We start from the raw sequence: 56135 nt of genomic DNA, 5'->3' as shown, positions 1-56135 counted from the left end.
TTCCGTTCAGGCGCAGGGGCTTCGCCCCTCCGGCCAGCTTGATGCGCCTCGCAGTGCGCCCGCTTCGGTGGGGTCGGCCAACGTGCAGGGCACCGCCGACTACATCGTGGCGCTGGTCAATTCCGAACCGGTCACGAACAACGAGGTTCGCCAGCGGCTGGTGCGGGTGGAACAGCAGATGGCCCAGCAGGGCGCGCCCATGCCGCCGCGCGATCAGCTCGCTCGCCAGGTGCTCGAGCAGATCATCAACGAGCGCATCCAGATCCAGCAGGCCACCGAGCTCGGCATCACGGTGAACGAGGCCGACGTCACGCAGGCCGAGCAATCCATCGCAGCGCAGAACCAGCTCAGCCCCGAGCAGTTCCGCCGCAGACTTGCGGCCGAAGGCGTGGAAATCAACCGGCTGCGCAACGACCTGCGCAGCCAGATCCTGCTGCAGCGCGTGCGGGATCGCCAGGTCGATTCGCGCGTTCGCGTCACGGAAGCCGACATCGACGACTTCATTCGCGAACAACAAGGCAGCGACGTCCTGGCCAACCTCGAACTCAACCTGGGCCACATCCTTTTCATCGTGCCTGAAGACGCCAGCGCGGCGCGCATCAAGGAGTTGCAGGACAAGGCACAAGGGGTGGCCGAGCGCGTGCGCGCGGGGGGGGATTTCGCACAACTGGCGCGCGAGTTTTCCGATGCCCCCGAGCGGGTGAATGGCGGGCAGTTCGGCATGCGGCCGGCCGAGCGACTGCCTTCGCTGTTCGTGGATGCCACGCGCTCCCTGAGCGTGGGCGCCATCGCAGGTCCGCTGCGCAGTCCTGCCGGTTTCCACATCCTCAAAGTGCTCGACAAGCGACAGGCCGGCATGCCCGACGTCAACGTCACCCAGACTCGCGCACGGCACATCCTTTTGCGGCCTGACGGCCAGCTCACCCAGGCCGACGCCGTCGCCCGCCTCAACGGCTGGCGACAGCAGCTCGCCAGCGGCCAGGGCAGCTTCGAGGCGCTGGCGCGCGAGCACAGCCAGGACGGTTCGGCCAGCCAGGGCGGCGATCTGGGTTGGGCCGGCCCCGGACAGTTCGTCCCCGAGTTCGAGCAGGCCATGAACGGTCTGCGGCCCGGCGAAGTGTCGCCACCGCTGGTGTCGCGGTTTGGCGTGCACCTGATCAAGGTCGAGGAACGCCGGCAGACGAAACTGTCCGCGCGGGAGCAGCGCGAGATCGTGCGTGGACTGGTGCGCGAGAAGAAGACCGAAGAAGCCCTGCGCGCCTGGGGTCAGGACGTGCGGGGTCGCGCGTTCATCGAATACCGCGAAGCGCCGCAGCGGTGATGCGCCCCGGGGCGGTTCCCTGTCGATGAAACACATTGCGCGCAAGCGCTTCGGCCAGCACTTCCTGACCGATGGCGGCATCATCGAAGCGATCGTCAAGGCCATTGCGCCGGAGCCCGGCGACGCCATGGTGGAGATCGGGCCTGGCCTGGCCGCCCTGACCCAGCCTCTGGTGGAGCGCGTTGGTCGATTGACCGTGATCGAACTCGACCGCGATCTCGCCTTGCGGTTGCGGGCTCACGGCTCGCTCGACGTCATCGAGTCGGATGTGCTGAAGGTGGACTTCACGGCGCTGGCCCATCGCCAGGCCGTGCCCGGCCTGCGCGTCGTGGGCAACCTGCCCTACAACATCTCAACGCCCATCCTTTTCCATCTCCTGGATCACGTCGGCGTGGTGAAGGACCAGCATTTCATGCTGCAGAAGGAAGTGATCGACCGGATGGTGGCCCAGCCCGCCACGTCGGATTACAGCCGGCTTTCCGTCATGCTCCAGTGGCGCTACGCCATGGACAACGTGCTGTTCGTGCCGCCGGAGAGTTTTGATCCGCCGCCCCGCGTGGACAGCGCCATCGTTCGGATGTTGCCGCTGGCCGATCCGCCAGACATCGACCTCGCGCATTACGGCGGGTTGGTGCAGACGGCATTCAGCCAGCGTCGCAAGATCCTGCGCAATACCCTGGGACGGTGGCTGGACGAAAAGGGATTCACCGGCGACTTCGACCTGCAACGCCGAGCAGAAGAAGTGCCTGTCAGCGAATACGTCAGCCTGGCGAAAAGCACGCAGGCATGAAAAAGCCCCGACAGGTGTCGGGGCTCATCCAGTGGCACCGAGGATCCGGCTCCGCCGGTCCTCAGGTGCCGCCCCCCGGTGGGGGGTGACGCGCCACTAGGTGCGGCGCGGGGGGCGACCCATCAGGCCGCTGCCAGCCAGTAGCCCGCGTTGAACGGGCTGCTCATGCGCAGGGCCATCGGGCTCACGTCCAGGATCTTGTCCGTGGGCATGGGCTCGTCGGTCGCCACCTCGATCGGCTCCTCGCCCTTGGGCGAACGCGCCACCGAGAAAGAATAGAAGCAGCGGAACGGGATCTTGCGATCGGACCAGTAGTCGGCGGCATCCCGGAAGATGTCGAGCAACTGTTCGCGCGCTTCCTTGTCGAACTTGGCGTGTGCCGGGATGTGCTCCAGCACCACGATGAACCCGGTCTGCGGACCCGACTTGTGCACCATGTCGGTCATGCAGTCGTAGAGCGCATCGAAGTTCTTGCCGAAGTGCGACGGCAAGGTGTACTGAGCAGCAATCAACTCCAGCACATCCTGCTTGCTCTGGGCCTTGGCCAGGTTGGCGTACAGGAAGTGATGCCCCAAGTGCTCGGCCGCGGCCTGCAGGTCTTTCACGCCGTGGGCGCGAATCGACTGAACGATATTGGGTCGTACGTTACGAAGTGGCGTGTCCATCTCCGCGTCTCTTTCTAAGGTCAAAGTTAAAAATCCGCTCACATCACCAAGACCTACTGCACCACCAGCCGGAAGCTGTTGTAGTGGTCTTCGGTGTAATAACACGCTTCAGGCCAGCGGGGTTTGAAGCCGCCGCACACGATCCGCCGGGCTCCCCGGTGACTCAGGCCCGGGGTGGGTACGGTGTATTCCCGGTAGTACCCACGCTTCTGGCCAGGCAGCAACCGTTCGCGATTGCCAAACACCGAGCCATCTTTCTCATACCGGAAGGGGCCGCCTTGCCGGATCAGGGCCATCACTTCCTGCCCTTGCGCTGGCAGCCGGGAGATCGACATGGACGCTGTTTCCAGCGCCGGAACTGTAGCTTCAGGTGATCGGGCCTGCACCATGACGGTGCACATTGCGACGCTCAAGGCGGCCACAATGGCTCCGATGGTCGCTCCCCTGACGCTCCCGATGCGAGTCCGGATCTGGTGCAGATCCATGAGCTTTCCCTGCCTTCTGATGCGATCAACCCGCGTTTCGCCGCCGGGCAAAATTAAGCTTTAAGGCTTATTTTGCGGGGCGATTCGGGGCGGGTTAACCCTGAAATCCAAGCGCGCTAGTGTGCCTGAGACAGGCCAAAAATGCAAGGGCTTGCTGAACAAGTGGGCAATTTCAGCGGTCTGAAAATGTGTGCAAAAGTTAGTGCTTGCTTTTACAAGAGGCTTCAACGGGAAACGTTTGCGTCGGCCACGGTCAGGGCCGTCATGTTGACGATCCGCCGCACGGTGGCGCTCGCCGTCAGGATGTGGACCGGCTTGTCGGCGCCCAGGAGAACCGGGCCGATCGCGATGTTGCCGCCCGCCGCGGTCTTCAGCAGGTTGTAGGCGATGTTGGCCGCATCGATGTTGGGCAGCACCAGCAGGTTGGCCGCACCTTTCAGGGTCGAATTCGGCATCAGGGCCTGTCGGGCCGCAGGGTCCAGTGCCACATCTCCGTGCATTTCGCCGTCGGCCTCCAGCCAGGGCGCCTGTTCGCGCAGCAGGGCCAGCGTGCGGCGCATCTTGACGGCGCTGGGCTCGTCGCTGGACCCAAAGTTGGAGTGCGACAGCAGCGCGGCCTTGGGCTCCAGGCCGAAGCGCAGCATCTCTTCAGCGGCCATGACCGTGATCTCGCACAGTTCCTCGGGGGTGGGGTCGTAGTTGACGTGCGTGTCGACCAGGAACACCTGGCGACCCGGGAGCATCAGGCCATTCATGCAGGCGTAGATGCGCACGTCCTGCGCGGTGCTGGGGCTACCGCCTTCGCGCTTGCCGATCACTTCGTCGATGTACTTCAGGTGCGTGTGGGTGGAACCCCACGTGCCGCAGATCATCCCGTCGACCTCGCCCTTGTGCAGCAGCATCGCGCCGATCAGCGTGAGGCGGCGGCGCATCTCGATCTTGGCGAGTTGCGCCGTCACGCCTTTGCGTTCGGTCATGCGGTGGTAGGTCTGCCAGAAGTCGCGGTAGCGGTCGTCCTGCTCGACGTTGACGATGTCGTAGTCGAGTTCCTCGCGCAGGCGAAGGCCGAACTTCTCGATGCGCTGCGCGATGATGGCCGGACGGCCGATCAGGGTCGGGCGCGCCAGGCCTTCGTCCACCACGATCTGGCAGGCGCGCAGCACGCGCTCTTCCTCGCCCTCTGCGTAGGCCACGCGCTTGCGCTCGGCCAGCTTCGCGGCAGCAAAGATCGGTTTCATGATCGTGCCGGAGGCGAACACGAAGCTCTGCAGGCGCTCGCGGTAGGCGGGCATGTCGGTCACCGGGCGCAGCGCCACGCCGCTGTCGGCAGCGGCCTGCGCCACGGCCGGCGCGATCTTCATCATCAGTCGCGGATCGAACGGTTTGGGGATCAGGTATTCCGGACCGAAGGCCAGTTTCTCGCCCGCGTAGGCGGCCGCGACCACTTCGCTCTGCTCGGCCTGCGCCAGCTCGGCAATGGCGTGCACCGCAGCGATTTCCATCTCGTCGGTGATGGTGGAGGCGCCCGCATCGAGCGCTCCGCGGAAGATGTACGGGAAGCACAGGACGTTGTTGACCTGGTTCGGGTAGTCGGTGCGGCCGGTGGCCATGATGGCGTCGTCGCGCACCGCCTTCACGTCTTCCGGCGAGATCTCGGGGTTGGGGTTGGCCAGAGCCAGGATGAGCGGGTTCGCGGCCATGCTCTTGACCATGTCCTGCTTGAGCACGCCACCGGCGGACAGGCCCAGGAAAATGTCGGCGCCGGCGATCACGTCGCGCAGGGTTCGGTGCTCGGTCTTCTGGGCGAACTGGATCTTGTCCTCGTCCATCAGCTCGGTGCGGCCCTCGTACACGACGCCGGCGAGGTCGGTCACCCAGATGTTCTCGCGCGGGATGCCCAGCTTGACCAGCAGGCCCAGGCAGGCGAGCGCCGCAGCGCCCGCACCCGAGGTGACGAGCTTGATGCTTTTCGGGTCCTTCTTCACCACTTTCAGGCCGTTGAGGATGGCCGCGCCGACCACGATGGCGGTGCCATGCTGGTCGTCGTGGAAGACCGGGATCTTCATGCGCTCGCGCAGCTTTCGCTCCACATAGAAACAGTCCGGCGCCTTGATGTCTTCGAGATTGATGCCACCGAACGTGGGCTCGAGCGAGGCGATGATGTCGACCAGCTTGTCCGGGTCCTTCTCGTTGATCTCGATGTCGAACACATCGATGCCGGAGAACTTCTTGAACAGCACGCCCTTGCCTTCCATCACCGGCTTGGCGGCGAGCGGGCCGATGTCGCCCAGGCCCAGCACGGCGGTGCCGTTGGTGATGACGGCCACCAGGTTGCCGCGCGCGGTGTACTTGAAGGCGTTGACCGGATCGGCCACGATCTCCTCGCAGGGCGCAGCCACGCCGGGCGAGTAGGCCAGGGCGAGGTCGCGTTGGTTGGTGAGCTGTTTGGTGGCGGCGATGGCCACTTTGCCGGGAATCGGGAACTCGTGGTATTCGAGCGCGGCGCGGCGCAGTTCGGCGCGCTTGTTCTCAGGGCTGTTGTCCATGCTCATGCTCGTGTCTCCAGCGAGTTGTTATCTTGCGATGCGGAACGGAATCGCGCATTCTAAAGCGGTGGCCGGGAAAACCCTAGTGCGTAGAACCGCGTAAAGCGATGCAACGCCTTTGACGATTCAGGAGGGAATGTGCCCGGCGGGCACGCAAAGGGCAAGGCGCAGTATGCGCCCGCGCCTCAGGCCGTTGCAGCCTGAGCGGGAAGTTCTGCGGGGTGCAGCTTGATGTGCGCCACAGCCTGGTGGGGCGTGCACTCCGACCACAGCGAGCGTGCGCCGGATTCGCATTGCCCGCACTGCGTGGCCACGCCAAGCTCGAGCTGGATGTCGTCGAATGCCATGCCCGACCTTGCACAACGTGCGATGGTCTGGTCACTGACGCGATGGCAAACGCAAACGATCATGGTGGCAGCAGGTGGGCGGGAGGATGAAAGCCTGCAAATGATAATTGATCGTATTCAATAGGCGTAAGAAACCCCGCTCGGTGGCGGGGTTTGCGTGGACAGACGGTGGGAGCGGGTCAGCTGACCGAGCCCATCTGGCTTTGCAGGTAGTTCGGCAGGCCCACCTTGTCGATCAGCTCGATCTGGGTCTCGAGGAAGTCGATGTGCTCCTCGGTGTCGTCCAGGATGTCCTGCAACAGGTCGCGCGAGACGTAGTCGCGCACGGTCTCGCAGTGGGCGATGCCGTCCTTGATGGTGGTCTGCGCGCCTTGTTCCAGTGCCAGGTCGCTTCTCAGGATCTCCGGCACGTTCTCGCCGATGTTGAGCTTGCCCAGGTCCTGCAGGTTGGGCAGGCCGTCGAGCGTGAAGATGCGGTCCATCAGCTTGTCGGCGTGCTTCATCTCGCCGATGGACTCGGCGTATTCCTTGGCGGCCAGCTTGTCCAGCCCCCAGTGCTTGAGCATCCGGTAGTGGACGAAATACTGGTTGATGGCGGTCAGCTCGTTCTTGAGCTGGGCCTGCAGATGGCCGATGGCCTTCGCGTCGCCTTTCATGGGCAATCCTTTCGATTTTTTTTGGAAACAGGGTCGCATTGTGCGCGTTGCGGCCGCTGGTTTCAGTCTTGAGAATCGATTCGACTTGCAAATGCGAATCGTTCGCATATACTCTCGGTTCGCCAGCCAACGTCCGGGTACCAAGCCCGGGGTCGCGACGCCAGCCTTGCCCTCCAACCCTGGACCCTGGTGCTGTCGTGAACCTCCTGCTTTCATCTTCCTGTTCCCTTGCTTTTCCCATCGTTTCCCGTCAGCGACTCAGCCCGCTGTTCCTGGCCTGTGCGGCCGCCCTCGCCGCGCCCGCCTGGGCACAGTCGAATTCCGGCACCTTGCGCGAGGTCGTGATCAGTGGGGCCCGCAGCGAACGCGCGCTCGACGATGTGCCTGCGGCCATCGATGTGCTGACCGAGGAAGACCTCGATCCGGCGAGGGTGCAGAACATCCGCGACCTCGTGCAGGAATTGCCGAACGTGAGCGTGAAGCGCGCGCCCGTGCGTTTCGGTGGCGTGAGCGGCAATGTCGGCCGGGACGGCAACGCCGGGTTCAACATCCGGGGCCTGGAAGGCAACCGCGTGCTGCTGACCATCGACGGCATCCGTGTGCCGCGCGAACTCAACAGCGGTGTGTTCGGCCCGGCCGCCTTCGGACGCGACTACTACGACCTCGGCCTGATCTCGCGCGTGGAAATCCTGCGGGGCGCCAATTCGGCGCTGTACGGCTCCGACGGCCTCGCCGGCATGGTGGCGATGTTCACCGCCGAGCCCCGAAGCCTGCTCAAGCCGGGCCAGACATTCGGCGGGCGCGTGGGACTCAGCCACGACGGGCAGGACGAGACCCGCCGGCTCGGCCTCACGCTGGCGGGCGCGCCGAGCGACACCCTCCAATGGTTGGGCAGCGTGCAGGTGGGCCGCAGCGAGGCGCTGGACAACCAGGGCACCGACTATTCGCTCAACAGCAATCGCACGGCACCGAATCCGCAGAAGGACCGAAACCTGGCCCTGCTGGGCAAGCTGGTGTTCACGCCTGGTGGCGGACAACGCCATGTGTTCACCGCCGAGCACGTCGACAAGCGCAGCGACGTGGAGGCCTACACCGGTCGCACGCCCGTGGTCACCGCCGCCACGCATGTGGGCGACCTGGATGGAACGGCGGACATGGTGCGCAGCCGGGTGAGCTGGGATGCCCGCTTCCCCGTGACCTCGGCCTGGGCCGACGAAGTGCGCACCATGGTCGGACTGCAGTCCTCCGATTCGCAGGAGGTGGCGCGCGAGTTCCGCCCCTTGCAACCCGCGGCCACACAGAACCGGGTGCGCGACGTGACCTACAGCGAGCGCACCTTGCAGGCGGTGCTGCAGGCTGAAAAACTTCGAACGCTCAGCAGCACCTGGTCGCAAAAACTGGTGTACGGCGTGGACGTGTCGCGCGCCGACATGGACAACCTGGTCACCGGCGTGAACGGTCCCGCCTACGAAACCTATCCGCTCCAGCGATTCCCCAAGACGGTGGAGACGACATCGGCGCTGTTCGTGCAGAGCGAATTCGCCAGCGATCGATGGAGCCTGATCCCGGCGCTGCGCTACGACCACGTGGCGCTCGACGCCCAGTCGAGTCCCCTGTACCCGCTGCAGCCGGCCAGCCTGTCCAACAGCGCGCTCACGCCGAAGATGGGCGTGATCTGGCGCGGTGGCGGCGAACGCTGGAACCTGTTCGGCACGCTGGCGGCCGGCTTCAAGTCGCCCAGCCCGCTGCAGCTCAACAACTACTTCCAGAATCCGCTGGGCAACTACGAGACGATTCCCAATCCCAACCTGCGTCCCGAGAAGAGCCGCTCGCTCGAACTCGGCGCGCGAGGCAAGTCCCAAGGGTTCGACTGGGAGGCGGTGGCTTTCACCGGTCGCTACAAAGACTTCATCGAAGACCTCGTCACGGTCCAGACCACGCCCAGGCTGCAGTTCCAGTCGGTCAACCGGCAGTCGGTGACGCTGCGTGGCTTCGAACTGAAAGGCTCGGCCCGCCTGAGCGCCAGCACCTCGGTACGCGCCGCCTATGGGCAGACCCGGGGCACCGACACGAGCACGGGCCTTCCCTTGAACTCGGTGAACCCCGCCAGGCTGGTGCTGGGCGTGGACCAGCGCGTGGGCGACTGGTCATTCGGGGCTTCGCTCATCCACAGCCTCAGGAAGTCTGCCGAGGACATCGACACCACGGCCGCTGCCAACCAGTTCGCCACGCCGGCCTACACCACGCTGGACCTGCGCGCGAGCTGGCAGATGACGCGATCCACGCGCCTGAGCGCTGCGATTCACAACCTCACCGATCGCAAGTACTGGGAGTGGACCAATGTCCGCGGCATCGCCGCAAATTCGCCGGTGCTGGACGCGTACAGCGCGCCGGGCCGCGCCTTGTCGGTGGCGCTCGTCACCACGTTCTAGCCCTTTCCCAAGGAGACCCGCATGCAGGACCAGACACCGCCCGACCACATGGACGAGGAATACCACCTGCCGAGCGTCGAAGCCCTGCTGGCGGGCACCCTGGCCCTCATGACCGGCTATGCCCAGAGCGCGCGCGATTGTCCGCATCGTGCGCTCATGGCCGACAAGCTGGTCTCCAACCTGTTCTGCCTTTCGGGCCATCCCCAGCTCTCCGTGCCCATGCAGACCATGCTCGCCAACCTTCGCACGCGCTGGCAGGTCGAGCTGGAGCACAGCGCGAACGGTGCCGAGGTGGCGGGCCGGCCCACGGCGCTGTGGCATGCCGTGCCCGCCAGCGTGCAGTGACCTTTCTTTTCTGTTTCCCCTCGCGAGGACATCACCATGAACACCCCAGAAGACATCCGCACCGCTTTCCAGGTCCGGCGTGAGAGCGGGCTGCGCGCGCGCGAGGCCGCCGAAGCCATCGGCGTGAGCGAAGGCGCGGCCATGGCCGCCCACGTGAACGCCTCCCAAGGCCCGCTGAGCGCCATGCCCTTGCGGCCCGACTGGCTGGAACTCCTGCAATCCCTTGAGGTCTGCGGTCCGCTCATGGCGCTCACGCGCAACGACAGCGTGGTGCACGAGAAGACGGGGGTCTACCAGAAGCTCTCGGCCAGCGGCCATGTGGGTCTCGCACTCGGTGAAGCCATCGACCTGCGGCTTTTCTTCAACCAGTGGCACGCGGGCCTGGCCGTGACCGAGCGGCCGAAGTCGCACAGCGGACCCGTGCAACCCAGCCTGCAGTTCTACGACCGACATGGCACGGCCGTCCACAAGATCTTCGTGCGCGAGCAGACCGATGTGGCGGCGTGGCAGCAGGTGATCGCCCGCTTCGCCGAGGCCGATCGGGCGGTCGAATTCCAGCCCCCCGCTGCAGCGAAAAACCCCGTGCCCGCGCCAGCAGTGGACACCGCAGCCTTCCTGTCGGCCTGGGGCGCCATGACCGACACCCATCAGTTCTTCCCCCTGCTGCGGCAGTTCGGGCTGGAGCGCCAGCAAGGGTTCCGGCTGGTGGAAGGCCGCTACACCCACCGCGTCGAGAAAGCTGCCGTGCGGGAACTGCTGGTGGAAGCGGCGTTCGACGGCACGCCCATCATGGTGTTCGTGGGCAGCCCAGGCTGCATCCAGATCCACACCGGGGCGGTCAGGCGGGTCGAGCCCATGGAAGTGCAGGGCAATACCTGGCTCAACGTGCTCGATCCGGGCTTCAACCTGCACCTGCGCGAAGACCTGATCCACAGCGTGTGGGTCGTGGAGAAACCCACCAGCGATGGCGTGGTCACGTCGGTCGAAGCCTTCGACGCGCGCGGCGAGCTCATGGCGATGTTCTTCGGTGCACGCAAGCCGGGCCAGGCCGAACTGGCGGCCTGGCGCCACATCGTGGCCCACCTGCAGGCGTCGTCGCAAGCCACGGAGTTGGCATGATCCCGCGGCGAAGCATCTGCCTGGGGGGCGCCGCAGCGCTGCTCACGTCGGGACCCGGCCGCGCGCAAGCGCCGCTGCCGCGGCTGATCACCGTGGGCGGCGGCATCACGGAAGTCGTGTATGCGCTGGGTGCGCAGGACCAGCTGGTGGGCACGGACACCACCAGCCTGTACCCGGTGGCTGCCTTGTCCACGCCCAAGGTAGGCTACATGCGCCAGCTCTCGGCCGAAGGCCTGCTGTCCCTGCGGCCCGACGCCGTCATTGCCGGCAGCGACGCTGGGCCACCGGTGGTGATCGACCAGCTGCGCAGCGCCGGCGTGCGCGTGGAGCTGGTGGTTTCCGACCACAGTTGGGCCGAAGTCGGGCGCAAGGTGTCGGCGGTGGGCCGCGCTTCCGGGCGCGAAGCCGCCGCGCGCGATCTGCAGGCGCGGCTGGACGCGCGCTGGCAGTCTGTGGCAGAGCGCGTGCGCGCCGCGAAAGGGCCAGGCCCGCGGGTGTTGTTCGTGCTCTCGCACAGCGGCAGCCCCACCGTGGCGGGCGAGCAGACGGGAGCCGACGCCATGATCCGTTTCGCGGGTGCGCGCAATGCCCTGGGCGGCTTCAAGGGCTATCGGCCCATGACGGGCGAGGCCATGGCCGCCGCCGCGCCCGACGTGATCCTCACCACCACCCAGGGCATCGAGGCGCTGGGTGGTGAAGCCAAGTTCTGGCAACGGCCTGAACTCGCGCTCACGCCGGCCTATCGGCGCCGCGCTTCCCCGGGGGCGCTGGTGCACGTGGATGCGCTGGAGCTCATCGGCTTCGGCCCTCGGCTGCCCGATGTGGTGGAGCGGCTGCACGAAAGCTGGCGCACGGCATGAGCGCTCCGATGCCCTTCGTCAATGTGCGCACGCCATGCCTGGCGCGCGCCGTGGCCGACTACACCCAGGTGCTGGGATTTGAGTGCCTGCAGCAGGTGCCCGGCGTCTACGCGCGCCTGGTGCACGGCCCGTTGTGTGTGCAGCTCTGGGCGTGTGGCGCCGCGCCGGGGCGCTGGGAGCGCGTCTCTGCGCAGCACAAGCCTTTCGAACCAGGCCACCACCGAGTGGAGATCCTGGGGATTCATCGCCTGCACGAGCGCCTGCGACGCGCACTGCTCGCGCCGGGTCGCACGTCTTTGGCCGGGCGCACGGCGTTGTACGGGCACCGGCTCGATGCCGCCACCCCCCAATGGCAGCCCTGGGGCGCCTGGGAAGCGTGTGTGCAGGATGTCGATGGCAACGTGATTCACCTGATCGATCGCGCAGCCTGCGGCCCCGATCCGGCCTGGCATTCGCTTTCCAGCGCGCAGCGCACGCCGCCATGACCACGTCCGCCACCGTGGCCCTGTCGTCCGGCCCGCCCGGGGCGCGCCGCCTCTCCGGTCCCGCGTGGTTGCTGGGCCTGCTGGTCCTCCTGGTCGTCACGCTGCTGTGGGCGAGTGGCCAGGGCGCCTACAGCCTGCCGCTGGGCGCCCTGCCGGGTGTCCTCATGGGCATGGGCAACGGCGCTGCGCAGAGTGGCGCCGAACTCGTCTTCTTCAACATCCGCCTGCCACGCCTGGTGCTGGGCCTGGTCGCGGGTGCCGGGCTGGGCCTGGCCGGCGCCATCATGCAGGGCCTGTTCCGCAATCCCCTGGCCGATCCCGGCCTGATCGGCGTGAGCGGCGGCGCAGCGCTCGCTGCCGGCGTCACCATCGTGCTGGGCAACGTGTGGTTTCCCGATCTGCCACGTGCCATGGGCAGCTGGACGCTGGTGCTCATGGCGTTTGGCGGCGGCCTCTCGGTGACCGTGCTCATCTACCTCCTCTCGCGCGGCGAGGGCGGGACGCGTGTGGGGTTGATGCTGCTGGCCGGCATCGCCGTCAATGCGCTGGCCGGTGCAGGCCTGGGCCTGCTCAATTTCCTGGCCACCGACGAGCAGTTGCGCAACCTGCAGTTCTGGCTCCTGGGCAGCCTCGGTGGTGCCCGCTGGAGTGCCGTGGCGCTGGTGGGCGCCATCACCGTGTGCGCTGGCCTGCTCGGTCTGCGCCTGGCCCGTTCGCTCAACGCGCTGGCGCTGGGCGAAGCGCAGGCTGTGCTGCTCGGCGTGCCGGTCGAGCGCGTCAAGCAACTGGCCATCGTGGTCACCGCGCTGGCGGTGGGCGCCGTCACTGCCACCACCGGCATCATCGGCTTCGTCGGTCTCGTGGCGCCGCACATGGTGCGCCTGCTGGCCGGGCCCGACCACCGCTGGGTGCTGCCGGGCTCGGCACTGCTGGGCGCGGTGCTCGTGCTGTTGGCCGATGCGGTGGCCCGCACCCTCCTTCAACCGGCCGAATTGCCGCTGGGCGTGCTCACGGCGCTGGTGGGCGTGCCGTTTTTCCTGGCGTTGCTGCGCGGTGCGCCCGGGAGGCGGCTTTGAACGCCCGCCTGCTCGATGCCGACTGGCGCAGCGCCTGCGGCGACCTGCCCGCTGGCGAGCGACCGCTCTGGCTGGACGACGACGACGATCAGCCTGCCGCCGACACCGGCCTGCCCGAAGGCATCGGCCTTCACGCGCGCGGCGTGGTCGTGCGCGCTGGCAGCAGCACCCTGCTGGATGGTGTGGACCTGCAACTCGCACCCGGCGAGGTGGGCGTCATCCTGGGGCCGAACGGCGCCGGCAAGTCGACGCTGCTGGCCGTGCTGGCGGGTCTGCGCGCCCCGGACCAGGGAAGCGTCTCGCTCAACGGTCAGGCCGTCACACCCGCAGGCGCGGGATCGCTGGCGCGCCATCGCGCGGTGTTGCCGCAGGAAACCGCCGTGGCCTTCGACTTTCGCGTGCAGGAGGTGGTGGAGCTGGGCCGCTACCCGCACATCCACGCCCCCTCTGGGCACGAGAAAGACATCGTGCAGACGGCGATGGCCGCCACCGGCGTGGCCACCCTGGCGCAGCGGTCGGTGGGCAGCCTCAGCGGCGGCGAACGCGCGCGGGTGCAATTGGCGCGCGTGATGGCGCAGATCTGGGAACCCCGGGCGGATGGCGCGCCGCGCTGGCTGTTGCTGGACGAACCCACCGCAGCGCTTGATCTGCGACACCAGCACGACACCCTGCGCACGGTGCGTGGCTGGGCGCGCGAACAGGGCGTTGGCGTCGTCGCGGTGCTGCACGACCTCAACCTGGCGCTGCGCTACGCCGACCGCGCCTGGGTGCTGGATGGCGGCGTGCTGCAGGCCAGCGGCGCGCCGGCGAACGTGCTCACACCACGCATGGTGCAGCGTGTGTGGCAGGTGCAGGCCAGCGCGGTGCGCGCCGGCGATGGCGTGGCGCAGCTCTTGATGGCCGCCGGGGACACGCCTTGATGGCGCAGCGCGCGTTCATGCTGTCCACCGCGACCGAAGTCGACGCCGAGCACGGTGTGCTGGCGCGCCGGCTCGCGGGTCTGCAGCACCGCGTGGATGCGCAGATGCGGGCCAGCGCGGCGCAGCTGCAGATGCTGGAGGCTGAAGTCCTGCGGCTTCGGTCGCAGCTGGTGCTGGCGCGAACCGGCGTGCTCTGGGGACTCAACGCCGTGCCATGGACCCGGCCCTTGCTGCAGCGACGCTCAAGGCCAGCAATGGCCGTGGCTTCGTTGGCCGAGGCCAACGGCGTGATCTGCCAGACCGGTTGCGTGGGCCATGCGCATCCATGGCTTGAAGCGGATGGGCAGTGCCGCCGCACGGGCAGCCCCTGCAACCAGGTTCGCGGGCACGCTGAAGAACCGCGTTGAGCGTTTGCTCAGCCGCGCATGAGCGCTTCGATCTCGTCGGCCTTCACGGGCACATCGCGCGATATCAGTTCGCAGCCCGTGGCCGTGACGATGGCGTCGTCTTCGATGCGGATGCCGATGTTCCAGAACGCTTCGGGCACGCCCTCGCCCGGCCGCACGTAGATGCCAGGCTCGATGGTGAGCACCATGCCCGGCTTGAGCACCCGGCTGGGCCGGTCCTTGATGGTTTCGCCGCTCAGCGGGTCCTTGCGCTCGCTCACCGTGCCGACTTCGGCCGGCTCCACGTAGCTGCCGCAATCGTGCACGTCCATGCCCAGCCAGTGGCCGGTGCGGTGCATGTAGAACGGGAAATACGCGCGGTTGGCGATCACGTCCTGCGCGCTGCCCACCTTGTTCGCGTCCAGCAGACCCACATCGAGCATGCCCTGCGCAAGCACGCCCACGGTGGCCTCGTGCGGATCGACAAAACGCGCTCCCGCCTTCGTGGCGGCCACGGCCGCGTCCTGGCTGGCGAGCACGAGGTCGTACAGCGTGCGCTGCGGCCCGGTGAACTTGCCGTTGGCCGGGAACGTGCGCGTGATGTCGCTGGCATAGCCATCGAGCTCGCAGCCCGCGTCGATCAGCACCAGTTCGCCGCTACGGATGGGCGCGGTGTCGGCGCGGTAGTGCAGCACGCAGGCGTTGGCGCCGGCGGCCACGATGCTGCCGTAAGCGGGGTATTGCGAACCATGTTCGCGGAAGGTGTGCAGGAGCTCGGCGTCCAGGTGGTATTCGCGCACATCCTGGCCGGCGCGCAGCATGGCCCCGCTTCGCTGCATGGCGCGGATGTGGGCCTGGGCGCTGATCTGCGCGGCGCGGCGCATGGTGGCCTGCTCAAACGCGTCCTTCACCAGGCGCATCTCATCGAGCAGGCCGCACAGGTCGCGCTGCGACTCCGGGCACAGCGCGCCGTAGCGCACCCGCGCGCGCACTGGCTGCAGCCAGCCGTTGATGCGGCTCTCCAGACCTTCGTGCGTGGCGAAGGGGTACCACACGGTGTGGCGGTTCTCCAGCAGCCTGGGCAGGCGCTGGTCGAGCTCGGCCACCGAATGCGCCTCGCTCACGCCCAGGTGCTCGGGCGCCGCTGCCGGCCCCAGGCGGATGCCGTCCCAGATTTCCCGCTCCAGATCCTTGGGCTGGCAGAACAGCGTGGTGCTGCCTTCGGCGGTGATCACCAGCCAGGCGTTGGGCTCGGTGAAGCCGGTCAGGTAATAGAAATAGCTGTCGTGCCGGTAGAGGAAGTCGCTGTCCCGGTTGCGCTGGCGTTCGGGCGCGGTGGGCACGATGGCGATGCCGCCGGTGCCCAGTTGGGCGGCCACGCGGGCGCGGCGTTCGGCGTAGAGCTGGGTGTGGGTGGTGGCGTCCATGGGCAACATTGTGGAGCTTTTCCCCCGCGCGGGGGTCAGCCCAGTTCCTTCAGGCGTTCGGGGGTTCCCACGTCCACCCAGGGCCCGGTGTAGAGCTCGGCGCTGACACGGCCAGCGTCCATGGCCTGGCGCAGCAGGGGGGCCAGCGGCGCCGCCGTGCCCTGGGGGTTCCCGGGCAGGATCTCGCACCACGGCAGCTCGAACAGTTCACGCCGGTACAGGCCGATCGTGCTGTAGGTGAACCGGGTTTCGGCCTGATTGAGCGCCAGTCCGTCGGCACTCAGGCCGAAGTCGCCGCGCGGGTTGTGCGGTGGGTTGGGCACCAGCCAGAGGTGCGCGAGCCGCCCGCTGTCGGCAAACCGGGCCACGCTGGCCGACGTGAAGTCGAACCCGGGCACAAAGACGTCGCCGGCCAGCACCCAGAACACGTCGCCCAGCAAGGGCAGCGCCCGCGCGATGCCGCCGGCGGTTTCCAGCGCATAGCCGAAGTCCTGTCCCTCTCGCGAGACCGTCACCTCCGCGCCGGGGTGCCCGGCTTGCCAGCGGGCGCAAAAATCGTCGATCTGTTCACCCAGCCAAGCGGTGTTGACCACCACGCGGTGAAAGCCGCCCGCGCGCAGGGCTTCCATGGGCCACTGCAGCAGCGGCTTGTCCTGCACCCTGAGCAGGGGTTTGGGATGGGCGTCCGTGAGCGGGCGCATGCGCATGCCGCGTCCGGCGGCAAGGATCATGGCCGCGATCGGGGCGGCGGAGGACGGGTCGGCAGCGAGTCGGGGCATGGGGCTGTGGGGTGCGCTGGTGGAATTATGTGCGCGGTCGCACCCAGCGCCCGGCCCGGCCCGCGGTGCCTGGCGGGCAGGCCGATAAAATCACGGGTTTCGCGCTGCCACGCGATCCCACCCTATTCCACACCCCCCACCTCATGTCCGACGCCGCCAGCACCCCCCTCCGCTCCGCTTCCGCCGCCTCGGCCGTGACGCCCCAGACCCAGGCCAATGCCATCCGCGCCCTGGCCATGGACGCGGTTCAGCAAGCCAATTCGGGCCACCCCGGCGCGCCCATGGGCATGGCCGACATGGCGGTGGCGCTGTGGGGCCGGCACCTGCGCCACAACCCCACCAACCCGCAGTGGCCCAACCGCGACCGCTTCGTGCTCTCCAACGGCCACGGCTCCATGCTGATCTATGCGTTGCTGCACCTGAGCGGCTACGCGCTGCCCATCGATGAGCTGAAGAACTTTCGCCAGTTGCACAGCAAGACCGCCGGGCACCCCGAGGTGGGCATCACGCCCGGCGTGGAAACCACCACCGGCCCGCTGGGCCAGGGCGTCACCAACGCCGTGGGCATGGCGCTGGCCGAGAAGCTGCTGGCGGCCGAGTTCAACCGCCCCGGCCACACCGTGGTCGACCACCACACCTATGTCTTCCTGGGCGACGGCTGCCTGATGGAAGGCATCAGCCACGAGGCCTGCGCGCTGGCCGGCGCCTGGAAGCTCAACAAGCTCGTGGCGCTGTACGACGACAACGGCATTTCCATCGACGGCCAGGTCACGCCCTGGTTCATCGACAACACCGCGCTGCGTTTCGCGGCCTACGGCTGGAACGTGATCGGGCCGATCGACGGTCACGACACCGACGCGGTGGACCGCGCGATCGCCGATGCAAAGAACAAGGCCGATGCGCCCACGCTGATCCTGTGCAAGACCGCGATCGGCAAGGGCAGTCCCAACCGCGCCAACACCGCCAAGGCGCACGGCGAGCCGTTGGGCAGCGAAGAAATCCAGCTGACGCGCGAAGCGCTGGGCTGGATGCACAAGGCGTTCGAGGTGCCGCAGGAGGTGTATGCCGCGTGGGACGCCAAGGCCGCTGGCAAGGCCATGGAAGCCGATTGGAACGCCGGGTTTGCGGCGTACAAGGCGGCCTTCCCCGAACTCGCCCGAGAGTTCACCCGCCGCATGAAGGGCGAGCTGCCGAAGAACTTTGCCCAGGTGGCGGTGGACGCGGCGGTGGCCGCTCACGCCAAGGCCGAGACCGTGGCCAGCCGCAAGGCCAGCCAGCTTGCGCTGGAGAGCTTCACCGCCGCACTGCCCGAGCTGCTGGGCGGCTCGGCGGACCTCACCGGCTCGAACCTCACCAACACCAAAGCCACGCCCGCACTGCGCTTCAATCTCGCGGGCGAGGTGGTGAAGAACGAGCAGGGTCAGGGTGGCCGCCACATCAACTACGGCGTGCGCGAATTCGGCATGGCTGCGATCATGAACGGCGTGGCGCTGCATGGCGGCTTCATTCCGTATGGCGGCACATTCCTCACGTTCAGTGACTACAGCCGCAACGCCATCCGCATGGCTGCGCTGATGAAGCAGCGCGTGATCCATGTGTTCACGCACGACTCCATCGGCCTGGGTGAAGACGGCCCCACGCACCAGTCCGTCGAACACGCGGCCAGCCTGCGTCTCATCCCCAACCTGGACGTCTGGCGCCCGGCCGATACCGCCGAGACGGCGGTGGCCTGGGCGGTGGCCCTGCAGAACACCACACGCCCCACGGCGTTGCTGCTGAGCCGCCAGAACCTGCCCTACGCGCCCAAGAGCGACCTGGGTGACATCAGCAAGGGTGCTTACGTACTGGCCGAACCGGCCGAGGTGGGTCTGAAGAAAAAGGCCCAGGCCGTGATCGTTGCCACGGGTTCGGAAGTGCAACTGGCGCTCAAGGCGCAGGAACTGCTGGCGCGGGAACACACAATCGCTGTGCGCGTGGTTTCCATGCCCAGCACCACCACCTTCGACCGCCAGGACGCCGCCTACAAGGCCGCCGTGCTGCCCGCCGGCCTGCCGCGCATTGCGGTGGAGATGGGTTCCACCGACGGCTGGTGGAAGTACGGCGTGTCCGCCGTCGTCGGTCTGGATACGTATGGCGAATCGGCACCGGCACCGGTGTTGTTCAAGCACTTTGGCTTCACGCCGGAAAACGTGGCGGACACGGTGCGTGCCGTGCTCACGAAGCGCTGATCTCTAACGGATTTTTTTGTTAACTGAGGAGTATTCATGACGATCAAGATCGGCATCAACGGCTTTGGCCGAATCGGCCGCAACGTGCTGCGCAGTGCCCTGCAGAACTTCAGCGACATCGAAGTCGTCGCCATCAACGACCTGCTGGAGCCCGACTACCTGGCCTACATGCTGCAGTACGACAGCGTGCACGGTCGCTTCAAAGGCAGCGTCTCGGTCGAAGGCAACACCCTGATCGTCAATGGCAAGAAGATCCGCCTGACCCAGGAACGCGACCCCGCCAACCTGAAGTGGGCCGACGTCGGTGCCGAGGTGGTCATCGAATCCACCGGCCTGTTCCTCGACAAAGTCACGGCGCAGAAGCACCTGGATGCCGGCGCGAAGAAGGTCATCCTCTCCGCGCCTTCCAAGGACGACACTCCCATGTTCGTCTTCGGCGTGAACGACAAGACCTACAAGGGCGAGGCCATCATCTCCAACGCCTCGTGCACCACCAACTGCCTGGCGCCCATCGCCAAGGTGCTGAACGACAAGTGGGGCATCAAGCGCGGCCTGATGACCACCGTGCACGCCGCCACGGCCACGCAGAAGACGGTGGACGGCCCTTCCAACAAGGACTGGCGCGGCGGACGCGGCATTCTGGAGAACATCATCCCCAGCAGCACCGGCGCTGCCAAGGCTGTGGGCGTGGTGATTCCCGAGCTCAACAAGAAGCTCACCGGCATGAGCTTTCGCGTGCCGACCTCCGATGTGTCCGTGGTCGACCTGACGGTGGAACTGAACAAGGACGCCACGTACGAAGAGATCTGCGCCGAGATGAAGGCGCAGAGCGAAGGCGCCTTGAAAGGCGTGCTGGGCTACACCACCGACAAGGTGGTGGCCACCGATTTCCGCGGCGACACGCGCACCTCGATCTTCGACGCCGACGCCGGCATTGCGCTGGACAAGACCTTCATCAAGGTCGTGAGCTGGTACGACAACGAGTGGGGCTACTCCAACAAGTGCTTGGAGATGGTTCGCGTGGTCGCCAAGTAAGCGCACGCTGACGCAGATGAAAAAGGCGCCTGCGGGCGCCTTTTTGGTGTCTGGACTTGACACTAGACCGACCGGTCTATAGATTCGCCCCCATGACCGACACCCCCGCTTCCGGCACCCGCGAACGCCTGATCGCGGCCATGACCGATGCCCTGCGCCGCCGCGGCCTTCACGGCATCGGCCTGACCGAACTGCTGGCCCAGGCCGGCGCACCCAAGGGCGTTCTGTACCACCACTTTCCCGGCGGCAAGACCGAGCTGGCGGTGGCGGCGATCGACGACGTGGTCGCGCGCATGCTGGGCTGGCTCGATGGGCTGCTGCAGAAGCACACCGATCCGATCGAGGCGGCGCGCCAGTGGATGCAGGGCGCCACCCAGCGCCTGAGCGGCAGCGGATTTCATGCCGGCTGCCCACTCGCCACCGTGGCCCTGGAAAGCACGCCCGACGACCATGCCCTGCGCGAAGCGCTGGCGCGCGCCTTCGCGACCCTGCGTGAACGCATCGCGCTCGCCCTGGAGCAGGCAGGCGAAACGCGCGAATCCGCCCAAGGGGTGGCTTCGCTGATCGTGGCCGCTTACGAAGGGGGCCTGCTCCAGGCGCGCGTGGCGCACAGCACCGAGCCCATCCAGCAAGCCACCCAGACGCTGCTTGGCCTGCTCGCCGCGCGGCGCGACGCCAGGACCACCGCGCCATGAACGACCGCATCACCCCACGCACCGCCGTGCAAATCGAAAGGATCCCGCTGACCGCCGCCGATGGCTACGTTCTGGCGGCCGTTCGTTACCGCAGCCCCGAGCCGGCCCGCGCACACATCGTGGTCGGCGGCGCCACGGGCGTGCCGCAGGCCTTCTACAAGCGCTTCGCGGAGCACGCTGCCCGGCGCGGCTTCGATGTGCTCACGCTGGACTACCGGGGCATTGGCGATTCCGCACCGGCCTCGCTCAAAGGCTTTCGCATGGACTACCTCGACTGGGGCCGCCTCGACCTGGCCGCCGGTGTGCAGGCCATGCGCCAGGACGGCGTGCCGTTGTACCTGGTGGGTCACTCCTATGGCGGCCACGCGCTGGGCCTGCTGCCGCGCCATGACTGGGTCGATGGCGCCTGGACCTTCGCCACGGGTGCGGGCTGGCATGGCTGGATGCCCCCGCTCGAGCGCCTGCGGGTGCTCTTCATGTGGCGCGTGCTCGGGCCGGTGTGGACGCGCATGGCCGGCTACCTGCCCTGGAGCCGGCTCGGAATGGGCGAAGACCTGCCGCTGGACGTGTACCGCCAGTGGCGGCACTGGTGCCGTTTCCCACGCTACTTCTTCGACGACCCGCACATGCGCGCCACCACCGATCGCTTCGACGACGTGCGTTTCCCGATCGTCGCGGCCAATGCGCTGGACGATGCCTGGGCGCCGCCCGCGTCGCGCGATGCGTTCATGGCCGGCTACCGCAACGCCTCGGTTCGATCGGTCACCATCGATTCGCACCGCGCCGGAATCGGCCCCATCGGTCACATGGGCTACTTCCGGCCGAGGGCGTTGCCGCTCTGGAACGAGGCGCTGGACTGGTTCGATGCGCAGCGGCTGCGTGCGGTGCCGCACGTTCGTTGAAATAAGGCCGTTGCACCGGCCATGAAAGTGCGGCAAATGCGTGGTAACAGGCACATGCGGCTGTGGGGTGCCGTGTCAGAATTGCCGCAGACCTCCCCTACCCCACCGCATGCCGGCCGATCGGCTCATGCTGAAGACAACCGCAATGAGACGATTTTTCTCGACAGGCCTGTTGGGCTTCGTGGCGCTTCTGAGCGCCAGCGCCTGGTCGGCCACACCTGCTCCGGTTCAAGAGGCCACCCCGGCCGCCGGCCTGATCATCGGTTTCAAGGAAGAAGGCGAAGACCGCGCCAACTACCGCACTGAACGCGGGCCGTGGGCGTCCGATCGCGAGCGGGCGCGCAAGGCCTGGGACCGTTCCGCCCGCCGAGACCGGGAGCGCGTGGCGCGGCTGGCCAAGGAAGCCGGCGTGGATCTCGCGGGTGCGGGTGAAGCGGGCAACGCCCACCTGCTGCGATTCGATCGCCCGCTCAAGGGCCAGGCGCTGGAGCGGGCACTGCGCCGGCTTCGCCTGCATCCTGAAGTGGCGTGGGTGGAGCCCAACGTGCTGGTCAAGCGCCAGCAGCTCGCGCCCGGCGAGCCCGACGACCCTTTGTTCGGACTGCAGTGGCACCTGCAGCCGCCTGACAACATCACCAACTTTTCCGGCCTGAACCTGCCGGCCGCCTGGAGCATCCGCCATGGCAGCTCGGTCGTGGTGGCGGTGGTGGACAGCGGCGTGCGCTTCGACCACCCGGATCTGGCGGGACGCCTGCTGCCGGGCTACGACATGGTGAGCGAAATCGACATCGCCAACGACGGCGATGGCCGCGACGCTGACGCGAGCGACCCGGGCGACTGGGTGACGGCCGGCGAGGCGGGTCAGGGCGTGTTCCAGGGCTGCGATGCCTCGCCCAGTGCCTGGCATGGCACCTTCATCGCCGGCCAGATCGCCGCTGCTTCCAACAACGCCGCGGGCGTGGTGGGCCTGAACTGGACCGCCAGCGTGCTCCCCGTGCGGGTGTCGGGCAAATGCGGCGCTCTTCTCTCCGACCTGCTCGACGGGCTGCGCTGGGCCGCGGGTCTCTCCGTGGCGGGCGCACCGGCGAACCCGACGCCGGCGAGGGTGATCAACCTCAGCTTCGGCGGTGACGCCCCCTGTTCGCAGGCGTACCAAGACACCATCGATGAGGTCACTCGTGATGATTCAGGGCGCAAAGGCGCGCTCGTGGTGGTCGCGGCGGGCAACGGCCTGCCCCAGGGAAACTCCGCGCTCCTTCGCCCGGCCGATTGCCAGCGGGTGATGGCGGTGGGCGCCGCGCGCAAGGATGGCGCCAAGGCCGCGTACTCGAACTTTGGCGCCGGGGTGGCGCTGATGGCACCTGGGGGTTCCGCCGAATCCAGTCCGAACAACCTTCTGGTGTCCACCGACAACTGTGGCAAGACAAGCCCGGGTTCCCCCGCGGATGGAGATTGCCTCAATGTTCCCCCACCAGGCCACTCTTACGGCTACAAGCAAGGCACCAGCTTCTCGGCCCCGCAGGCCGCCGGCGTGGCCAGCCTCATGCTGGGCATCAACCCGGCGCTTTCGCCCGCGCAGCTCATCGACCGCATGAAGACCGGCGCCCGGTCGCACACCTTCGACCCCAGCCACAGCACCTGCAGCGCCACGCACACGGGGGTCTGCAACTGCACCACCGCCACCTGCGGCGCCGGTTTGCTGGATGCCGAGCGCTCCATGCAGCTGGCCGCCGGCCCGGCCGCCGTGATCGTGCCGCTGGCCCAGGTGGAGCCCGGCAGCGTTGTCGCGCTCGATGGCCGCCAGAGCGTGGCCATTTCGGGTTCCACCATTGTTTCCTACCAGTGGCAGCAGACCCAGGGCACGCCGGTGGCGCTGACCGCGGACTCCACGTCGCTGGCGGGCACCACGCTGGTGGCCGAAGGCACCTACACCTTCCGCCTCACCGTGGCCGATGACCTCGGTCGCACCGGCAGCGACACCGTGCAGGTCGTGGCCGCCCGGCCACCTCCACCGCCGGGTGGTGGCGGATCCAGCGGCCTGTTCTGGGGCCTGGCCCTCTGGGCGTGGGTGGTGGGCGTGGCCGTGAGCGGGCGGCGCCGGCGCAGCGCCTAACTGCAGCCGCGCAGCGTCTTGCCCGCCATCGCATCGCCCAGGCCGTCCACCGCCGCGCGCTGGCTGGCGGTGATGGCGGGCAGGCGCAGGGTGTAGCTCACCGCTTCTGCACGTTCCTGCGCCACCTTGGCGGTGCGCACGCCGTCGCGCTCGGCCTTCTGCAGGGCTTGCTGGGCCGCCGCCTCGCTGGCGTAGGTGCCCAGCGCGAGGCCAGGTGCCAGTCCATTGGCCGAGACCTCGCGGAAGCTCACGCCCATGCCGCGCAGCTCGGCCTTCTTGCGTTCGAGCTGGGCTTCGTTGTCGTAGCGTCCCATGTAGAGGATCCAGCGCCCCGCACTGCGCACCTCGTTGAACTGCCAGCGGCTCGGCGGCAAGCCCAGCAGGGCGAGTTCGGCGCGCAACAGTTCCGTCTGCGCTTCGGTGAAGCCGGGGGCCTGCCAGCAGGTGCGCGGGCCGGAGCCTTCGGCCAATGGGGGCGGCGCCGGCACGGGTGGCGCCACCGGAGCCGGGAGCGTGGCCACGGGCGCGGGCACAGCGGCCGCGGGTTCTGCAGGCACTTGCGCCGCCGGGCTGGAGGCGGGCGGCTCGGCCGGCGCACGCGGTCCGTTGAGCAGGCGCAGCTGCTCCGGCTTCACCTGCTCCTGCAGGCGCCGGGGCTCGCGTTGATCCTGGGGCGCCATGCCCAGCCCGTCCAGGTAGCCCTGGGTCCAGGCGAAGTAGCCGGCGTTGGCCAGTACCAGGATCCAGATCGTCCACTTCAGCATGGGCGCACGCTCACTTCCGAGCTGGTGACGTGGCGCATGCCGTGCTCGGTCAGCACCTGCAGCGCGCCGTCGTCGTCCACGCCACAGGCCGTGCCGCGCGTGCCGTCGGAGAGCTGAACGCCGCGCCCCTGCAGGGCGTCGCGCTGCGCAAACCGCTGCGCGAAAGCCGCGAACCCCTGGTTTTCAAAGGCCTGCAGGTCCCGGGCCAGCGCCGGCGCCACCTGGGCCAGCACTTCGCCGCATGTGGCGCCCACCAGGATTTCGGCCAGGCCGGCTGGCGCCATGGCGGGCAGGGCCGAAGGCGTGCCGCCCAGACCGGCCACCGCTTCGGCGTCCGGTCGTGCCACGTTCAGGCCGATGCCGACGACCACCATGCGCGCGCCTGGTGGCGCCTCGCCCTGGCTGGCCGTCTCGACCAGGATGCCGCCCAGCTTGCGCTCGTGCAGCCAGAGGTCGTTGGGCCACTTGAGCCGCACGTCCGCGTGCAGGCTGTTCGCCAGGCTCACCCCCACGGCGAGCGACAAGCCCGACCAGCTGGCCGGTGCCATCGGCAACGCGAGCGAAAAGGTGAGCGACTGGCCACGGCGGCTGTGCCAGCCCTTGCCCAGGCGCCCGCGCCCGGCGGTCTGCTCTTCAGCCACCAGCAACACCGGCTCCATAAGACCGTTGCGCGCGCGGCGCATGAGTTCGCTGTTGGTGGAATCGATGCTGGGCAGCACCTCCACGGTGAAGCCCGGCAGCGTGGGGACCACGCTCTGCCAGACGGCCTCCACGTGCTTGAGAAGCTCAGACATGGGCCGAAAGGAACCGCCGCCGGGCCGCCCCAGGGCGGATCAGCCCCCTCGGGGGGCGACGACCCGCGAAGCGGCGCAGCGTGGAGGCCATGCTTCAGCCCAGCTTGGAGGCACGCCCTGCGCGCTTGGGCGCCAGCAGCGTGCCGCGGCACTTCCTGGCGCCGCACCAGCAGGGGTACTCGGCCTTGAGCTTGGGCGTGTAAGGCTCGTCGATCACCAGGCCGTAGTCGTAGAACAGTTCCTCACCGGCCTGAATGTTGCGCAGCGCCTTGATGAACACGCGACCGTCTTCCACATCGGCCTCGCAGTTGGGGTCGCAACTGTGGTTGATCCAGCGCGCCGAATTGCCGCCCACCTTGGCGTCGATCACATGCTCTTCGTCGACATGGAAATAGAAGGTGTGGTTGGGGTCGCTGGGGTCGTGCGGATGGCGGCGCAGCGCTTCGTCCCAGGTGATGATCTCGCCCACGTATTCAATCAGCGTCTCGCCCTCGGCCAGGTCGACCACCGCATACACGCCCTTGCCGTGGACGCCGGAGCGGCGGGTCTGGATGCGGCGGCCGGCGGGGGCGGCGGCCCTGGCACGAGGTGAATGCTTGGGGCGCGGCTGCGTCTGGCGGGGGCTTTTCGTCACGGCCGAAATATTTGGTAAGGTTGTTTCATGCAGGTGCGCGCGGGTGTGCGCGTGCCCATGTGCGCGTGTACACGCGCGTGGAAAGCCGATTGTAGAGATGAAAACCCTGGTGATTGCCGAGAAGCCATCCGTGGCCCAAGACATCGTGCGAGCACTGACCCCGGTGGCGGGCAAGTTCGACAAGCACGATGACCACTTCGAGAACGAGAAGTACGTGGTGACCTCTGCCGTGGGCCACCTCGTGGAGATCGCCGCGCCCGAGGAATTCGACGTCAAGCGCGGCAAGTGGAGCTTCGCCCACCTGCCGGTGCTGCCACCCTACTTCGAGCTCAAGCCGATCGACAAGACGAAGTCGCGCCTGTCAGCGGTGGTCAAGCTGGTCAAGCGCAAGGACGTGTCGCGCCTCATCAACGCCTGTGACGCGGGCCGCGAGGGCGAGCTCATCTTCCGGTTGATCGAACAGTACGCCGGGGGTCTCAAGAATGGCAGCTACCAGGGGCTGGGCAAACCGGTGCAGCGGTTGTGGCTGCAGTCCATGACGCCAGCGGCCATCCGTGATGGCTTCGAGCACCTGCGCACCAACGAGCAGATGCTCGGCCTGGCCGACGCGGCGCGCAGCCGGTCGGAAGCCGACTGGATGGTCGGCATCAACGGCACACGCGCCATGACGGCGTTCAACTCGCGCGATGGCGGCTTCTTTCTCACCACGGTGGGCCGGGTGCAGACGCCGACGCTGTCCATCGTGGTCGAGCGCGAAGAAAAGATCCGCGCGCACAAGAGCCGCGACTACTGGGAAATCCACGCCAGTTTCCTGGCCGAGGCCGGCGAGTACCCGGGCAAGTGGTTCGACCCCAACTTCAAGAAGCCCACCGGCGACGATGCCGACGCCGAACTGCGCGGCGATCGCGTGTGGAGCCAGCGCGAAGCACTGGCCATTGCCGACGCGGTGCGTGGCAAGGCCGCCAGCGTCAAGGAAGAGAGCAAGCCCACCACCCAGGCCAGCGGACTGCTGTACGACCTGACCAGCCTCCAGCGTGAGGCCAACGGCCGCTTCGGCTTCTCGGCAAAGACCACGCTGCAGCTGGCGCAAAGCCTGTACGAGCGCCACAAGGCCCTGACCTACCCGCGGACCGATTCGCGCGCTCTGCCCGAGGACTACCTGCCCACGGTCAAGCAGACGTTCGAGATGCTGGCCGAGAGCGGCATGAAGCACCTGGCCCCCCACGCGCTCACCGCACTCAACAACAACTACATCCGCCCGAGCAAGCGCATCTTCGACAACAGCAAGGTGTCGGATCACTTCGCCATCATTCCGACGCTGCAGGCGCCCAGCGGGCTGAGCGAGGCTGAACAGAAGCTCTATGACCTGGTGGTGCGGCGATTCCTGGCGGTGTTCTTCCCCAGTGCGGAGTTCACGGTCACGACCCGGATCACCAGCGTGGTCAACCACCATTTCAAGACCGAAGGCAAGGTGCTCGTCAAACCAGGCTGGATGGCGGTGTACGGCAAAGAGGCGGCCGAAGACGTGACCGACGCCAAGGAAGGCGACAAGGGGCAGAACCTGGTGCCGGTGCGCGAAGGCGAGACCGTGCGCACCGAGTCGGTCGAACCCAAGGGCCTCAAGACCAAGCCGCCCGCGCGCTATTCAGAAGCCACGCTGCTGGGCGCCATGGAAGGTGCGGGCAAGCTGGTGGACGACGACGAACTGCGCGAGGCCATGCAGGAAAAAGGCCTGGGCACGCCAGCGACGCGAGCGGCCATCATCGAAGGCCTGCTGACCGAGAAATACATGTTCCGCGAAGGCCGCGAGATCATTCCCACCGCCAAGGCCTTCCAGCTCATGACCCTGCTGCGCGGGTTGGGCGTCGAAGAACTCTCCAAGGCCGAACTCACCGGCGAATGGGAATACAAGCTGGCGCAGATGGAACACGGCCAGCTCAGCCGCGCCGCCTTCATGGGCGAGATCGCCGCCATGACCGAGCGCATGGTGAAGAAGGCCAAGGAATACGACCGCGACACCATCCCGGGCAACTACGCCACGCTCTCCACGCCGTGCCCCAACTGCGGCGGGGTGGTCAAGGAAAACTACCGCCGCTATGGTTGCACCGGCATCGACGGCAACAGCGAGGGCTGTGGGTTCTCGTTCGGCAAGTCGCCCGCAGGCCGCACGTTCGAGCCCGAAGAAGCCGAGCAACTCCTGCGCGACAAGAAGATCGGGCCGCTCGAGGGCTTTCGATCCAAGGCGGGCTGGCCCTTCGTGGCCGAGATCGTCATCAAGTACAGCGATGAGGACAAGAACTGGAAGCTCGAGTTCGATTTCGGCGATGACAAGAAGGGCGAGGAAACCGGCGAGCTGGTGGACTTCACCGGCAGCGAGTCGCTGGGCAAGTGCCCCAAGTGCGGTGGTGCCGTGCACGAACACGGCAGCAACTACGTGTGCGAACGCGCCGTGCCCACGCTGGCCCAGCCCACGCCCACCTGCGACTTCAAGAGCGGCAAGATCATCCTGCAGCAGCCGGTGGCGCGCGAGCAGATGAGCAAGCTGCTGGAGACCGGCAAGACCGACCTGCTCGACAAGTTTGTCTCCATGCGCACGCGACGCGCGTTCAAGGCGTTCCTCGCCTGGGACAAGGAAGCCGGCAAGGTGAACTTCGAGTTCGAGCCACGCACCTCCAAGTTCCCACCGCGCAAGACGGCAGCGGGCGCGCCCGTCAAGACCGCCCCCGCGAAGAAAGCCGCCGCGAAGGCCGCTCCCGCCAAGAAGACGCCGGCGAAGAAGTCTGCCGCCACCAAGGCGCCCCGCAAGACCACCGCCGCCACCGGCAAGCAGCCCAGCGCCGCACTGGCCGCGGTGATCGGTGAGGGCGCGGTGTCGCGTCCGGAAGTGGTGAAGAAGCTGTGGGACTACATCAAGGCCAACGGCCTGCAGGACGCCAAGGACAAGCGCCGGGTGAACGCCGACGCCAAGTTGTTGCCGGTGTTCGGCAAGGAGCAGGTGACGATGTTCGAGATCGCGGGCATCGTGGGTCAACACCTGAGTTGAGTTTTCAAGAGGAATTTCTGCATGAGCCTGAAACTTTATTTCGCCCCCGGCGCCTGTTCCTTCGTGCCGCATTCGATGCTGGAGATCGCGGGTGCCGAGTTCGAGCCGTCCATGGTGAAGCTGCACAAGGGCGAGCAGCGCAGCGCCGAGTACCTGGCGCTCAATCCGCGTGGCCAGGTGCCGGTGCTCGTGGACGATGGCGAGGTGGTGACCCAGATCGTGGCGATCCTGCTGCACCTGGATTCGAAGTTTCCGCAGGCTGGCATCCTGCCTGCATCGGGCGTGGCGCGCACGCGCGCGCTGCAGACGCTGGCCTGGATGAACAACACCGTGCATCCCACCTTCACGCACGTGTTCATGCCCGAGAAGTACAGCGACGACGAATCCATCAAGGCGGGCATCAAGGCCTTTGCCACGCAGTCGTACCGCAGCCTGCTGGGTGAGATCGAGGCGCTGGCCACCAAGGCGTCGCCGTGGATGATGGGCGAGCGTCCTGGTGCGCTGGATGCCTACGCACTCACGCTGCTGCGCTGGGGCGGCTACGCCGGCATCGACCCCACCAGTCTGCCGGCCACCTGGGCGCTGGTTCAGAAGTTCGCCGCCCTGCCCGCCGTGGCCCGTGCCATCGAACGCGAGCGCCTGCAGCTCAACGTCTACAAACCGGCCGCAGCCTGATCCTCACTCCTGAGGCGCGGGCCGCCAGGGCGTGAACCGCACCGAAGCGCGCAGGCCGCGCGGAATGCGTTCCGGGTGGGCGTCGTCCATGCTCACGGTGGCGCCGTGCTGCTGCGCGATCTCCTGCACGATCGCCAGGCCCAGGCCCGAGCCGTCGACGTTGGTGCCCAGCGCGCGGTAGAACGGCTGCAGCACGAAGTCGCGCTCGTTCTCCGGAATGCCCGGGCCATCGTCCTCCACCTGCAGCACCTGCACGCCACTGAAGCGGTCGAGCAGCACGCGCACCGTGACCACGCCGTCAGGGCCCGTGTAGTTGATGGCGTTGTCCACGAGGTTGCGCACCATCTCCTGCAACAGCGTGGGGTTGCCATTGACGAGGCAGTTCGCCGGTGTTTCTTCGGGCCCCTCGAAGCCGAGGTCGATGCCATGCTCCAGCGCACGCGGCACCGACTCCTGCACCACGCCGCGCACCAGCCTGGAGAGCTCGATGCTTTCGGTGGGCAGCGATCTGCCGGTGGTTTCGGCGCGAGCCAGCGCGAGCAACTGGTTGACCGTGTGGGTGGCGCGCGTGCTGGATCGCGCAATCTGCTGCAACGAGCCCCGGATCTCGACCGGATCGATCTCGCGCTGCGCCAGTTCGGCCTGCATGCGCAATCCCGCCAGCGGCGTCTTGAGCTGGTGCGCGGCGTCGGCCAGGAAACGCTTCTGCGTCGTCAGCGAGGCTTTGAGACGGCTGAGCAGGTCGTTGATCGACGACACCAGCGGCGCCACCTCCTGCGGCACAAAGGAGTCTTCGATGGGACTCAGGTCATCGGGCTTGCGGGCGCGGATGCGCTGCTCCAGGTCGTTGAGCGGGCGGATGCCGCGCACCAGCGCGAGCCAGACCAGCAATACGGCCAGCGGCAGGATGACGAACTGCGGCACCATCACCCCCTTGATGATCTCGGTGGCCAGGGTGGAGCGTTTGCCCTTGGTCTCGGCCATCTGCATGAGCACCAGCCGCTCGCTGTCGTGGCGCGCCAGCCAGGTGTAAGCCACCCGCACCTCGTCGCCGCGCAGCACGTCGTCGCGCAGCAGCACGCGGCCGGGCTCGGGCAGGGTTTCATCGCGCGGGGGCGGGAAGTCGATCTCCCCGCCGACCAGGTCACCCCGTGGATCAAGCACCTGGTAGTACACGAGGTCGCCGCTGTCCGCGCGCAGCAGATCGCGCGCCTGGGCATCGAGCTTGAAGACGACGCGCTCGTTCTCCAGCACCACCAGCCGGCTGAGCACCTGGAGGTTGAATTCGAGCGCACGGTCGAAAGGTTTGCTGGCGATGCCCTGGGCGACGAACCAGGTGAGGGCCAGCGACAGCGGCCACAGCAGCAGCAATGGCGTGAGCATCCAGTCCAGCAGTTCACCGAACAGGCTGCGTTGCTCGCGCTGGAAGAGGCCGAAGGACATGGGTCCACGGCCGTCCGCCGAGGGTGCCGGTTCGCCGGGCGAGCCGTCCTCAGCCGGCGATTTTTTCAAGGCAATAGCCCAGGCCACGCACGGTCGCGATGCGGATCGGGCCTTTCTCGATCTTCTTGCGCAGGCGGTGGATGTAGACCTCGATGGCGTTGTTGCTCACCTCTTCGCCCCATTCGCAGAGTCGCTCGACCAGCTGGTCCTTGCTCACCAGGCGCCCGGCACGCTGCAACAGCACTTCCAGCAGGCCCAGTTCGCGCGCCGACAGCTCCACCATCTTGCCGTCGATCGTGGCCACGCGGCCCGCCTGGTCGTATTCGAGCGGCCCGTGTCGGATGGTGTTGGTGGAGCCGCCCATGCCGCGCCGCGACAGGGCGCGCACGCGCGCTTCGAGTTCCTGCAGCGAGAACGGCTTGGCCATGTAGTCGTCGGCGCCGTAGTCCAGGCCCTTGACGCGCTCCTCGATGCTGTCGGCGGCGGTGAGGATCAGCACCGGCAGCGTGGAGCCGCGCGAGCGCAGCCGCTTGAGCACCTCCAGGCCATGCAGGCGCGGCAAGCCCAGGTCCAGGATGAGCAGGTCGAACTCGTTGTTGGTGAGCAGGGCCGCGTCGGCTTCATTGCCGCTGGCCACGTGGTCCACCGCCGCACCGGCCGCGCGCAGGCTGCGCATCAGGCCGTCGGCCAGGACCTGGTCGTCTTCCGCAATGAGGATGCGCATGGGGGTCTCCAGAAGCCGTTCTTGTGGGGCGTCGCGCCGCTGTTCGCGGCCGGTCGATTCTAGAGGGCGACCCGCCTTGCGACGTGATCTGCGTCAAGTCCCGTAGGCCTCCAGGCCCAGGGCCACCACCGTCGCCACGTCTTCTCCCACCTGGGCGCGGAACTCGGCTTCTGCCTGCGCCACCGCCTGGCGGAATCCTTCCAGCCACAACAGGCCGGTGGCGGTGAACACGATGCGGCGCGCCCGCGCATCGCGCGCATCCGGTTCGCGCCGCACCAGGCCCCAGGCCTCGCACTGCGTCACCAGGTCGCCCATGGCCTGCTTGCTCATGCCGGCTTCGCGTGCCAGTTCCGTCAGGCGCGAGCCGTTCAGGCCCAGGTGGCGCGTGATGTGGATGTGTGCAGCGCCCACCTGCGAACGCGCCGCCAGGTGCGACAGCGCCAGCGGCACGTTGGGATCGTGGGCCATGAGGTGGAGCACGCGCTCGTCGAAGCGCCGCATGGCCTGGCCGAGCAGGCGGCCGAGGTGGCCGACGCGCCAGCGGTCGTCGGGCAGGGAGGGAGCCACGTCATGTTCAGCCATGCCTGATGGTAAGGCAAACTGACCAAATAATCAGAGATATGCCGGCAACTCGCCTGTAAACTGCTGTTCAAGCATCCAGCCTGTACACATTCACACAGGCCATGCGAATCCAACAACCCGCTCAGGAGCCTTCCATGGACGCAGCCGTCAAGAACAACCCCCTCAACAGCGAAAAAGCCAAGGCCTTGCAGGTCGCGCTGGCCCAGATCGAGAAACAGTTCGGCAAGGGCACGATCATGCGGCTCGGCGAAGGCGAGGTGATCGAGGACATCCAGGTCGTCTCCACCGGCTCGCTGGGGCTGGACATCGCGCTGGGTGTCGGCGGCCTGCCGCGCGGCCGCGTGGTGGAAATCTACGGTCCGGAATCCTCGGGCAAGACCACCCTCACCCTGCAGGTGATCTCCGAGATGCAGAAGCTCGGCGGCCAGTGCGCGTTCGTCGACGCCGAACACGCGCTGGACATCCAGTACGCGCAGAAGCTCGGCGTGAACCTGCAGGACCTCCTCATTTCCCAGCCCGACACCGGTGAACAGGCGCTCGAGATCGTCGACAGCCTGGTGCGCTCCGGTGCGGTCGACCTCATCGTGGTGGATTCGGTGGCCGCGCTCACGCCCAAGGCCGAACTCGAAGGCGAAATGGGCGATTCGCTGCCCGGCCTGCAGGCGCGCCTGATGAGCCAGGCGCTGCGCAAGCTCACCGCGCACATCAAGAAGACCAACTGCATGGTCATCTTCATCAACCAGATCCGCATGAAGATCGGCGTGATGTTCGGCAGCCCGGAAACCACCACGGGCGGCAACGCGCTCAAGTTCTATGCCTCGGTCCGCCTGGACATCCGCCGCACTGGCACCATCAAGAAGGGCGAAGAAGCGATCGGCAACGAAACCAAGGTCAAGGTGGTCAAGAACAAGGTTTCGCCGCCTTTCAAGACGGCCGAGTTCGACATCCTGTTCGGCGAAGGCATCAGCCGCGAGGGCGAGATCCTCGACCTGGGGGTGCTGCACCGCGTGGTGGAGAAGTCGGGCGCCTGGTACGCCTACAACGGCGAGAAGATCGGCCAGGGCCGCGACAACTCGCGCGAATTCCTGCGCGAGAACCCCGAGCTGCGTGTGGAGATGGAGAACAAGGTGCGCACCGAGCTGGGGGTGCCGCTGCTGCCGGTGGACGAGCCGCCGGCACCGGCCGCCAAGCCGGGCAAGGCCGAGAAGGCCGCGAAGACGAAGGACGTCGACACCGCGCCCGTGGCCGAATGAGGCGGTGTGGGTTTCGACGAGATCTCCCTCAAGGGCCGGGCGCTGCGCCTGCTGGCGGGCCGCGAGCATTCGCGGGCCGAACTGCAGCGCAAGCTGCGCGCCCACGAAACCACACCCGGTGAGCTGAGCCAGGCGCTCGACGAACTCGAAGCCAAGGGCTTCATCAACGAGCAGCGCGTCATCGAGTCGGTGGTGCACCGCCGCTCCAGCCGCCTGGGTGCCGCGCGCGTGCGCCAGGAACTGCAGGCCAAGGGGCTGGATCCGCAGGCCGTGGCCGAGGCGGTCGCCGGCCTTCAGGGTTCCGAAGAGGCCCGTGCGCGCGAAGTGTGGCGCAAGAAGTTCGGCGAGCCGCCGCGCGACGCGGCCGAACACGGCAGGCAGGTGCGTTTCCTGCTCACGCGGGGTTTCGGGGCGGAGGCCGTGCGGCGTGTGGTGCGGGGCACCGCGGTTCAGGACGACGAGGGCTGACCCCGTGTGCCTGGCGCGCGAAGCATGCGCCAGGCCAGCCAGCCGCTGAACACCATGATGGCGGTGCCCAGCACCGCCGCCGCCTGCAAGCCGTCGACGAAGGAAGCGCGCGCCGCTTGTCGCAGGGCCTCGCCGAGCGGCGCGGGCAGGCCCTCTGCCACGGTGAGCGCACCCCCCAGCGTCAGCGTTTCTGCCACCAGCGCGTCGGGCAGGCCCGGTGGCAACTGGCCCGCCATGCCGCTGCGGTAAAGGCTGGTGGCCAGGCTGCCGAACACCGCGATGCCCAGGGCACCCGAGAACTCGGCGCTCGTTTCCGACAGCGCCGAGGCCGCTCCCGCGCGCTCGGGCGGCGCCGAACTGATCACGATGTCGTTGCCCAGGGTGAACACCGGTGCCATGCCGATGCCCATGACCGTCATGCCCACGACCAGGGCGAGGAGGCCGTGCGGGGTGTCGACCAGGGTCATCCCGGCAAAACCCAGGGCCGCCAGCGCCAGCCCGCCCAGCATGGTTCGAGGGGCCGACCAGCGCTGCGCCATCGCCGGCGTGAGCATCGAGCCCACCACGAACGACAGCGCCCAGGGAACGGTGCACACGCCCGCCACCAGCGGCGAGAGTCCCAGCACGAGTTGCAGGTGCTGTGAAATGAAGATGTAGACACCGAACATGGCGAACGAGGTGAGCGCGTAGGTGCAGATGGCGGCAGCGAAGCGCGGCTGGGCGAAGAGCTTGAGGTCGAGCAGTGGGTAGTCGATGCGGCGCTGACGGCGCACGAACACGATCCCGGCGACCAGGCCCAGGCCCGCTGCCAGCCAGGTCAGCCCGCCGAGATGGCCCTCGGCCGCCTGCTTGAGCGCGAAAACGCCACCGAGCACGGCGGTGAGCGACAGGCCCACGCTGACGAAATCGAGCCGGCCGGCCTTGTCATCGCGGTACTCGGGCAGCAGGAAGGGCCCGAGCACCAGCAACAGCAGCATCACCGGCACGGCGGCCCAGAAGATCGCCGGCCAGGCGAAGTACTGCAGGATCACGCCCCCCACCAGCGGGCCGATGGCACCGCCCACCGAGTAGCTGGAGATCCAGATGCCGATGGCCACGCGCCGCTCGCGCTCGTCGCGGAACATGTTGGAGATGAGCGAGAGGGTGGACGGTGCCAGCGTGGCGCCCGCAATGCCCAGCAGCGCGCGCGTGGCGATCAGCGCCTGCGCGGTGGTGGAGAGCGCCGCGGCGACCGACGCGGCCGCAAACGCAGCCGCCCCGATCATCAACAGCCGGCGCCGCCCGAGCTTGTCCCCCAGCGTGCCCATGGTGATGAGCAGGCCCGCGACCATGAAGCCATAGATGTCGATGATCCACAGCAGCTGCGAGGCGGTGGGCCGCAGGTCGGCGCTGATGGCGGGCAGCGCCAGGTTGAGCACCGTGAGGTCCATGGCATAGACCAGACAGGGCAGGGCGATCACGGCCAGCGCCACCCATTCGCGGCGCGTCGCTTTGTCCGGTGCGATCTCGACCGGAGTGCGGGCGGATGTCATGTGAAGTCTCCTCGCGTTCGGCGTGCGTGGCGCCGAACCCTGCTCGCCGCCCTCCGCTGCACGACGAACGACAGTGCTGGTTTTCGACGCCTTGGCCCGCGGGCCAGCCGCCGGGCCGCCCCAAGGCAGGCCCAGCCCCCCCGGGGGGCAGCGACCCGCGCAGCGGCGGAGCGTGGGGGCGTCTTCCTACAGGCCGAGCATCAACTTGAGGTTCTGCACCGCCGCGCCGCTGGCGCCCTTGCCCAGGTTGTCCAGGCGCGCCACCACCACCGCATGCTGCGCCTGGGCGTTGCCAAAGACGCGGATCTCCAGCTGGTTGGTGTCGTTCAGTGCCAGGGCGTCCAGCTTGCCGTCGTCCGTCGCCGGCTTGACGCTCACCCATTCGCTGCCAGCGTAGTGCTTTTCAAAGACGGACTGCAGGTCGGCGGCCGAGGGCGAACCGGGCAGGGTGTCCAGGTGCAGCGGCAACTGCACCAGCATGCCCTGCGCGAAGTTGCCCACTGCGGGCAGGAAGATCGGCCGGCGCTTGAGTCCGCTGTAGGCCACGATCTCGGGGATGTGCTTGTGCTTGAGACCCAGCGCGTACAGCTCGAACGCTGGCGCGGCGTTCTTCTCGTAGGCCTCGATCATTGTTCGCCCGCCGCCGGAGTAACCGCTCACCGCCGGCAAGGTGACCGGGTGGTCGGCGGGCAGCACACCGGCGTCGACCAAAGGGCGCAGCATGGCGATGGCGCCGGTGGCATAGCAGCCGGGGTTGGCCACGCGTTGTGCGTTCACCACCGCCTCGCGCTGACCAGCGGCAAGTTCGGGGAACCCGAACACCCAGCCCGGCGCGGTGCGGTGCGCGGTGGAAGCGTCGATGACCTTGGGCTTGGCGCCCGGCAGGGTGTCGATCATGGCGACCGACTCGCGCGCCGCGTCGTCGTGAAGGCACAGGATGACCAGGTCCACCTGCGCCATCAGCTCGCGCTTGGCGGCTGCGTCCTTGCGGCGCTCGGGCGCGATGCTCACCACCTCGACGCCCGTGATTCCCTGCAGGCGCTCGCGAATCTGCAATCCCGTGGTGCCTGCTTCGCCATCGATGAAAACCTTGGCCATGGCCGCTCTGCCTTGTCAGTGTGGGTTCAGGAGGGGGTCCCAAAATGCGCGCCGTGCTGCTCGCTTTTGGTGCGTTGCACCATGATACAGTCCCCGGTTGCTGTTTTGAGCGACCGCATCTCGGCCGGCCTCGCTGTCGGCCGACACCCATTGACCCGTTCCTGAGAGACCCCCTCATGAAGATCCACGAATACCAAGGCAAGGACATCCTGCGCCAGTTTGGTGTCCCGGTGCCGCGCGGCATCGCAGCGTTCACGGTGCAGGAGGCGGTGGAAGCCGCCCAGAAACTCGGCGGCCCGGTGTGGGTGGTCAAGGCCCAGATCCACGCCGGTGGCCGTGGCAAGGGCGGCGGCGTGAAGGTGGCCAAGTCGGTGGACGACGTCAAGCGCCTGGCCGGCGAGATTCTGGGCATGCAGCTCAAGACCCACCAGACCGGCCCCGAAGGCCAGAGGGTTCGGCGTCTCTATATTGAAGACGGCGCGGACATCCAGAAGGAGTACTACCTGTCGGTCGTGACCGACCGCGCCACGCAGAAGGTGGCGTTCATCGCCTCCAGCGAAGGCGGCATGGACATCGAGGAAGTGGCCCACGCCACGCCCGAGAAGATCATCACCGAGTTCATCGACCCGCTGGCCGGCATGACCGAAGCCCAGGGGAAGAAAATTGCCGCCGCCATCGGCATGCCCGCCGACTCGCAGGCCCAGTTCATCGACGTGTGCAACAAGCTCTACAAGTGCTACATGGACACGGACGCCGCTCTGGTGGAAATCAACCCGCTGAACCGCGACGGCAAGGGCAACATCATTGCCCTGGACTCCAAGTTCAACTTCGACAGCAACGCCCTGTTCCGCCACCCCGAGATCGTGGCCCTGCGCGATCTGGACGAGGAAGACCCGGCCGAAGTCGAAGCCAGCAAGTTCGACCTGGCCTACATCAGCCTGGACGGCAACATCGGCTGTCTGGTCAACGGCGCAGGTCTGGCCATGGCCACCATGGACACCATCAAGCTGTTCGGCGGCGAGCCGGCCAACTTCCTTGACGTGGGCGGCGGCGCCACCCCCGAGAAGGTGACCGAAGCCTTCAAGATCATGTTGAAGAACAAGAACGTGGAGGCGATCCTCGTCAACATCTTCGGCGGCATCATGAAGTGCGACACCATCGCCACCGGCGTGATTGCAGCCTGCAAGGCCGTGAACCTGCAGGTGCCACTGGTCGTGCGCATGAAGGGCACGAACGAGGTCGAGGGCAAGAAGATGCTGGCCGACTCCGGTCTGCCCATCATCAGCGCCGACACCATGGCGGAAGCGGCCCAGAAGGTCGTGGCAGCAGTCAAGAAAGCCTAAGGAGCCGTCATGTCGATCTACATCAACAAAGACACCAAAGTCATCACGCAGGGCATCACCGGCAAGACCGGTCAGTTCCACACGGAAAAGTGCCAGGAGTACGCGAACGGCAAGAACGCGTTCGTGGCGGGCGTGAACCCCAAGAAGGCGGGCGAGTCGATCTTTAACATCCCGATCTACGCCTCGGTGAAGGAAGCCGCCAGCCAGACCGGCGCCACCGTGTCGGTCATCTATGTGCCGCCTCCGGGCGCTGCTGCCGCCATCTGGGAAGCCGTCGAGGCCGACCTGGACATGGCGATCTGCATCACCGAAGGCATCCCCGTGCGCGACATGCTCGAAGTGCGCAACAAGATGAAGGCCAAGGAAGCCGCGGGCGGCAAGAAGACGCTGCTGCTCGGCCCCAACTGCCCCGGCCTGATCACGCCCGACGAGATCAAGATCGGCATCATGCCCGGCCACATCCACCGCAAGGGCCGCATTGGTGTGGTGTCGCGCTCCGGCACGCTCACCTATGAAGCCGTGGCGCAACTGACCGAGATCGGCCTGGGCCAGTCCAGCGCCGTCGGCATCGGTGGCGACCCCATCAACGGCCTCAAGCACATCGACGTGATGAAGGCCTTCAACGACGATCCCGACACCGACGCCGTGATCATGATCGGCGAGATCGGTGGCCCGGACGAAGCCGACGCCGCCCGCTGGTGCAAGGCCAACATGAAGAAGCCCGTGGTCGGCTTCATCGCAGGGGTCACGGCGCCTCCCGGCAAGCGCATGGGTCACGCCGGCGCGCTCATTTCCGGCGGCGCCGACACGGCCGACGCCAAGCTGGCCATCATGGAAGAGTCCGGTTTCACCGTGACACGCAACTTCTCCGAACTGGCCAAGCTGCTGAAGTCCAAGCTGTAAATCAGGTCAGACCACCGTGAAAAGGGCAACGCTTGCGTTGCCTTTTTTTTCGCCTTCTGCAGGTTTTCGGCGGGAATCCCACAAACGACCTTGCCCGGGTGGGAAGGCCTGAAACAGAATGCAACACCTTGGCCCCCGCGCCGCTGGAAGGCCATTGGTGCGCGTGCCACTGACCTTCGGGCAGGTCGCGGCGACCAGCAGGCGAATCAACCCGGAAAATCCGCACGTGTCCAGCAGCAAGACGAATTCCAAGAAGGGCCTCGGCCGGATCTGGCGATCCGACGCCGTGATGGGGCTGTGCGTCGTGATCGCCGTGTTCCTGCTGCACGCCACCACCGACCTGTTCAGCGGGCTGGAACGCCGCTTCTACGACTTGGCCAGCACCGCCACGGAACGCTTGCCGAGCGACCAGATTGCCGTCATCGCGATCGACGACGAGAGCATTGCCAACATCGGTCGCTGGCCCTGGCCGCGCGATGTGCATGCCAGGCTGATCGACCAGCTCAGCGAGGCCAAGGCGCGCACCGTGGCCCACACCGCCTTTTTCTTCGAACCGCAGACCGATCGCGGGTTGACGGTGCTGCGCGACATGCGCGGGCACATCGACGGTTCGGCGGTTGGCGCACCCTTGTTCAGCGAACTCGGTGAGCGCCCGCGCGAACAGCTGCTGCGCTTCATCCGTGAAGCCGAGCAGCAACTGGATTCCGACGCCCGGCTGGTGGAGAGCATCGCGCGCGCTGGCAACGTGATCGTGCCCTCCGTGTTCAGCCTCGGGCAGCCCTTGGGCCGGCCCGACCAGCCCCTGCCGGACTTCGCACGGCGCAGCGCGGTGGTGGACGAGTCGCTCTTCGGCGTGCCGGCGCAGCGGACCCAGCAGCCTTTGCCGTCGATTGGTGAAGCCGCCCGTGCGGTCGGGCACCTGAATCAATTCCCTGACATTGATGGCGCGGTGCGGCAGGAGCCGCTGCTGGTGCAGTTCGACGGCGTTGCCGTGCCCTCCATGGGCCTGGCAACGGCCGCTCACAGCCTCAACCTCAATGCCTCGGACATCCGCCTGCTGCCGGGCCGGGGTGTGCAGCTGGGCCCCACGACCATCCCCACGGACGCCTCGGCGCGCGTGCTGCCCCAGTTCTACCCCGATCGCGACGGTAAAGCCGCCTTCTCGGTGGATTCGTTCTACGACGTGAGTTCCGGGCGTATATCGCCGTCCAAGTACACGGGCAAGATCGTGATCATCGGCGCCACGGCCGCAGGCGTGGGCACCCTGTTCACGACGCCCGTGTCCGCCGCCATGTCGCCCGCCCTCATCCTGGCCCACATCACGTCCAGCATCCTGAGTGGGCACTTCATCGAACAGCCCGCCTGGAGCGGTCTGGCGGAGCTGGGCATCCTGGTGCTGATCACCGCCTACCTGGTCGGCGTCCTGCCCCGGCTCTCGGCGGGCGCGGGTGCCGTGGTCACGGGCATTCTTTTCGTGCTGCTGCTGGGCGTGCAGCACCAGTTGCTGGTGGCCGCCGCGCTCTGGTTGCAACTGGTGTTTCCTGCCGCGCTGCTCCTCATCGGGCACCTGGCGCTCACCACGCGCCGTTTCCTGGTCACAGAGGCCGGCAAGCTCAAGTCCGATGAAGAGTGGGCCGAAACCAACCGCCAGATGGCACTGACCCTGCAGAGCCAGGGCCAGCTCGACATGGCGTTCGACCGCCTGCGCCGCGTGCCCCACAGCGATGCGCTGATGGAAAACCTCAAGCACCTGGCGCTGGATTTCGAACGCAAGCGCCAGTTCAACAAGGCCGAATCCGTGTACGAACACATGGCCCGACTGGACCGCAAGGACACCGACGTGCAGGCACGCCTCAAGCGTGCGCGCAACCTCTCGGAAACCGTGGTCCTCGGCAGCGGTTCGTCGCACCCCGGTGGCACCCTGCTGCTCAGTGGCAACGGCGTGGAAAAGCCCATGTTGGGTCGCTACCAGGTGGAAAAGGAACTGGGCAAGGGCGCCATGGGCGTGGTCTATCTGGGCCGTGACCCGAAGATCGGCCGTACCGTGGCCATCAAGACCCTGGCCCTGAGCGCCGAGTTCGAAGGGGCCGAGCTCGATGAGGCGCGGGACCGCTTCTTCCGCGAAGCCGAAACCGCCGGACGGCTGCAGCATCCCCACATCGTCACCATCTTCGACGCCGGCGAAGAACAGGACCTGGCCTACATCGCCATGGAATTCCTGCAGGGGCACGACCTCATGGTGCACACCCGCCCGGGCCACCTGCTGCCAGTGGGCAAGGTGCTGGAGATCGGCGAACGCGTGGCCCAGGCGCTGGCCCATGCGCATGGCCTGGAGGTGGTGCACCGCGACATCAAGCCCGCCAATGTGATGTACGACCCGGCCACGGGATCGGTGAAGGTGACCGACTTCGGCATCGCGCGCATCACCACGTCGAGCCGAACCAAGACCGGCATGGTCCTGGGCACGCCCAGCTTCATGTCGCCCGAACAGCTGTCCGGCCAGCATGTGGACGGTCGCTCCGACCTGTATTCCCTGGGCGTCATGCTCTACCAGATGCTCACCGGGCAGCTTCCGCTGCGCGGGGACTCGATGGCCGCGCTGATGTACCAGATTGCCAACCAGGAACCGGCCAGTGTGTGTGATTTACGTCCTGAGTTGCCGGCCCGACTGGCCGATATACTGAGCCGGACCCTGGCGAAATCACCGAGCCAGCGCTACCAGACCGGTGACGAGCTCGCCTCCGAACTGCAGGGCGTGAGGGCGCTTCTGGAGAACCAGGCCGGAGGGCATGAAGAGGTGTTTTTGCAGACGGTCCGTGAGCAACCAGGAACGGCGTCCTCCCAAGCTGGCGTCGAGGACGAGGACGTGACTTTTTCCACGGTTGTCGAAGCACCGCCCAAGGCAGGTCTGAAGCCGGAAACTGACAGCCCCGATATCCGTATATAAGTCGAACAACATGATTTTTGAGTATTTTTGTTTGACGGATCCGGGCCTGGTGAGGGACAACAACGAGGACTCCGTCTCGCTCGATCCCGAGAACCAGATCGCCGTGCTTGCCGATGGCATGGGAGGCTACAACGCAGGTGAAGTCGCCAGCGCGATGGCCACGTCCTTCATCCGCACGGAACTGGGTCGGTGGATGTCGGAAGGCGGGCACGAAGCCAGTGGTCGCGAGCTCAAGCGGGCGATGGAAATCTGCATCGACAACGCCAACCGTTCCATCTTCAACGCCGCCAATTCCAACCCGCAGTATTCCGGCATGGGCACCACGCTGGTCATGGGGGTCTTCCACGGTGAGCGCGCCATGATCGGCCACGTGGGCGATTCCCGCTGCTACCGCCTGCGCGAAGGCAACTTCACGCAGATCACGCGCGACCACTCGCTGTTGCAGGAGCAGATCGACGCTGGCCTGATCTCGCTGGAGCAGGCGCAGTACGCCACGCACAAGAACCTCGTGACGCGTGCGCTCGGTGTTGAAGACACGGTGTTGCTGGAAGTCAACGAGTACCGCGTCGAGGAGGACGACCTCTACCTGTTCTGCTCCGACGGCCTGAGCGACATGATGAGTGACGAGCGCATCGCGGCGGTCCTCGTCACCGCGGGCACGCTCGAGGAAAAGGGCCATGCCCTGGTCGATGGTGCGAACGACTGCGGGGGGCGCGACAACATTTCGGTGATACTGGCGTATGCTCGCTCCCGACCGGTGCGCAAGGGCCTGTTGTCGCGCATGCTCGGTAAGTGAGACACCCGCCTTTTCAGACATCTCCAGAATTCGTCCAACAGGTTCCACAGGAGTCGGCCATGCCGAAAATGATCGTTTCCATCGACGGTGTCGTCATCAAGGAAGTGCAGCTCACCAAAGACCGCACCACGCTCGGCCGCCGTCCCTACAACGACATCGTGATCGACAACCTCGCGGTCAGTGGTGAGCACGCCGTGATGCAGATGTCGGGCTCGGACGTCTTCCTGGAAGACCTCAACAGCACCAACGGCACGTACGTGAACGGCAAGGCGATCAAGAAGCAACAGTTGCAAAACGGCGACACCGTCGAGATCGGCAAGTACAAGATCAAGTTCGCGCACGAAGGCGCGAGCGACAGCTATGAGAAGACCATGGTCATCAGCGCCGGCGCTGTTGTCGGCGGTGGTGAGGCGCCTTCGGCGCCGGTGGGCAACGCCGCCATCAAGGTGATGTCCGGCACCGCCGCCGGGCGCGAGGTGCCTCTGGTCAAGGTGGTCACCACCATCGGCAAGCCCGGCGTGGCGGTGGCGGCCATCACGCGCCGTCCTCACGGCTACGTGGTGGCCCTGGTGGAAGGCACGCTCAAGCCCACGATCAACGGCAGCCCCATCGGCACCGACGCTGTCAACCTGCACCACGGCGACCTGCTCGAGCTGGCCGGCACGCAGATGCAGTTCGTGGTGCACTGAAGCTCCCCCCGCGCCGCGCCTGTGGCGCGTCACCCCCCAGGGGGGCAATGCCTGCGGCCTGGCAGAGCCAGTTCCGCGACATTCCTGGTCCGACTTCCTCTCTTTCGCGGCGTTTGTTGCTGTCTGCAACGGTGGCGCCAAGTGAGCAAAAAGTCCTTTACCGGCGGGCCACGCAGCGGGTAGCCTTCGGCAGGCGGTTGGCTTGCGGCCAGCCTCGTTTCAAACTCATGCGCCGGCCCACCGGCCGTGCACATTCCAAAAAGCTGCCGATGAGGGTTCGTGTTCTGGGGTGTTCTGGAGCCATTGCCCACGGCTGCCGAACCACCTCGTTCCTGCTCGACGACAACGTCCTGATCGACGCGGGCACCGGCGTGGGCGACCTCACGCTGGAAGAGATGGCGAGGGTCGACCACGTGCTGCTCACGCATTCGCACCTGGATCACATTGCAGCACTGCCGCTGATGCTGGACGCGATCGCGGCGCGCCGGCTGGCCAGCGGCGCGGGGCCGGTCAAGGTGCACGCCCTGCCCGGCACGATCGCGGCGCTCAAGGTCCACATCTTCAACAACCTGATCTGGCCGGATTTTTCGGCCATCCCCAGCACCGACGCCCCGCTGATGCGCTTCGTGCCGATTGCGGTCGGTGAGGTGCTGCAGGTGGGCGGCAAATCGGTGGAAGTCTTGCCGGCCGTTCACACCGTGCCGGCGGTGGGCTTTGCCGCGCACACCGAAGCGGGCCACTGGGTGTTCAGCGGCGATACCGGACGCAACCCCGCGTTCTGGGAGCGCATCAACCAGATGACGGTGGCGCTGCTGGTGATCGAGACCGCGTTCAGCGACCGCGAGCAGGCGCTGGCCCAGCGCAGCCTGCACCTGGCGCCGCAGATGCTGGCCGAGGAACTCGAGCAGATCGGCAGCGACCGGCGCTACCCCATCTACATCACCCACACCAAGCCCGCCGAAACCGGGTTGATCATGGAAGAGATCCGGCGCTTCGACCTGGCGCCGAGGCAGCAGGGCGCATCGCGCCACGACATCCGCTGGCTCAGCGCCGGCCAGACCTTCGAGCTGTGACAAAACCTGTCGGCGGCGCAGGGACTGACAAAAAATGTCGGTCCCTCGCGGTGCCGGCGAGCACAAATGGTCACATGCGCCGCTCAAAGCGTGAAATAGACCGCAGAACACATGGCAATTCAAGTTGGCACGGCGTCTGCTGATAAGGAGGTGTTCCCAACCCAACCCCCGTCTCCAAGGAGTTCCCCATGAAGCGTTCCCTGCAAAAAGGTTTCACCCTGATCGAACTGATGATCGTGGTGGCCATCATCGGTATCCTGGCCGCCGTCGCGCTGCCCGCCTATCAGGACTACACCGTGCGCGCCCGCGTGTCGGAAGGTCTGGTCGCTGCCTCGGCTGCGAAGGTCAACGTGCAGGACGTGCTGTCGTCGGGCAACCCGCAAGCGGATGCGCTGGGCTACGGCACGGGTTACACCGCACCGGCCGGTACGCGCAACGTGTCGAGCGTTGCGATCGCCGCCGGCACTGGCGTGATCACTGTGACGACCACCGCTGCTGCAGGTGGCGGCACCCTGACGATCACCCCGAACGCGCCCGCGGGCTCCGCTCTGCCCACCGGCACGGCCACCTTCACCCCGCCGGCTCAGTCGGTGGCATGGCGTTGCGCCGCCGCTGGCGCCACGGCTGGCAGCTTCACCGGCGTGACCGCAGGTTCCCTGCAGGCTCGTTTCGCGCCCGCCGAGTGCAAGTAAACACCCGCCGCCTACAAGCCCAGACCTGGACTTCTCAACTGTGACAAGGACTTCCCCATGAAGCGCTCCCTGCAAAAAGGTTTCACCCTGATCGAACTGATGATCGTGGTGGCCATCATCGGTATCCTGGCCGCCGTTGCGCTGCCCGCCTATCAGGACTACACCGTGCGCGCCCGCGTGTCGGAAGGCCTGGTGGCTGCTTCGGCCGCGAAGGTCAACGTGCAGGACGTGCTGTCGTCGGGCAATCCGCAAGTCAGTGCGCTGGGCTACGGCACGGGTTACACCGCACCGGCCGGCACGCGCAACGTGTCGAGCGTCGCGATCGCCGCCGGCACTGGCGTGATCACTGTGACGACCACCGCTGCCGCAGGTGGCGGCACCCTGACGATCACCCCGAACGCGCCCGCGGGTTCCGCTCTGCCCACCGGCACGGCCACGTTCACCCCGCCCGCCCAATCGGTGGCATGGCGTTGCGCCGCTGCCGGTGCCACGGCTGGCAGCTTCACCGGCGTGACCGCAGGTTCCCTGCAGGCTCGTTTCGCGCCCGCCGAGTGCAAGTAAACTCTTGCGCACAGCCTGAAAAGAGCGCCTCGGCGCTCTTTTTTTTGGAGGATCCGTTTCATCATGGCATGGGGTACACGCATCCGCAGCGCCGCCCGAGCGGCGCTCCTGCATTTCGGCTTGAGCCTGCTGGTGGCCTGCGCCGTCGCCTGGCTGGTATTTCGCGTCTGGTACCCGGCGCCGTTCCATGAGCTCACCGGCGGGCGCTCGCTGTTCCTCATCCTGATGGTCGTCGACGTGGTGTGCGGCCCGGTGCTCACGCTGGTGCTGTACGACCCGGCCAAGTCGCGGTTCAAGTGGCGCGTCGACCTGGCGCTCATCGTGTTGACGCAGCTCGGCGCACTGGCCTACGGCCTGAACCAGGTGGCCGGTGCGCGCCCGGTGTTCGTGGCGTTCGAAGGTGACCGCTTCCGCGTGGTGCAGGCCCTGGACGTGGACGCAACGCGCCTGCAGGACGCGCCAGAAGGTCTGCGCTCACTGGGCTTTGGCGGACCTCGCGTGCTGGGCGTGCGCCTGGCGCAACCCAGCGATGCGGATTACCTGCAAAGCGTGCAGCTGTCGCTGCAGGGCTTGCACCCTTCGTTCCGGCCTTCGCGCTGGCGATCTTTCGAGGAACAGATGCCTGCCGTGCAGCAGGCGCTGCGCCCCATCGCCGATTTGCGCGGCAAGCACCCGGACCGGCGAGCCGAACTGGATGCGATCCTGGCCAAGCTGGGCTTGAGCGACGACCAGGCGGGCTACCTGCCACTGGTGCGCGAGGAAACCACGGACTGGGTCGCCCTGGTCTCGCGGGCCGATGGACAGCCCCGCGCCTACCTTCATTTCGACGGGTGGTGAGCGTCTCACAAGGCCCGGATGACTGAATCACCCACCCCCGACGTCCGCCCCCGCGCTGCTTCCACCGCGCTGGTGTGGCTCTGCGCCGTGCTGATCGCCGCGCCCTGGTTCTGGCCTTTTCTTCTGGGGCCGTTGTCGGCCATGGGGCCCGATCTGGTGGCCTGGACAGCGGGCGCCCTGTTGATCGCGCTGCTCCCCTGGACGCGGGAGCGGGCGGGACTCGCCATCGCCGGTGGCTGGCTGGTGGCTGCGCTGGGCAGCTCGGTGCTCGGTCTGCTGCAGTACTTCGATCTGGAGAACGGCCTTTTCCCCTGGGTCGCGATCACGGATCCTGGCTATGTGACGGCGAACGTGCACCAGCTCAACATGCTGGCGTCGCTGCTGGCCGTGGGACTGCTCAGCGTGTGGTGGCTGGTGGTCCGGCGCCACCTCCCGGTCATGCACGCCGTGTGGATGGCGGGGCTGCTGCTGGTGACCCTGGCCGCCACTGCGTCGCGCACGGGCATGGTCCACCTGGTGGCCATCTCCTGCATGCTGCTCTACTGGCATCCTCGGCACTGGAAGCGCGTGCTGCTCATCGTCGGCCTGGGGTGGGCACTGTACGCGGTGGCGGCGAATGCCTTGCCCTGGCTCGCCTGGGTCACGCGCGGCATCGACATCGACCGCAATCTCTTCGGGCGTTTCGGGGAGGCCATGAGCTGCCAGAGCCGGCGCTACCTGTGGAGCAACATGGTCGAGCTGATCGGCCAGAAGCCCTGGACGGGCTGGGGTGCGGGCGAGCTGGTCTACGCGCACTACATCACCGACTACGCCGGTCCCCGCTTCTGCGACAAGCTCTCCCACGCGCACAACCTGCCGCTGCATCTGGCCGTCACCATGGGGCTTCCCGTGGCCGCCGTCGCCAGTGGCCTGTTCCTGTTGGCACTGGTCAAGCTCAAGCCCTGGGCCGCGATCGACCCGCTGGAACGCCTGTGCTGGGGCGTGCTGGCGATGCTGGGCGTTCACAGCCTGCTGGAATTTCCCCTGTGGTTCGGCATCTTCCAGCTGATGGCGCTGCTGGCCGCGTGGCAGATTTTCGTATTGAGACGTCGCCACGCCACCGGAGGCGCCGGGAGCGATCCGGCGAAGACGGCTTTGGGGCGCTGCATGGTGTCGGCCTTGCTGGTGGCCGGCCTCGCCCTTGTCGCCTGGGACTACGTCAAGGTCAGCCAGCTCTACCTGCCGGACCGACTTCGCCTGGCCAGCTACCGCGAGGACACGTTCAACAAGTCGCGCACGACAGTGCTCTTCCAGTCGCACGTGCTGATTGCCCAGATCGTGGCCACGGACCTGGACGCCAGCAACGCCGAACTCATCCTGGCCGGCGCCCTGGCCTCCCTGCATGTGGCGCCGGACTCCCGGATCATCCGCCGCGTCATCGAGGCCGCCACCCTGCTGGGGAAGGACGACCTGGCCAAGCTGCACGAGGCCCGTTACCGCGCGGCGTGGCCGAAGCAGTACGAGGAATGGAAGCGCAGCCTCGCTCCGGCTTCCTGACGGTTCGTTCCGGAAATCGCAGAAATACCTGCGTCGTTGCTAGTCTTTGCGGTTCGCGAAATCACGGTCATGCCTTCTGCATGGAAGGCTGGTGATGGCGCTCCACCCTGACGCGCGGACCCCCCATGGACCCGTTGACTGCTGCCGACCGTGAACCATCCCCCTCCTCTGCGCGTCACCGCCTGATCGTCGCCGCTTGCATGCTGCTCGTGGCGGCGCCCTGGTGGTGGCCCGTGGTGACTCAGCCGGTGCTGTCCATGTGGCCCGATCTGTCTGCCTGGATGGCAGGCGCCCTGTTGATCGCGCTGCTGCCGCTGGCGCGCGAACGCGCCGGGCTGGCGATGGCCTGGGGCTGGTTGCTGGCAGCGCTCTTCAGCACCGTGCTGGGGCTCATGCAGTACTTCAATCTGGAAGACGGTTTTTTCCCGTGGATCGCCATGACGCCACCGGGTTACGTCTCGGCCAACGTGCACCAGCTCAATGTGCTGGCCACCCTGCTCGCAGTGGGCTTGCTCAGCGTGTGGTGGCTGCTCATCCAGCGCCGCATCAGCGCCCCCCACGCCACCTGGATGGCCGCGCTGCTGCTGATCACGCTGGCGGCAACAGCCTCGCGCACCGGCCTGGTCCATCTGCTCATCATTTCCGGCCTCTTGTTGTACTGGCACGCGCGGCAGTGGAAGTGGGTCGTGCTGGCCCTCGCGGCGGGCTGGGCGTGTTACGCGGTCGCTTCGATCGGGATGCCCCGGCTGGCCTGGGTCGTCTTCAGCGTCGACGTCGAACGCAACCTGCTCGGCCGCTTCGGATCGGCCGTGAGCTGCACCAGCCGGCGGGTGCTCTGGAGCAACGTCGCCGACCTGATCGCCCTCAAGCCCTGGACGGGCTGGGGTCCGGGCAACCTGCTGTACGCGCACTACATCACCGAGTTCGAGGGCATGCGTTTCTGCGAGAAGCTGTCGCACGCCCACAACCTGCCGTTGCAGCTGGCGGTGACGCTGGGCCTGCCGGTGGCTTTGGCCGTGTGCGGTCTGCTGGTCTACGCCATCTTCCGGTTCAAGCCCTGGGCGGCAAAAGACCCGATGGAGCGCCTGTGCTGGGCCGTGCTGGCGCTGCTGGGGCTCCACAGCCTGCTCGAATACCCGCTGTGGGCGGGCACCGGCCAGCTCATGGCGGCGCTGGCCATCTGGCAGATCCACCGCATCCGAAGCCATGGCGGTCGGGCAGCGGTGGCCCCGGCGCCGAGTTCGGCCATGCGCAGCCGTCTGGCACTCAGTGGCGTGCTGGTGGCCCTGGTGACGTTCGTGGCGTGGGACTACCTCAAGGTCACCCAGCTCTACCTGCCGGTCAGCATGCGCCTGGACAGTTACCGGGAGGACACCTTCCGCAAGATCGAGGACACCGTCTTCTTCCAGCGCGACCTCCTGATCGCGCGTCTCGATGCCATGCCATTGGGTCGGGAGAATGCGCAGTTCGTGCTCGCTGGCGCCCTGGCGTCGCTGCGCACCGCCACGGATCCGCGCGTCATCGAGTACGTGATCGGGGCGGCTGCGCTGCTGGGGCAGACCGAGTTGGCGCAACTGCACGAAGCGCGTTACCGCGCAGCCTGGCCCAGGGAGTACGAAGCCTGGCGCGCACGGATGGCGCAGCCGTCCTGATCAGGCGCCGGCCACGAAGTGGCCGCTCTTGCCGCCGCGCTTCTCCATCAGCCGAACACCCGAAATCTCCATTCCGCGGTCCACCGCCTTGCACATGTCATAGATCGTGAGCAAGGCCACACTGGTGGCGGTGAGGGCTTCCATCTCCACGCCGGTCTGGCCGGTGCATTCGGTGGTGGTGCGGCAGGTCACGCTGTTCGTGCTCGGGTCCAGCTCGAACGCCACAGCGACGCGTGTGAGGCCGATCGGGTGGCACAGCGGAATGAGATCGCTGGTCTTCTTGGCGGCCTGGATACCGGCGATGCGCGCAATGCCGAGCACGTCGCCTTTTTTCGCCGTGCCGCTCTGGATGAGCGCGAGCGTGGCGGACAGCATGGTGATGCGGCCCTCGGCCACGGCCACGCGGTGGGTGTGGGCCTTGGCCGCCACGTCGACCATGTGGGCCTGGCCCTGGGCGTCGAAGTGGGTGAGTGGACCGGGTGGGTTTGTATCGGGCATGGCGACTTGTTGCGAGGGCTTTACAGAACCGTTCGGACTTGGCGGCATCATACGGGGATGCCTGCCACATCCAAGTCCTTGAGGCGCTCGCGCTTTCGCCGGGACATCGGCCTCGGCCTTGTTGCTGCTTCCCTGCTTCTGGGTCCACTGCCGCCGGTGGCGGCCCAGTCGGGCGCCGACCGACCCTCGCTGAGCAGCCTGCCGAGCCTGGGCGACGGCCAGGGCATGACGCTCTCGGCCGAACGCCGCATGGGCGACCGCATCGCGCGCGGCATCTACCGCGACCCCGACTACCTGGACGACCCGGTGCTGGTCGACTACCTGCAGTCGCTCTGGCAGCCCTTGCTCGGGGCCGCGCGAGATCGCGGCGATGTGCCGCCTGAACTGAGCGAGCGCCTGGCCTGGGAATTGATGATCTCGCGTGACCGGCGCGTGAACGCCTTTGCGCTGCCCGGTGGTTACCTGGGCGTCCACCTGGGCCTGGTGGCGGTGACGGAGCGGCCGGAGGAACTGGCCTCGGTGCTGGCGCACGAACTCAGCCACGTTTCGCAGCGGCACATTGCCCGCATGGTCTCGCGCGACGAACGCATGACGCCCTGGATGGTGGGTGCCATGCTGCTGGCGGCGCTGGCCGCCGGGTCGAACTCGCAGGCGGCGGGCGCGGCCATCGCCGGTGGCACGGCAGCCGCCGCGCAGTCGCAGCTCAACTTCTCCCGCGACATGGAGCGCGAGGCCGACCGCGTCGGCTATGGCGTGCTCACCGGTGCGGGATTCGACGGCTACGGCTTTGTCACCATGTTCGATCGTCTGCAGCAGGCCTCGCGGCACAACGACGACGGCTCATTCCCCTACTTGCGCAGCCACCCCTTGACCGGCGAACGCATCGCCGACATGCGCGCGAGGCTGCCTTCGGGTCCGGTGGCGCCAACCGCTGCCGTGGCCTCCGGACTGGCGCCAGCGCCCAGCGCCCCGGCAGGCGGTGCGCTGCGGCTGGAGCTGCCAAAGCCTGGCTCCGCAGCCACGTTGGGCGCGCCGATGGCCGGGTCGTCCGGCCCGGTGCTGCACAGCCTCATGGCTTCGCGAGCTCGGGTCCTGGCAGAGAACGGCCCCGACCGCATGCGGGCCTGGCTGACGCAAGGCCAGGGCGCCACCGCGACCCCCGCGGAGCGCTACGCCGCTGCGCTCTCGGCGCACCGGCTGGGCCAGCGCGAGCAGGCGCTCGATCTGGCCCAGCGCTTGCGAACCTCCATTCCCCCGGCGGCGCGCCCCACGGTAGACGCGCTGTTGCTCGAGTTGTTGCTGGCGCCGAAGTCGGGGACTGCCGCGGGCGCGGCGCCGGCGGCAGATCCCTCCAGCAACCTGCTCGCCGAATTGCGCGATCAGGCCCTGGCCGGGACCACGCGCGCCAGCGCCATCTACGGCGCGCAGGCCGCCATGGCCACCGGGCAGCCCGAGCGTGCCGTGGCGCGCCTTCAGGCCTGGGTGGCGCTGCACCCTCGCGACGCCCTGGGGTGGCAAACCCTGTCCCGTGCGCACGCGGTGCAGGGGCAGACGCTGCGCGCGATCCGCGCGGACGCCGAGGCGCATGCGGCGCAGCTCGATTACAGCGGTGCGGCCGAGCGCCTCAGGGCAGCTCAGGCCCTGCCGGCGGCGCAGCGCACCGATGGCATGGAACTGGCCATCGTGGACGCGCGTCGGCGGGAAGTGGAAGCGCTGCTGCGCGAATCAACGCGCGAGGACTGAGCGCAGGGCCGTGTTGACCAGCAGCATCAGCAGCGAGTAGATCAGCGAGCCCACCAGCGCGGCGACAAAGCCGCTGACCTGGAAACCATCGAGCACGCTCGCTGCGGCCCAGAACAGCAGGGCGTTGATCACGAACAGGAACAGGCCCAGCGTGATCACCGTGACCGGCAGGGTCAGGATCACCAGGATGGGCCTCAGCACCGCGTTGAACAGGCCTATGACCGCTGCGGCGATCAGCGCTGAGGTGAAGCTCTGCACCTGCACCCCGGGGTAGAGATAGGCCACCAGCAGCAGCGCGCACGCCGCGAGCAGCCAGGTCAGGATGAGCTTCATCGGCGCGCGAACTCAGGCTTCGTGCGTCACGGGCGGGCGACGCGAGGCGATCCACTTGCCCAGCGCCAGCACCAGCAGGGCACCCGCGATGTGGGCGGTCCACCACAGGGTGTTGGAAATGTCGGCCATGCCCTTCTCGTCCAGCGTGCCCAGCTTGGGCATCCACAGCCACTTGTCCGGGTTCACGAACGCCGGGTCGGTCACCAGCATGCCGCCCGCGATCCAGCCCAGCAGCATGCCGCCCACCGTGATGATCATCGGGAAGCGCGCCATGAGCTTGATGACCATGGTGCTGCCCCAGACGATGATGGGGATGGAGATCAAGAGGCCCAGAACCACCAGCAGGAAGGAGTGCTCACCCGCGTTCTGGGCGGCGCCCGCGATGGCGATCACGTTGTCCACGCTCATCACCAGGTCGGCCACGATGATCGTCTTGATGGCGGCAAACAGCTTGTCGCTGCCCTGGATGTCCCCGTGCGCTTCGTCATCGGGCGCCAGCAGCTTCACGCCGATCCACACCAGCAGGATGGCGCCGACGAGCTTGATGAAGGGAATCGCCAGCAGCGTCATCGCGAAGGCGATGAGGATCACGCGCAGGATGATGGCGCCTGCGGTGCCATAGATGATGCCCTTGGTGCGCTGGGCCGGTGGCAGCTTGCGGCAGGCCAGCGCGATCACGACCGCGTTGTCGCCACCGAGCAGGATGTCGATGATGATGATCTGTCCGAGCGCGACCCAGAACGCGGGCGATGTCAGGAAATCCATAAATTCCTCGTAGTTGCTAGCGGTAACCGCAAGGCACTGCACACCCACCCGCCACAGCGCTGCTGCGCTGCGAAGGGGACGGACATGCCTTGATCGGCCGTGGAGAGCCCATCAAAGGTCTTGCTCGCAAGGCGATGGGATCACCTTGCCCGGGCCGCCGGAAGCGGAGCGCTTCGTCTTGACGACAACCCGATGGTCCGGACCAGGGGATACCGAGGTGTTCCTGATCCGCAACGGAGAGCTACTCCCCTTCGAGACCCGCGATTGTAGCGGCCCCCGCTGATCGTCAGGCGCGGCGGTGGGTACGCAGTTCCCACAGGCGCTGGGCTTGACTGGCTATGATCCACACCCCATGCCCGGCATCCACATCACCGACATCGAAGCCGCCATCAACCATTGGCGTGAGCGCTCACCCTCGCCCGACGGCGTGTCGCTTTGCAAGGAGTTGCGTGCGCTGGCGGAGGTGTATGCGCTGATGGTCTACTTCCGCGAGACCGAGGCCGACGAAGCCACCTTGCCGGCGGCGGCGCGGGCGGCGTGGATGGCGTGGTACGAAACCACCCCCGACACGCCTTGCATCGCCATCTGCTCCACCAGCCAGGGCGACGAGGTCTGCAAGGGATGCGGTCGCACCTTCGATGAGGTGCAGCGCTGGACGGAAATGTCGCCCGGCGAGAAACGCGCCAGCTGGCGCCGCATCACCATCGAGGGCGATGCGTGGCGCTTCAACCGCTACGCAGAGCGCGCGCTGGAAGAGTCGGGACCCTAGACGCGCCTGGCGAGTTCGGTGGCCTTGCCCACGTAGCTCCCGGGCGTCATGGCGAGCAACCGGTCTTTTTCTTCCTGGGGAATCTCCAGGCCCCGGATCAGCCCGTGCAGCGCCTCGGCGGTCACCGTCTTGCCGCGCGTGACTTCCTTGAGCTTCTCGTAGGCGCCCGAGACGCCGTAGCGGCGCATCACGGTCTGGATCGGCTCGGCCAGCACTTCCCACGAGGCGTCGAGGTCGGCGGCAATGGCCTCTTCGTTGAGTTCCAGCTTGCCCAGGCCCACGCCCAGCGAGTGGTAGGCCAGCACCGCGTAGCCCAGTGCCACGCCCATGTTGCGCAGCACGGTGGAATCCGTCAGGTCGCGCTGCCAGCGCGAAACCGGCAGCTTTTCGGAGAGATGGCGCAACAGCGCATTGGCCAGGCCCAGGTTGCCCTCGGCGTTCTCGAAGTCGATGGGATTGACCTTGTGCGGCATGGTGGACGAGCCGATCTCACCCGCCTTGAGCCGCTGCTTGAAGTAGCCCAGGCTGACGTAGCCCCAGATGTCTCGCGCCAGGTCCACCAGGATGGTGTTGGTGCGCGCCACCGCATCGAACAGTTCGGCCATGTAGTCGTGCGGCTCGATCTGGATGCTGTAGGGCTGGAACGTCAGGCCCAGGCCGAGCGGCTCGGGCGACTCGATCACATTGCGGCTGAAGGTTTCCCAGTCGAAATCCGGCCAGGCGCTCAGGTGCGCGTTGTAGTTGCCCACGGCGCCGTTCATCTTGCCCATGAGCTTGACGCTGGCGATCTTCTCGCGCGCGGCCACCAGGCGCACCACGACGTTGGCGATCTCCTTGCCCACCGTGGTGGGGCTGGCGGTCTGGCCGTGGGTGCGGCTGAGCATGGGAATGGCGGCAAAGGCGTGCGCCATCTCGCGCAGCTTGGCGATCACCGCATCCAGCGCGGGCAACAGCACCGCGTCGCGCCCACCCTTGAGCTGCAGGGCGTGGCTGGTGTTGTTGATGTCTTCGCTGGTGCAGGCGAAGTGCACGAACTCGGCCGCCTTCTCGAGTTCGGGGCGTGCCTCGAAACGCGACTTGATCCAGTACTCCACCGCCTTCACGTCGTGGTTGGTGACTTTCTCGATGTCCTTGATGGCCTGGCCATCGGCTTCGCTGAAGTTCTTCACCAGGCCCAGCAGGTAGGTGCGCGCCCCGGGCGAAAGGGGCTTGAATTCTGCAAGGCCGGCGTCGGACAAGGCGATGAACCAGGCGATCTCGACCTGGACGCGGCGGTGCATGTAGCCCTGCTCGCTCATGAACGGGCGCAAGGGGGCCAGTCGTGCAGCGTAGCGGCCGTCCAGAGGAGAGAGGGCAGAGATGGCGCTTGGTGTCGCCGAAGCGGGCTGCGCGGAGGCGGCGGGAGTTGGGGTGGTCGGACGCATCCGGCGATTGTAGGAGGGCACGCCGTGCCATGAGCCCGTCGGCGCCAGGCGAACGCGGGCTGGCTAGAATTGCCTTCCCGCGTCCAACCGACTTCCCCACCCGTCATGAAACTCATTGGTGCCATCGCCAGCCCCTACGTGCGCAAAGTGCGCGTTGTCATGGCCGAGAAGAAACTGGACTACCACTTCATCCTGGAAGACGTGTGGTCGGCCGGCACCCAGATCGCCACCTCCAACCCGCTGGGCAAGGTGCCCTGCCTGGTGATGGAAGGGGGCGAAGCCGTTTTCGACTCGCGCGTGATCGTCGAGTACCTGGACACACTCTCGCCGGTGGGCAAGCTCATTCCATCGCAAGGCCGCGAGCGCGCGGAGGTGAAGACCTGGGAAGCACTGGCCGATGGCCTGCTCGATGCCGCCGTGCTCGCGCGCCTGGAAACCACCTGGGCGGGCCGCACCAGCGAACAGCGCAGCCAGGCCTGGACCGACCGCCAGCTCGGCAAGATCGAGGCCAGTCTCAAGTCCATGAGCCAGGGCCTGGGCGAGAAGGCTTTCTGCTCGGGCATCCACTTCAGCCTGTCCGACGTGGCCGTCGGTTGCGCGCTGGGTTACCTGGACTTCCGCTTTCCCGTCATCGACTGGCGCACCACCTACCCGAACCTGGCCCGCCTGGCCGACAAGCTCAACCAGCGCCAGAGCTTCATCGACACCAAGCCGGACTGAGTTTCAAAGTCCCGTGAATCGCCGCACGGCCGGGAAGTACGCGCGGTAGGGCAGCAGCCGCAGCAGCTTCATCCAGCGCGTGAAGCGTTTGGGGTAATGGATATCGAAGGCGCCGCGCTCCCAGTCCTTGATCATCGCGAGCGCGGCCTGCTCGGGCGTGATCAGCGCGGGCATGGTGAACTGGTTCTGCGACGTCAGCGGCGTCTGGACGAAGCCCGGGTGCACCACGCTC

At 67.1% G+C, this 56135-nt stretch carries 52 protein-coding genes and 1 pseudogene (2 of these 53 cut by a window edge); 33 read left to right on the top strand and 20 right to left on the bottom strand.

Annotation, left to right across the window (positions count from 1 at the left end; genetic code table 11):
• A protein-coding gene (locus tag ACTIEY_RS18295) for a peptidylprolyl isomerase (RefSeq protein ID WP_439520578.1) crosses the window boundary here: on the top strand, positions 1–1321 show its 3' portion. The gene continues 71 nt to the left of window position 1, outside the view; 1321 of the gene's 1392 nt are visible here — the last part of the coding sequence; its start codon lies beyond the left edge, outside the window; the stop codon is at positions 1319–1321.
• Positions 1322–1346: 25 nt separating this feature from the next.
• Positions 1347–2111 (top strand): 16S rRNA (adenine(1518)-N(6)/adenine(1519)-N(6))-dimethyltransferase RsmA, encoded by a 765-nt coding sequence (gene rsmA / locus ACTIEY_RS18290; protein ID WP_439520577.1) that lies wholly within the window; start codon positions 1347–1349, stop codon positions 2109–2111.
• Positions 2112–2380: 269 nt separating this feature from the next.
• Here the strand turns inward: rsmA and ACTIEY_RS18285 are convergent.
• From ACTIEY_RS18285 to bfr, 5 genes and pseudogenes are all read right to left on the bottom strand, one after another.
• Positions 2381–2776: pseudogene (locus ACTIEY_RS18285) on the bottom strand (barstar family protein); the annotation flags it as partial.
• Positions 2777–2829: 53 nt separating this feature from the next.
• Complete coding sequence (locus tag ACTIEY_RS18280) at positions 2830–3261, bottom strand: ribonuclease domain-containing protein (protein WP_439520576.1); 432 nt, start codon at positions 3259–3261, stop codon at positions 2830–2832.
• 224 nt (positions 3262–3485) lie between these two features.
• Positions 3486–5813, bottom strand: a complete 2328-nt coding sequence (locus tag ACTIEY_RS18275) for an NADP-dependent malic enzyme (protein WP_439520575.1) — start codon at positions 5811–5813, stop codon at positions 3486–3488.
• A gap of 179 nt (positions 5814–5992) precedes the next feature.
• The gene (locus ACTIEY_RS18270; RefSeq protein WP_439520574.1) at positions 5993–6217 is read right to left on the bottom strand and encodes a (2Fe-2S)-binding protein; all 225 of its coding nucleotides are present in this window, start codon (positions 6215–6217) and stop codon (positions 5993–5995) included.
• Between the two features lie 116 nt (positions 6218–6333).
• Positions 6334–6810, bottom strand: coding sequence for a bacterioferritin (gene bfr / locus ACTIEY_RS18265; RefSeq protein ID WP_439520573.1), 477 nt, complete (start codon positions 6808–6810; stop codon positions 6334–6336).
• 197 nt (positions 6811–7007) lie between these two features.
• Between bfr and ACTIEY_RS18260 the strand changes: the two genes are divergently transcribed.
• Genes ACTIEY_RS18260 through ACTIEY_RS18225 form a run of 8 tightly spaced genes read left to right on the top strand, consistent with a single transcriptional unit; the run spans position 7008 to position 14454 of the window.
• The gene (locus tag ACTIEY_RS18260) at positions 7008–9242 is read left to right on the top strand and encodes a TonB-dependent hemoglobin/transferrin/lactoferrin family receptor (protein ID WP_439520572.1); all 2235 of its coding nucleotides are present in this window, start codon (positions 7008–7010) and stop codon (positions 9240–9242) included.
• Positions 9243–9263: 21 nt separating this feature from the next.
• Entirely contained in the window at positions 9264–9587 is a 324-nt protein-coding gene (locus ACTIEY_RS18255; RefSeq protein ID WP_439520571.1) for a hypothetical protein, read from the top strand.
• Between the two features lie 36 nt (positions 9588–9623).
• The gene (locus ACTIEY_RS18250) at positions 9624–10706 is read left to right on the top strand and encodes a hemin-degrading factor (protein ID WP_439520570.1); all 1083 of its coding nucleotides are present in this window, start codon (positions 9624–9626) and stop codon (positions 10704–10706) included.
• Positions 10703–11566, top strand: a complete 864-nt coding sequence (locus ACTIEY_RS18245) for a heme/hemin ABC transporter substrate-binding protein (RefSeq protein WP_439520569.1) — start codon at positions 10703–10705, stop codon at positions 11564–11566. The genes ACTIEY_RS18250 and ACTIEY_RS18245 overlap by 4 nt, the downstream gene beginning before the upstream one ends.
• Positions 11563–12051 (top strand): hypothetical protein, encoded by a 489-nt coding sequence (locus ACTIEY_RS18240; RefSeq protein ID WP_439520568.1) that lies wholly within the window; start codon positions 11563–11565, stop codon positions 12049–12051. The genes ACTIEY_RS18245 and ACTIEY_RS18240 overlap by 4 nt, the downstream gene beginning before the upstream one ends.
• Complete coding sequence (locus ACTIEY_RS18235) at positions 12048–13127, top strand: FecCD family ABC transporter permease (RefSeq protein WP_439520567.1); 1080 nt, start codon at positions 12048–12050, stop codon at positions 13125–13127. The genes ACTIEY_RS18240 and ACTIEY_RS18235 overlap by 4 nt, the downstream gene beginning before the upstream one ends.
• Positions 13124–14047 carry a heme ABC transporter ATP-binding protein gene (locus ACTIEY_RS18230; RefSeq protein WP_439520566.1) on the top strand — a complete coding sequence of 308 codons (924 nt, stop codon included), beginning with the start codon at positions 13124–13126 and terminating at the stop codon, positions 14045–14047. Before ACTIEY_RS18235 ends, ACTIEY_RS18230 begins: the two co-directional genes overlap by 4 nt.
• A gap of 17 nt (positions 14048–14064) precedes the next feature.
• A complete protein-coding gene (locus ACTIEY_RS18225; RefSeq protein WP_439520565.1) occupies positions 14065–14454 on the top strand; it encodes a hypothetical protein in 390 nt (129 codons plus the stop codon).
• An 8-nt stretch (positions 14455–14462) separates the two neighbouring features.
• Here the strand turns inward: ACTIEY_RS18225 and ACTIEY_RS18220 are convergent, their stop codons facing one another.
• Together ACTIEY_RS18220 and ACTIEY_RS18215 are read right to left on the bottom strand one after the other, a co-directional pair.
• Positions 14463–15860 (bottom strand): aminopeptidase P N-terminal domain-containing protein, encoded by a 1398-nt coding sequence (locus ACTIEY_RS18220; protein ID WP_439520564.1) that lies wholly within the window; start codon positions 15858–15860, stop codon positions 14463–14465.
• Between the two features lie 35 nt (positions 15861–15895).
• Positions 15896–16639, bottom strand: a complete 744-nt coding sequence (locus tag ACTIEY_RS18215; RefSeq protein WP_439520563.1) for a nucleotidyltransferase family protein — start codon at positions 16637–16639, stop codon at positions 15896–15898.
• Between the two features lie 143 nt (positions 16640–16782).
• Between ACTIEY_RS18215 and tkt the strand changes: the two genes are divergently transcribed.
• From tkt to ACTIEY_RS18190, 5 genes are all read left to right on the top strand, one after another.
• Positions 16783–18867 carry a transketolase gene (tkt, locus tag ACTIEY_RS18210; protein ID WP_439520562.1) on the top strand — a complete coding sequence of 695 codons (2085 nt, stop codon included), beginning with the start codon at positions 16783–16785 and terminating at the stop codon, positions 18865–18867.
• A 36-nt stretch (positions 18868–18903) separates the two neighbouring features.
• Positions 18904–19902, top strand: a complete 999-nt coding sequence (gap, locus tag ACTIEY_RS18205; protein WP_439520561.1) for a type I glyceraldehyde-3-phosphate dehydrogenase — start codon at positions 18904–18906, stop codon at positions 19900–19902.
• Positions 19903–19994: 92 nt separating this feature from the next.
• Positions 19995–20597 (top strand): TetR/AcrR family transcriptional regulator, encoded by a 603-nt coding sequence (locus ACTIEY_RS18200; protein ID WP_439520560.1) that lies wholly within the window; start codon positions 19995–19997, stop codon positions 20595–20597.
• Entirely contained in the window at positions 20594–21499 is a 906-nt protein-coding gene (locus ACTIEY_RS18195; protein ID WP_439520559.1) for an alpha/beta hydrolase family protein, read from the top strand. Before ACTIEY_RS18200 ends, ACTIEY_RS18195 begins: the two co-directional genes overlap by 4 nt.
• Positions 21500–21644: 145 nt before the next feature.
• Positions 21645–23612, top strand: coding sequence for a S8 family serine peptidase (locus tag ACTIEY_RS18190; RefSeq protein WP_439520558.1), 1968 nt, complete (start codon positions 21645–21647; stop codon positions 23610–23612).
• On the opposite strand, the gene ACTIEY_RS18185 is transcribed toward ACTIEY_RS18190, so the two are convergent.
• From ACTIEY_RS18185 to ACTIEY_RS18175, 3 genes are all read right to left on the bottom strand, one after another.
• Positions 23609–24376 (bottom strand): SPOR domain-containing protein, encoded by a 768-nt coding sequence (locus ACTIEY_RS18185; RefSeq protein WP_439520557.1) that lies wholly within the window; start codon positions 24374–24376, stop codon positions 23609–23611. The two genes, ACTIEY_RS18190 and ACTIEY_RS18185, sit on opposite strands and share 4 nt — an antisense overlap.
• Positions 24370–25170 (bottom strand): biotin--[acetyl-CoA-carboxylase] ligase, encoded by an 801-nt coding sequence (locus tag ACTIEY_RS18180; protein ID WP_439520556.1) that lies wholly within the window; start codon positions 25168–25170, stop codon positions 24370–24372. Before ACTIEY_RS18180 ends, ACTIEY_RS18185 begins: the two co-directional genes overlap by 7 nt.
• Before the next feature lie 94 nt (positions 25171–25264).
• The gene (locus tag ACTIEY_RS18175) at positions 25265–25804 is read right to left on the bottom strand and encodes an SET domain-containing protein (RefSeq protein WP_439520555.1); all 540 of its coding nucleotides are present in this window, start codon (positions 25802–25804) and stop codon (positions 25265–25267) included.
• Positions 25805–25901: 97 nt separating this feature from the next.
• On the opposite strand from ACTIEY_RS18175, the gene ACTIEY_RS18170 reads away from it, so the two are divergent.
• Positions 25902–28847, top strand: coding sequence for a DNA topoisomerase III (locus tag ACTIEY_RS18170; protein WP_439520554.1), 2946 nt, complete (start codon positions 25902–25904; stop codon positions 28845–28847).
• 21 nt (positions 28848–28868) lie between these two features.
• Positions 28869–29522 (top strand): glutathione S-transferase family protein, encoded by a 654-nt coding sequence (locus tag ACTIEY_RS18165; protein ID WP_439520553.1) that lies wholly within the window; start codon positions 28869–28871, stop codon positions 29520–29522.
• 3 nt (positions 29523–29525) lie between these two features.
• On the opposite strand, the gene ACTIEY_RS18160 is transcribed toward ACTIEY_RS18165, so the two are convergent.
• The 3 genes from ACTIEY_RS18160 to ACTIEY_RS18150 form a co-directional block, all read right to left on the bottom strand.
• Complete coding sequence (locus ACTIEY_RS18160) at positions 29526–30965, bottom strand: sensor histidine kinase N-terminal domain-containing protein (protein WP_439520552.1); 1440 nt, start codon at positions 30963–30965, stop codon at positions 29526–29528.
• 49 nt (positions 30966–31014) lie between these two features.
• The gene (locus ACTIEY_RS18155; protein ID WP_439520551.1) at positions 31015–31689 is read right to left on the bottom strand and encodes a response regulator; all 675 of its coding nucleotides are present in this window, start codon (positions 31687–31689) and stop codon (positions 31015–31017) included.
• A gap of 93 nt (positions 31690–31782) precedes the next feature.
• A complete protein-coding gene (locus ACTIEY_RS18150) occupies positions 31783–32271 on the bottom strand; it encodes a MarR family winged helix-turn-helix transcriptional regulator (protein ID WP_439520550.1) in 489 nt (162 codons plus the stop codon).
• Positions 32272–32405: 134 nt separating this feature from the next.
• On the opposite strand from ACTIEY_RS18150, the gene recA reads away from it, so the two are divergent.
• Entirely contained in the window at positions 32406–33524 is a 1119-nt protein-coding gene (recA, locus tag ACTIEY_RS18145) for a recombinase RecA (protein ID WP_439520549.1), read from the top strand.
• Between the two features lie 6 nt (positions 33525–33530).
• Positions 33531–33992 (top strand): recombination regulator RecX, encoded by a 462-nt coding sequence (recX, locus tag ACTIEY_RS18140; protein WP_439520548.1) that lies wholly within the window; start codon positions 33531–33533, stop codon positions 33990–33992.
• Here the strand turns inward: recX and ACTIEY_RS18135 are convergent.
• On the bottom strand, positions 33974–35524 hold the full coding sequence (locus tag ACTIEY_RS18135) for an MFS transporter (RefSeq protein ID WP_439520547.1): 1551 nt from the start codon (positions 35522–35524) through the stop codon (positions 33974–33976). The two genes, recX and ACTIEY_RS18135, sit on opposite strands and share 19 nt — an antisense overlap.
• A 186-nt stretch (positions 35525–35710) precedes the next feature.
• Complete coding sequence (gene argC, locus ACTIEY_RS18130) at positions 35711–36622, bottom strand: N-acetyl-gamma-glutamyl-phosphate reductase (RefSeq protein WP_439520546.1); 912 nt, start codon at positions 36620–36622, stop codon at positions 35711–35713.
• Between the two features lie 176 nt (positions 36623–36798).
• On the opposite strand from argC, the gene sucC reads away from it, so the two are divergent.
• The 11 genes from sucC to ACTIEY_RS18075 all read left to right on the top strand — a co-directional run bounded on the left by sucC (position 36799) and on the right by ACTIEY_RS18075 (position 49651).
• The gene (sucC, locus tag ACTIEY_RS18125) at positions 36799–37965 is read left to right on the top strand and encodes an ADP-forming succinate--CoA ligase subunit beta (RefSeq protein ID WP_439520545.1); all 1167 of its coding nucleotides are present in this window, start codon (positions 36799–36801) and stop codon (positions 37963–37965) included.
• Positions 37966–37974: 9 nt separating this feature from the next.
• A complete protein-coding gene (gene sucD / locus ACTIEY_RS18120; RefSeq protein WP_439520544.1) occupies positions 37975–38868 on the top strand; it encodes a succinate--CoA ligase subunit alpha in 894 nt (297 codons plus the stop codon).
• Between the two features lie 226 nt (positions 38869–39094).
• Positions 39095–41815, top strand: a complete 2721-nt coding sequence (locus ACTIEY_RS18115; protein ID WP_439520543.1) for a CHASE2 domain-containing serine/threonine-protein kinase — start codon at positions 39095–39097, stop codon at positions 41813–41815.
• Between the two features lie 10 nt (positions 41816–41825).
• Positions 41826–42611, top strand: coding sequence for a Stp1/IreP family PP2C-type Ser/Thr phosphatase (locus ACTIEY_RS18110; protein WP_439520542.1), 786 nt, complete (start codon positions 41826–41828; stop codon positions 42609–42611).
• Between the two features lie 59 nt (positions 42612–42670).
• The gene (locus tag ACTIEY_RS18105) at positions 42671–43300 is read left to right on the top strand and encodes an FHA domain-containing protein (RefSeq protein ID WP_439520541.1); all 630 of its coding nucleotides are present in this window, start codon (positions 42671–42673) and stop codon (positions 43298–43300) included.
• A gap of 269 nt (positions 43301–43569) precedes the next feature.
• Positions 43570–44373 (top strand): 3',5'-cyclic-nucleotide phosphodiesterase, encoded by an 804-nt coding sequence (locus ACTIEY_RS18100; protein WP_439520540.1) that lies wholly within the window; start codon positions 43570–43572, stop codon positions 44371–44373.
• 188 nt (positions 44374–44561) lie between these two features.
• Entirely contained in the window at positions 44562–45065 is a 504-nt protein-coding gene (locus ACTIEY_RS18095) for a pilin (protein ID WP_439520539.1), read from the top strand.
• Between the two features lie 57 nt (positions 45066–45122).
• On the top strand, positions 45123–45626 hold the full coding sequence (locus ACTIEY_RS18090) for a pilin (protein WP_439520538.1): 504 nt from the start codon (positions 45123–45125) through the stop codon (positions 45624–45626).
• A gap of 63 nt (positions 45627–45689) precedes the next feature.
• Entirely contained in the window at positions 45690–46463 is a 774-nt protein-coding gene (gene tfpZ / locus ACTIEY_RS18085) for a TfpX/TfpZ family type IV pilin accessory protein (protein ID WP_439520537.1), read from the top strand.
• 18 nt (positions 46464–46481) lie between these two features.
• A complete protein-coding gene (locus ACTIEY_RS18080; protein WP_439520536.1) occupies positions 46482–47999 on the top strand; it encodes a Wzy polymerase domain-containing protein in 1518 nt (505 codons plus the stop codon).
• Positions 48000–48124: 125 nt separating this feature from the next.
• Entirely contained in the window at positions 48125–49651 is a 1527-nt protein-coding gene (locus ACTIEY_RS18075) for a Wzy polymerase domain-containing protein (RefSeq protein ID WP_439520535.1), read from the top strand.
• Here ACTIEY_RS18075 and moaC read toward each other — a convergent pair whose 3' ends face one another.
• The gene (moaC, locus tag ACTIEY_RS18070; RefSeq protein ID WP_439520534.1) at positions 49652–50149 is read right to left on the bottom strand and encodes a cyclic pyranopterin monophosphate synthase MoaC; all 498 of its coding nucleotides are present in this window, start codon (positions 50147–50149) and stop codon (positions 49652–49654) included. It abuts the gene before it with no gap.
• Positions 50150–50206: 57 nt separating this feature from the next.
• On the opposite strand from moaC, the gene ACTIEY_RS18065 reads away from it, so the two are divergent.
• Complete coding sequence (locus tag ACTIEY_RS18065; RefSeq protein WP_439520533.1) at positions 50207–51892, top strand: M48 family metalloprotease; 1686 nt, start codon at positions 50207–50209, stop codon at positions 51890–51892.
• Here the strand turns inward: ACTIEY_RS18065 and ACTIEY_RS18060 are convergent.
• A complete protein-coding gene (locus tag ACTIEY_RS18060; RefSeq protein WP_439520532.1) occupies positions 51875–52225 on the bottom strand; it encodes a phage holin family protein in 351 nt (116 codons plus the stop codon). The genes ACTIEY_RS18065 and ACTIEY_RS18060 overlap by 18 nt on opposite strands.
• Positions 52226–52237: 12 nt before the next feature.
• Entirely contained in the window at positions 52238–52990 is a 753-nt protein-coding gene (locus ACTIEY_RS18055) for a TerC family protein (RefSeq protein WP_439520531.1), read from the bottom strand.
• 352 nt (positions 52991–53342) lie between these two features.
• Here ACTIEY_RS18055 and ACTIEY_RS18050 point away from each other — a divergent pair, with 352 nt between their 5' ends.
• On the top strand, positions 53343–53759 hold the full coding sequence (locus ACTIEY_RS18050; protein WP_439520530.1) for a DUF3717 domain-containing protein: 417 nt from the start codon (positions 53343–53345) through the stop codon (positions 53757–53759).
• Here the strand turns inward: ACTIEY_RS18050 and purB are convergent.
• The gene (gene purB, locus ACTIEY_RS18045) at positions 53756–55183 is read right to left on the bottom strand and encodes an adenylosuccinate lyase (RefSeq protein ID WP_439520529.1); all 1428 of its coding nucleotides are present in this window, start codon (positions 55181–55183) and stop codon (positions 53756–53758) included. The genes ACTIEY_RS18050 and purB overlap by 4 nt on opposite strands.
• Positions 55184–55288: 105 nt before the next feature.
• Here purB and ACTIEY_RS18040 point away from each other — a divergent pair, with 105 nt between their 5' ends.
• Positions 55289–55903: a glutathione S-transferase N-terminal domain-containing protein gene (locus ACTIEY_RS18040; protein ID WP_439520528.1), complete on the top strand. Its 615-nt coding sequence runs from the start codon at positions 55289–55291 to the stop codon at positions 55901–55903.
• Positions 55904–55906: 3 nt separating this feature from the next.
• On the opposite strand, the gene ACTIEY_RS18035 is transcribed toward ACTIEY_RS18040, so the two are convergent.
• A protein-coding gene (locus ACTIEY_RS18035) for an SDR family NAD(P)-dependent oxidoreductase (protein WP_439520527.1) crosses the window boundary here: on the bottom strand, positions 55907–56135 show its 3' portion. 536 nt of this gene lie beyond the right edge of the window; only the last 229 of its 765 coding nucleotides appear in the window; the start codon falls outside the window, past its right edge; the stop codon is at positions 55907–55909.

It is taken from the genome of Hydrogenophaga sp. (assembly GCF_051858985.1).
In the GTDB taxonomy this organism is placed as follows: Bacteria; Pseudomonadota; Gammaproteobacteria; order Burkholderiales; family Burkholderiaceae_C; genus Hydrogenophaga.
The sequence above is the reverse complement of the archived record's forward strand: the minus strand, read 5'-3'. Positions and strand labels throughout refer to the sequence as shown.

Coding starts and splice junctions, on each gene's coding strand:
- rsmA (WP_439520577.1), top strand. CDS start 1,347: ATGAAACACATTGCGCGCAAGCGCTTCGGCCAGCACTTCCTGACCGAT.
- ACTIEY_RS18280 (WP_439520576.1), bottom strand. CDS start 3,261: ATGGATCTGCACCAGATCCGGACTCGCATCGGGAGCGTCAGGGGAGCG.
- ACTIEY_RS18275 (WP_439520575.1), bottom strand. CDS start 5,813: ATGAGCATGGACAACAGCCCTGAGAACAAGCGCGCCGAACTGCGCCGC.
- ACTIEY_RS18270 (WP_439520574.1), bottom strand. CDS start 6,217: ATGATCGTTTGCGTTTGCCATCGCGTCAGTGACCAGACCATCGCACGT.
- bfr (WP_439520573.1), bottom strand. CDS start 6,810: ATGAAAGGCGACGCGAAGGCCATCGGCCATCTGCAGGCCCAGCTCAAG.
- ACTIEY_RS18255 (WP_439520571.1), top strand. CDS start 9,264: ATGCAGGACCAGACACCGCCCGACCACATGGACGAGGAATACCACCTG.
- ACTIEY_RS18250 (WP_439520570.1), top strand. CDS start 9,624: ATGAACACCCCAGAAGACATCCGCACCGCTTTCCAGGTCCGGCGTGAG.
- ACTIEY_RS18245 (WP_439520569.1), top strand. CDS start 10,703: ATGATCCCGCGGCGAAGCATCTGCCTGGGGGGCGCCGCAGCGCTGCTC.
- ACTIEY_RS18240 (WP_439520568.1), top strand. CDS start 11,563: ATGAGCGCTCCGATGCCCTTCGTCAATGTGCGCACGCCATGCCTGGCG.
- ACTIEY_RS18235 (WP_439520567.1), top strand. CDS start 12,048: ATGACCACGTCCGCCACCGTGGCCCTGTCGTCCGGCCCGCCCGGGGCG.
- ACTIEY_RS18225 (WP_439520565.1), top strand. CDS start 14,065: ATGCTGTCCACCGCGACCGAAGTCGACGCCGAGCACGGTGTGCTGGCG.
- ACTIEY_RS18220 (WP_439520564.1), bottom strand. CDS start 15,860: ATGGACGCCACCACCCACACCCAGCTCTACGCCGAACGCCGCGCCCGC.
- ACTIEY_RS18215 (WP_439520563.1), bottom strand. CDS start 16,639: ATGCCCCGACTCGCTGCCGACCCGTCCTCCGCCGCCCCGATCGCGGCC.
- tkt (WP_439520562.1), top strand. CDS start 16,783: ATGTCCGACGCCGCCAGCACCCCCCTCCGCTCCGCTTCCGCCGCCTCG.
- gap (WP_439520561.1), top strand. CDS start 18,904: ATGACGATCAAGATCGGCATCAACGGCTTTGGCCGAATCGGCCGCAAC.
- ACTIEY_RS18200 (WP_439520560.1), top strand. CDS start 19,995: ATGACCGACACCCCCGCTTCCGGCACCCGCGAACGCCTGATCGCGGCC.
- ACTIEY_RS18195 (WP_439520559.1), top strand. CDS start 20,594: ATGAACGACCGCATCACCCCACGCACCGCCGTGCAAATCGAAAGGATC.
- ACTIEY_RS18190 (WP_439520558.1), top strand. CDS start 21,645: ATGAGACGATTTTTCTCGACAGGCCTGTTGGGCTTCGTGGCGCTTCTG.
- ACTIEY_RS18185 (WP_439520557.1), bottom strand. CDS start 24,376: ATGCTGAAGTGGACGATCTGGATCCTGGTACTGGCCAACGCCGGCTAC.
- ACTIEY_RS18180 (WP_439520556.1), bottom strand. CDS start 25,170: ATGTCTGAGCTTCTCAAGCACGTGGAGGCCGTCTGGCAGAGCGTGGTC.
- ACTIEY_RS18170 (WP_439520554.1), top strand. CDS start 25,902: ATGAAAACCCTGGTGATTGCCGAGAAGCCATCCGTGGCCCAAGACATC.
- ACTIEY_RS18165 (WP_439520553.1), top strand. CDS start 28,869: ATGAGCCTGAAACTTTATTTCGCCCCCGGCGCCTGTTCCTTCGTGCCG.
- ACTIEY_RS18160 (WP_439520552.1), bottom strand. CDS start 30,965: ATGTCCTTCGGCCTCTTCCAGCGCGAGCAACGCAGCCTGTTCGGTGAA.
- ACTIEY_RS18155 (WP_439520551.1), bottom strand. CDS start 31,689: ATGCGCATCCTCATTGCGGAAGACGACCAGGTCCTGGCCGACGGCCTG.
- ACTIEY_RS18150 (WP_439520550.1), bottom strand. CDS start 32,271: ATGGCTGAACATGACGTGGCTCCCTCCCTGCCCGACGACCGCTGGCGC.
- recA (WP_439520549.1), top strand. CDS start 32,406: ATGGACGCAGCCGTCAAGAACAACCCCCTCAACAGCGAAAAAGCCAAG.
- ACTIEY_RS18135 (WP_439520547.1), bottom strand. CDS start 35,524: ATGACATCCGCCCGCACTCCGGTCGAGATCGCACCGGACAAAGCGACG.
- argC (WP_439520546.1), bottom strand. CDS start 36,622: ATGGCCAAGGTTTTCATCGATGGCGAAGCAGGCACCACGGGATTGCAG.
- sucC (WP_439520545.1), top strand. CDS start 36,799: ATGAAGATCCACGAATACCAAGGCAAGGACATCCTGCGCCAGTTTGGT.
- sucD (WP_439520544.1), top strand. CDS start 37,975: ATGTCGATCTACATCAACAAAGACACCAAAGTCATCACGCAGGGCATC.
- ACTIEY_RS18110 (WP_439520542.1), top strand. CDS start 41,826: ATGATTTTTGAGTATTTTTGTTTGACGGATCCGGGCCTGGTGAGGGAC.
- ACTIEY_RS18105 (WP_439520541.1), top strand. CDS start 42,671: ATGCCGAAAATGATCGTTTCCATCGACGGTGTCGTCATCAAGGAAGTG.
- ACTIEY_RS18100 (WP_439520540.1), top strand. CDS start 43,570: ATGAGGGTTCGTGTTCTGGGGTGTTCTGGAGCCATTGCCCACGGCTGC.
- ACTIEY_RS18095 (WP_439520539.1), top strand. CDS start 44,562: ATGAAGCGTTCCCTGCAAAAAGGTTTCACCCTGATCGAACTGATGATC.
- ACTIEY_RS18090 (WP_439520538.1), top strand. CDS start 45,123: ATGAAGCGCTCCCTGCAAAAAGGTTTCACCCTGATCGAACTGATGATC.
- tfpZ (WP_439520537.1), top strand. CDS start 45,690: ATGGCATGGGGTACACGCATCCGCAGCGCCGCCCGAGCGGCGCTCCTG.
- ACTIEY_RS18080 (WP_439520536.1), top strand. CDS start 46,482: ATGACTGAATCACCCACCCCCGACGTCCGCCCCCGCGCTGCTTCCACC.
- ACTIEY_RS18075 (WP_439520535.1), top strand. CDS start 48,125: ATGGACCCGTTGACTGCTGCCGACCGTGAACCATCCCCCTCCTCTGCG.
- moaC (WP_439520534.1), bottom strand. CDS start 50,149: ATGCCCGATACAAACCCACCCGGTCCACTCACCCACTTCGACGCCCAG.
- ACTIEY_RS18065 (WP_439520533.1), top strand. CDS start 50,207: ATGCCTGCCACATCCAAGTCCTTGAGGCGCTCGCGCTTTCGCCGGGAC.
- ACTIEY_RS18060 (WP_439520532.1), bottom strand. CDS start 52,225: ATGAAGCTCATCCTGACCTGGCTGCTCGCGGCGTGCGCGCTGCTGCTG.
- ACTIEY_RS18055 (WP_439520531.1), bottom strand. CDS start 52,990: ATGGATTTCCTGACATCGCCCGCGTTCTGGGTCGCGCTCGGACAGATC.
- ACTIEY_RS18050 (WP_439520530.1), top strand. CDS start 53,343: ATGCCCGGCATCCACATCACCGACATCGAAGCCGCCATCAACCATTGG.
- purB (WP_439520529.1), bottom strand. CDS start 55,183: ATGCGTCCGACCACCCCAACTCCCGCCGCCTCCGCGCAGCCCGCTTCG.
- ACTIEY_RS18040 (WP_439520528.1), top strand. CDS start 55,289: ATGAAACTCATTGGTGCCATCGCCAGCCCCTACGTGCGCAAAGTGCGC.